Annotated in this window: 49 protein-coding genes and 1 pseudogene (1 of these 50 cut by a window edge); 25 read left to right on the top strand and 25 right to left on the bottom strand. The window is 61.2% G+C overall.

Going from position 1 to position 57,363, the window contains the following annotated elements; genetic code table 11:
* Positions 1-902: the 5' portion of a LysR family transcriptional regulator gene (locus HW554_RS06210; protein WP_176907715.1), read on the bottom strand. 7 nt of this gene lie to the left of the window's left edge; 902 of the gene's 909 nt are visible here — the first part of the coding sequence; its start codon is at positions 900-902; its stop codon lies off the left edge, out of view.
* Between the two features lie 99 nt (positions 903-1,001).
* Here HW554_RS06210 and HW554_RS06205 point away from each other — a divergent pair, with 99 nt between their 5' ends.
* The gene (locus HW554_RS06205) at positions 1,002-2,048 is read left to right on the top strand and encodes an alkane 1-monooxygenase (protein ID WP_176907714.1); all 1,047 of its coding nucleotides are present in this window, start codon (positions 1,002-1,004) and stop codon (positions 2,046-2,048) included.
* A 200-nt stretch (positions 2,049-2,248) separates the two neighbouring features.
* Positions 2,249-5,344 (top strand): T9SS-dependent choice-of-anchor J family protein, encoded by a 3,096-nt coding sequence (locus tag HW554_RS06200; RefSeq protein WP_176907713.1) that lies wholly within the window; start codon positions 2,249-2,251, stop codon positions 5,342-5,344.
* Positions 5,345-5,402: 58 nt separating this feature from the next.
* On the opposite strand, the gene HW554_RS06195 is transcribed toward HW554_RS06200, so the two are convergent.
* On the bottom strand, positions 5,403-5,981 hold the full coding sequence (locus tag HW554_RS06195) for an RBBP9/YdeN family alpha/beta hydrolase (protein WP_176907712.1): 579 nt from the start codon (positions 5,979-5,981) through the stop codon (positions 5,403-5,405).
* Between the two features lie 54 nt (positions 5,982-6,035).
* Between HW554_RS06195 and HW554_RS06190 the strand changes: the two genes are divergently transcribed.
* A complete protein-coding gene (locus tag HW554_RS06190; RefSeq protein ID WP_176907711.1) occupies positions 6,036-6,632 on the top strand; it encodes a Uma2 family endonuclease in 597 nt (198 codons plus the stop codon).
* 9 nt (positions 6,633-6,641) lie between these two features.
* On the opposite strand, the gene HW554_RS06185 is transcribed toward HW554_RS06190, so the two are convergent.
* Positions 6,642-6,971 (bottom strand): hypothetical protein, encoded by a 330-nt coding sequence (locus HW554_RS06185; RefSeq protein WP_176907710.1) that lies wholly within the window; start codon positions 6,969-6,971, stop codon positions 6,642-6,644.
* A gap of 96 nt (positions 6,972-7,067) precedes the next feature.
* On the opposite strand from HW554_RS06185, the gene HW554_RS06180 reads away from it, so the two are divergent.
* From HW554_RS06180 to HW554_RS06150, 7 genes are all read left to right on the top strand, one after another.
* Positions 7,068-12,641 (top strand): alpha-2-macroglobulin family protein, encoded by a 5,574-nt coding sequence (locus HW554_RS06180; RefSeq protein ID WP_176907709.1) that lies wholly within the window; start codon positions 7,068-7,070, stop codon positions 12,639-12,641.
* A gap of 58 nt (positions 12,642-12,699) precedes the next feature.
* Positions 12,700-13,188, top strand: a complete 489-nt coding sequence (locus HW554_RS06175; RefSeq protein ID WP_176907708.1) for a hypothetical protein — start codon at positions 12,700-12,702, stop codon at positions 13,186-13,188.
* 42 nt (positions 13,189-13,230) lie between these two features.
* Positions 13,231-14,109 (top strand): hypothetical protein, encoded by an 879-nt coding sequence (locus tag HW554_RS06170; protein ID WP_176907707.1) that lies wholly within the window; start codon positions 13,231-13,233, stop codon positions 14,107-14,109.
* Positions 14,110-14,177: 68 nt separating this feature from the next.
* Complete coding sequence (pbpC, locus tag HW554_RS06165) at positions 14,178-16,598, top strand: penicillin-binding protein 1C (RefSeq protein ID WP_176907706.1); 2,421 nt, start codon at positions 14,178-14,180, stop codon at positions 16,596-16,598.
* A 297-nt stretch (positions 16,599-16,895) separates the two neighbouring features.
* Positions 16,896-18,269 (top strand): TolC family protein, encoded by a 1,374-nt coding sequence (locus HW554_RS06160; protein ID WP_176907705.1) that lies wholly within the window; start codon positions 16,896-16,898, stop codon positions 18,267-18,269.
* Between the two features lie 203 nt (positions 18,270-18,472).
* Positions 18,473-19,618 carry an efflux RND transporter periplasmic adaptor subunit gene (locus HW554_RS06155; RefSeq protein ID WP_176907704.1) on the top strand — a complete coding sequence of 382 codons (1,146 nt, stop codon included), beginning with the start codon at positions 18,473-18,475 and terminating at the stop codon, positions 19,616-19,618.
* Positions 19,619-19,838: 220 nt separating this feature from the next.
* Positions 19,839-23,030, top strand: coding sequence for an efflux RND transporter permease subunit (locus tag HW554_RS06150; RefSeq protein WP_176907703.1), 3,192 nt, complete (start codon positions 19,839-19,841; stop codon positions 23,028-23,030).
* 135 nt (positions 23,031-23,165) lie between these two features.
* Here HW554_RS06150 and HW554_RS06145 read toward each other — a convergent pair whose 3' ends face one another.
* On the bottom strand, positions 23,166-23,444 hold the full coding sequence (locus HW554_RS06145; protein WP_176907702.1) for a hypothetical protein: 279 nt from the start codon (positions 23,442-23,444) through the stop codon (positions 23,166-23,168).
* A gap of 196 nt (positions 23,445-23,640) precedes the next feature.
* On the opposite strand from HW554_RS06145, the gene HW554_RS06140 reads away from it, so the two are divergent.
* The gene (locus HW554_RS06140) at positions 23,641-24,159 is read left to right on the top strand and encodes a glycine zipper domain-containing protein (RefSeq protein ID WP_176907701.1); all 519 of its coding nucleotides are present in this window, start codon (positions 23,641-23,643) and stop codon (positions 24,157-24,159) included.
* 109 nt (positions 24,160-24,268) lie between these two features.
* Entirely contained in the window at positions 24,269-24,733 is a 465-nt protein-coding gene (locus HW554_RS06135) for a YybH family protein (RefSeq protein WP_176907700.1), read from the top strand.
* Between the two features lie 81 nt (positions 24,734-24,814).
* Here HW554_RS06135 and HW554_RS06130 read toward each other — a convergent pair whose 3' ends face one another.
* The 3 genes from HW554_RS06130 to HW554_RS06120 form a co-directional block, all read right to left on the bottom strand.
* Positions 24,815-25,231, bottom strand: coding sequence for a DUF779 domain-containing protein (locus HW554_RS06130; RefSeq protein ID WP_176907699.1), 417 nt, complete (start codon positions 25,229-25,231; stop codon positions 24,815-24,817).
* 2 nt (positions 25,232-25,233) lie between these two features.
* Positions 25,234-25,479, bottom strand: a complete 246-nt coding sequence (locus HW554_RS06125; RefSeq protein ID WP_176907698.1) for a hypothetical protein — start codon at positions 25,477-25,479, stop codon at positions 25,234-25,236.
* Positions 25,480-25,756: 277 nt separating this feature from the next.
* Positions 25,757-27,283 carry an aldehyde dehydrogenase family protein gene (locus HW554_RS06120; RefSeq protein ID WP_176907697.1) on the bottom strand — a complete coding sequence of 509 codons (1,527 nt, stop codon included), beginning with the start codon at positions 27,281-27,283 and terminating at the stop codon, positions 25,757-25,759.
* A gap of 217 nt (positions 27,284-27,500) precedes the next feature.
* On the opposite strand from HW554_RS06120, the gene HW554_RS06115 reads away from it, so the two are divergent.
* Together HW554_RS06115 and HW554_RS06110 are read left to right on the top strand one after the other, a co-directional pair.
* Positions 27,501-28,445: an AraC family transcriptional regulator gene (locus HW554_RS06115; protein WP_176907696.1), complete on the top strand. Its 945-nt coding sequence runs from the start codon at positions 27,501-27,503 to the stop codon at positions 28,443-28,445.
* A 94-nt stretch (positions 28,446-28,539) separates the two neighbouring features.
* Positions 28,540-29,763, top strand: a complete 1,224-nt coding sequence (locus HW554_RS06110) for an MFS transporter (protein ID WP_246285126.1) — start codon at positions 28,540-28,542, stop codon at positions 29,761-29,763.
* A 3-nt stretch (positions 29,764-29,766) separates the two neighbouring features.
* Here the strand turns inward: HW554_RS06110 and rfbD are convergent, their stop codons facing one another.
* The 4 genes from rfbD to HW554_RS06090 all read right to left on the bottom strand — a co-directional run bounded on the left by rfbD (position 29,767) and on the right by HW554_RS06090 (position 33,528).
* Entirely contained in the window at positions 29,767-30,624 is an 858-nt protein-coding gene (rfbD, locus tag HW554_RS06105) for a dTDP-4-dehydrorhamnose reductase (protein ID WP_176907695.1), read from the bottom strand.
* Between the two features lie 142 nt (positions 30,625-30,766).
* Positions 30,767-31,714 (bottom strand): TIGR03915 family putative DNA repair protein, encoded by a 948-nt coding sequence (locus HW554_RS06100; RefSeq protein WP_176907694.1) that lies wholly within the window; start codon positions 31,712-31,714, stop codon positions 30,767-30,769.
* A 253-nt stretch (positions 31,715-31,967) separates the two neighbouring features.
* Positions 31,968-32,162 carry a hypothetical protein gene (locus HW554_RS06095; RefSeq protein ID WP_176907693.1) on the bottom strand — a complete coding sequence of 65 codons (195 nt, stop codon included), beginning with the start codon at positions 32,160-32,162 and terminating at the stop codon, positions 31,968-31,970.
* A gap of 97 nt (positions 32,163-32,259) precedes the next feature.
* A complete protein-coding gene (locus HW554_RS06090; protein WP_176907692.1) occupies positions 32,260-33,528 on the bottom strand; it encodes a putative DNA modification/repair radical SAM protein in 1,269 nt (422 codons plus the stop codon).
* Between the two features lie 440 nt (positions 33,529-33,968).
* On the opposite strand from HW554_RS06090, the gene HW554_RS06085 reads away from it, so the two are divergent.
* The 4 genes from HW554_RS06085 to HW554_RS06070 all read left to right on the top strand — a co-directional run bounded on the left by HW554_RS06085 (position 33,969) and on the right by HW554_RS06070 (position 39,524).
* Positions 33,969-35,879: a BamA/TamA family outer membrane protein gene (locus HW554_RS06085; RefSeq protein WP_176907691.1), complete on the top strand. Its 1,911-nt coding sequence runs from the start codon at positions 33,969-33,971 to the stop codon at positions 35,877-35,879.
* 357 nt (positions 35,880-36,236) lie between these two features.
* A complete protein-coding gene (locus HW554_RS06080; protein WP_176907690.1) occupies positions 36,237-36,989 on the top strand; it encodes a hypothetical protein in 753 nt (250 codons plus the stop codon).
* A 27-nt stretch (positions 36,990-37,016) separates the two neighbouring features.
* The gene (locus HW554_RS06075) at positions 37,017-38,918 is read left to right on the top strand and encodes a hypothetical protein (RefSeq protein ID WP_176907689.1); all 1,902 of its coding nucleotides are present in this window, start codon (positions 37,017-37,019) and stop codon (positions 38,916-38,918) included.
* A 126-nt stretch (positions 38,919-39,044) separates the two neighbouring features.
* On the top strand, positions 39,045-39,524 hold the full coding sequence (locus HW554_RS06070) for a hypothetical protein (RefSeq protein WP_176907688.1): 480 nt from the start codon (positions 39,045-39,047) through the stop codon (positions 39,522-39,524).
* Between the two features lie 283 nt (positions 39,525-39,807).
* Here the strand turns inward: HW554_RS06070 and HW554_RS06065 are convergent, their stop codons facing one another.
* On the bottom strand, positions 39,808-39,963 hold the full coding sequence (locus HW554_RS06065) for a hypothetical protein (RefSeq protein ID WP_176907687.1): 156 nt from the start codon (positions 39,961-39,963) through the stop codon (positions 39,808-39,810).
* Positions 39,964-39,978: 15 nt separating this feature from the next.
* On the opposite strand from HW554_RS06065, the gene HW554_RS06060 reads away from it, so the two are divergent.
* The 3 genes from HW554_RS06060 to HW554_RS06050 all read left to right on the top strand — a co-directional run bounded on the left by HW554_RS06060 (position 39,979) and on the right by HW554_RS06050 (position 42,338).
* Positions 39,979-40,812 (top strand): CvfB family protein, encoded by an 834-nt coding sequence (locus HW554_RS06060; protein WP_176907686.1) that lies wholly within the window; start codon positions 39,979-39,981, stop codon positions 40,810-40,812.
* A 238-nt stretch (positions 40,813-41,050) separates the two neighbouring features.
* Complete coding sequence (locus tag HW554_RS06055) at positions 41,051-41,728, top strand: NAD(P)H-binding protein (protein ID WP_176907685.1); 678 nt, start codon at positions 41,051-41,053, stop codon at positions 41,726-41,728.
* Between the two features lie 58 nt (positions 41,729-41,786).
* Positions 41,787-42,338 carry a hypothetical protein gene (locus HW554_RS06050; protein ID WP_176907684.1) on the top strand — a complete coding sequence of 184 codons (552 nt, stop codon included), beginning with the start codon at positions 41,787-41,789 and terminating at the stop codon, positions 42,336-42,338.
* A gap of 89 nt (positions 42,339-42,427) precedes the next feature.
* On the opposite strand, the gene HW554_RS06045 is transcribed toward HW554_RS06050, so the two are convergent.
* From HW554_RS06045 to HW554_RS05995, 11 genes are all read right to left on the bottom strand, one after another.
* Complete coding sequence (locus HW554_RS06045) at positions 42,428-42,685, bottom strand: hypothetical protein (protein WP_176907683.1); 258 nt, start codon at positions 42,683-42,685, stop codon at positions 42,428-42,430.
* A 230-nt stretch (positions 42,686-42,915) separates the two neighbouring features.
* On the bottom strand, positions 42,916-43,572 hold the full coding sequence (locus tag HW554_RS06040; RefSeq protein WP_176907682.1) for an OmpH family outer membrane protein: 657 nt from the start codon (positions 43,570-43,572) through the stop codon (positions 42,916-42,918).
* Between the two features lie 81 nt (positions 43,573-43,653).
* Complete coding sequence (locus HW554_RS06035; RefSeq protein WP_176907681.1) at positions 43,654-44,751, bottom strand: succinylglutamate desuccinylase/aspartoacylase family protein; 1,098 nt, start codon at positions 44,749-44,751, stop codon at positions 43,654-43,656.
* A 185-nt stretch (positions 44,752-44,936) separates the two neighbouring features.
* Entirely contained in the window at positions 44,937-45,842 is a 906-nt protein-coding gene (rimK, locus tag HW554_RS06030; RefSeq protein ID WP_176907680.1) for a 30S ribosomal protein S6--L-glutamate ligase, read from the bottom strand.
* 106 nt (positions 45,843-45,948) lie between these two features.
* Positions 45,949-46,413 (bottom strand): ATP-dependent zinc protease family protein, encoded by a 465-nt coding sequence (locus HW554_RS06025; RefSeq protein ID WP_176907679.1) that lies wholly within the window; start codon positions 46,411-46,413, stop codon positions 45,949-45,951.
* A 243-nt stretch (positions 46,414-46,656) separates the two neighbouring features.
* A complete protein-coding gene (locus tag HW554_RS06020) occupies positions 46,657-47,781 on the bottom strand; it encodes a PQQ-dependent sugar dehydrogenase (protein ID WP_176907678.1) in 1,125 nt (374 codons plus the stop codon).
* Between the two features lie 78 nt (positions 47,782-47,859).
* On the bottom strand, positions 47,860-48,147 hold the full coding sequence (locus tag HW554_RS06015) for a 2TM domain-containing protein (protein ID WP_176907677.1): 288 nt from the start codon (positions 48,145-48,147) through the stop codon (positions 47,860-47,862).
* A 151-nt stretch (positions 48,148-48,298) separates the two neighbouring features.
* Entirely contained in the window at positions 48,299-48,853 is a 555-nt protein-coding gene (locus HW554_RS06010) for a DUF502 domain-containing protein (RefSeq protein WP_176907676.1), read from the bottom strand.
* Positions 48,854-49,008: 155 nt separating this feature from the next.
* Positions 49,009-49,893, bottom strand: a complete 885-nt coding sequence (locus HW554_RS06005; protein ID WP_176907675.1) for a 4-hydroxy-3-methylbut-2-enyl diphosphate reductase — start codon at positions 49,891-49,893, stop codon at positions 49,009-49,011.
* A 224-nt stretch (positions 49,894-50,117) separates the two neighbouring features.
* Positions 50,118-50,813: a (d)CMP kinase gene (cmk, locus tag HW554_RS06000; RefSeq protein WP_176907674.1), complete on the bottom strand. Its 696-nt coding sequence runs from the start codon at positions 50,811-50,813 to the stop codon at positions 50,118-50,120.
* A gap of 38 nt (positions 50,814-50,851) precedes the next feature.
* Entirely contained in the window at positions 50,852-51,244 is a 393-nt protein-coding gene (locus tag HW554_RS05995) for a hypothetical protein (protein WP_176907673.1), read from the bottom strand.
* A 307-nt stretch (positions 51,245-51,551) separates the two neighbouring features.
* Between HW554_RS05995 and ade the strand changes: the two genes are divergently transcribed.
* On the top strand, positions 51,552-53,249 hold the full coding sequence (gene ade / locus HW554_RS05990; RefSeq protein WP_176907672.1) for an adenine deaminase: 1,698 nt from the start codon (positions 51,552-51,554) through the stop codon (positions 53,247-53,249).
* A gap of 191 nt (positions 53,250-53,440) precedes the next feature.
* Here the strand turns inward: ade and HW554_RS05985 are convergent, their stop codons facing one another.
* Together HW554_RS05985 and HW554_RS05980 are read right to left on the bottom strand one after the other, a co-directional pair.
* Positions 53,441-53,851: a response regulator gene (locus HW554_RS05985; RefSeq protein WP_176907671.1), complete on the bottom strand. Its 411-nt coding sequence runs from the start codon at positions 53,849-53,851 to the stop codon at positions 53,441-53,443.
* A 43-nt stretch (positions 53,852-53,894) separates the two neighbouring features.
* A pseudogene (locus tag HW554_RS05980) lies at positions 53,895-54,869 on the bottom strand (PLP-dependent cysteine synthase family protein); the annotation flags it as partial.
* A 227-nt stretch (positions 54,870-55,096) separates the two neighbouring features.
* Here HW554_RS05980 and sucD point away from each other — a divergent pair.
* The 3 genes from sucD to HW554_RS05965 all read left to right on the top strand — a co-directional run bounded on the left by sucD (position 55,097) and on the right by HW554_RS05965 (position 57,296).
* Positions 55,097-55,978: a succinate--CoA ligase subunit alpha gene (gene sucD, locus HW554_RS05975; RefSeq protein WP_092738415.1), complete on the top strand. Its 882-nt coding sequence runs from the start codon at positions 55,097-55,099 to the stop codon at positions 55,976-55,978.
* A gap of 184 nt (positions 55,979-56,162) precedes the next feature.
* Positions 56,163-56,645: a hypothetical protein gene (locus HW554_RS05970; RefSeq protein ID WP_176907669.1), complete on the top strand. Its 483-nt coding sequence runs from the start codon at positions 56,163-56,165 to the stop codon at positions 56,643-56,645.
* Between the two features lie 63 nt (positions 56,646-56,708).
* Entirely contained in the window at positions 56,709-57,296 is a 588-nt protein-coding gene (locus HW554_RS05965) for a hypothetical protein (protein WP_176907668.1), read from the top strand.
* The last annotated feature ends 67 nt before the right edge of the window (positions 57,297-57,363 follow it).

The raw sequence follows: 57,363 nt of genomic DNA, 5'->3' as shown, positions 1-57,363 counted from the left end.
CCAGTACCTCCATAATACCGCCGCGCGAACTGCACGAAGGCCTTATAGGGCAGGTTGTTTTCGGTGCCTTTGCGCTGCACAAACTCAAAGTGGCGGACCAGGTTCAGGTCGAGGATGGGCACTTCGACCAGCTCGCCGGCGGCCAGCTCCTTGGTTACGGCCTGGCGGGGCAGGAAAGCCAGGCAGGTATCCACGCGGACGAAGTTCTTGAGGGCCTCGGTACCACCCAGGCGCACTTTCACCGGCAAATCGGCGAGGCGGATGCCCTTGGTGGCCAGCGCTTCTTCGAGCACGGCCAGCGTGCCCGAACCGGCTTCGCGCAGGGCCACGGGCGTGCGGAGCAGGTCGGCGGCCAGCAAAGGCTGACGCAGCAGTGGGTTGCGGCCCGAGCATACTGCTACTACCTCGTCGGTGAGCAGGGGCGTGTAGGTAACGTTGCTGACGCGGTGGATGCCTTCGATGATGCCCAGGTCGATTTCGTGGTCGAGCAGGGCCTTTAGTATATTTTCGGAGTTGCGGTTTTTGAGCGTGAGCCGGGTGTTGGGAAACTGGCCCAGGTAAGCCGAAAGCACCGGCGGAATCACGTAGAGCGAAATGGTGGTGCTGGCCCCGATGACCATATCGAGCGGGGGCGAGAAGGCGGGGCTGAGGGCCGCGAATTCGAGGTGCAGTTCGTGCTGCAGCTGGCGGGCCAGCAGCAGCTTCTGGTACAGCAGCTCGCCGGCCGGCGTGAGCTGCACGCTGTTGCCCAGCCGCTCGAACAGGCCCGTTTTGTAGTACTCCTCCAGCGCCCGTACCCGCTTGCTCACCGCCGACTGGCTCAGAAACAGCGTCTGGCCTGCTTTGGTAAAGCTGAGCTGGCGGGCAACTTCGAGGAAAACTTCGTGGGCTTGAGAGAGCATGGCGGCGGCAAATTACGGCGGTTTCGCGGGCGGGCGGCTCCGCCCCGTTGCCGCGGCCTGGATTTCTGCTTACCTTCTGCCTCCCAAACACTTCCGTTTATGCGCGCCGCCGACCTTCGCTACCTGTGTGCCTACCTCGTGCCGGCCTGCGTGGCCGCGGGCCTTGTATGGCGCGGCCCCTGGGCCTGGCTCACGCCGCTGTTCGTGTTCGGGTTGGTGCCACTGCTGGAGCTGGCAGTGCCGCCGCGTACCATAGTCAGCAGCGAGCCGGCAACTGCAGGGGCGCCGCACCATCCGTTCTTCGACTGGCTGCTGTACCTGTGCGTGCCGCTGCATGTGGGCCTACTGGTTTGGTACCTGGCCGTAGTTACGGGGGTACCACTGACGGGCACGGAAACGGCGGGGTTGGTGCTGAGCATGGGCATTTGCGGCGGTTCGCTGGGCATTAACGTGGCCCACGAGCTGGGGCACCGCAGCCGTGGCTACGAGCAGCGACTGGCACAGGTGCTGCTGGGCAGCGCCCTGTACCTACACTTTTTCATTGAGCACAACCGGGGCCACCACCGCCACGTGGCCACGCCCCTCGACCCCGCCACTTCGCGCTTCAACGAGCCGTTCTGGCAGTTTCTGCCGCGGGCTTTGGGGGGAGAATTCCGCTCGGCCTGGCATTTGGAGGCGGAGCGGTTGCGGCGGCTGGAGGTGCCGGCCTGGAGCGGCCAGAACCAGTTGCTGCGGTTTATGGCGGTGCAGCTGGCGGCCGTGGCGGTAGCAGGATTGATTTTTGGCCCGCTGGGACTACTGGCCTGGGCCGGCGCGGCGCTGGTGGGCGCGGTGCTGTTTCAGCTGGTAAACTACGTGGAACACTATGGCCTGCTGCGCCAACGCACGGCCGGCGGCGGCTACGAGCGGGTGCAGCCGCACCACTCCTGGAACTCGGAGCACGCCGTGGGCCGCATCCTGCTCTACGAGCTCACCCGCCACTCCGACCATCACTACCTGGCCTCGCGGCCCTACCACACCCTGCGCCACCAGCCGGCCTCGCCCCAGATGCCCACCGGCTACCCCGGCATGTTGCTGCTGGCTGCCGTGCCCCCGCTCTGGTTCCGGGTGATGAACCGGCGGGTGCCGACTGCTGCTGCCCAGTAGCGTTTTCCAGTGCAGGTGCATGCAGGAGGTTTTCAACCTATAGGCAGCAGAGCTTAGCCGGCGAAAAATACGCTGTTAACAGATTGTGTATTTGTTGCATTCAGGGCACTTTCGGAGTATTTTTGACAGATGTTTTGCCGGACGCAAGCGGCTTAATATGAGCCGCTTGTTTTGTCCGTCTTTCAAAGTTTTCTTCTATGATGAAACGTTTTCTCTTGCTAAGCTGGGCCAGCCTGCTAACCGTAGCCTCTTTTGAAGCGCGGGCCCAGGTTACACTTACGACCAGCCCTTACGTTGAAACCTTTGACGGGCTGGCCAGCGGCTTGCCCGCCGGCTTCGGCATTTACACCAATGCCGGTCCCAACCAGCTTGGTACCGCGGCCACGCTCACTACGGCCCCCACCACCTGGGGCAACAGCAGCGGCGCGTTCAAGAACTTCGCTTCGGCTACCGGCCTCAAAAGCACTGCTTCGTCGGCCGACCAGGCTGCCAGTCCTAACCGGGCGCTGGGCCTGCGCCAGACCGGCAGCTTCGGCGACGGTACCAGCACGGCCACCCCGCCCACCGGCGTTGGCCCGGCCTTTGTATTTCAGGTGGCCAACACGCTGGGCAAAACCGATTTCGAGCTGAATTTCCGGCTCCAGTCGCTCGACAGCACGATTGGGCGCACCGCTACCTGGCAGGTCGAGTACGGCTTTGGAGCTACGCCCGCAGCCTTTACGGCGGTAGGCACTACGGCCACCACCGGCCCGTTCTTCGCCAACGCTGCTCTTAAAGTCGGCTTCGGCGGGGCGCTCGACAACAAGGCCGGGCCCATCTGGATCCGGATTGTGGCCCCCACGCCCACTACGGGCCCCGGCAGCCGCCCCAGCTCGGCCATCGACGACTTTACCCTCAGCTGGAACGCCAACCCCAACGCGCCGGTGCTGGCCGTGGCCCCGGCCACACTCGATTTCGGCCAGCAAACCGTTAATGTCCCTTCAGCCCCGCGCACCTTCACGCTTACCGGCACCCGGCTGACGGCCGCTGCTACCGTACGCACTGCGGCCCCGTTCGCTGTTTCGAAGGACGGAACGACGTTCGATACCACCACGGTGTACTCGGTGGCCGAGCTGGCCCAGCCCCGGCTGGTGTACGTGCGCTTTACACCCACCACCCTGGGCCAGGCCAGCGGCGCCGTAAGCGGCGTGACCAACGTCCGGAGCCCCGGCGCAACCAGTCGCGATGTAGCACTTAGCGGCAGCGGCAACGACCTCACGCAGACGGTATTTAATTTCAATGCCTGCACCAGCTCCACGGCCCTTGCTGATGGCTGGGTGCAGTTCAGCGTAACGGGCACCCAGACCTGGGCCTGCACCAGCTTCGGGCGCAACCCCACCGACCCCACCGACTCGTCTCCCAACCCCAGTGCCGTGCAGATGAACGGCTTTGCCAACGGCGGCAACGTGGCCAACGAGGACTGGTTGATTTCGCCCGCCCTCAACCTGACCAGCACCAGCTTCCCGCTACTATCTTACTGGACCCGCACGGCCTTCAATGGCCCAGGTCTGCGCCTGCTGGTTTCTACCACTTACCCCGGCACCGGCAGCCCCAACGCCAGCGGCGTAACCTGGACCGATTTGAGCGCCAACTTCCCCGCCCAGAACTCGAATGTGTGGCAAAACAACAGCCTCGACCTGAGCGGCTACAAGCGGGGCGGCGTATACGTGGCCTTTGTGTACACCTCGACCACCAACGGGGCCGCCCGCTGGAGCCTGGACGATGTGGTGCTCACCAATTCGGCCACGCCCTCGGCGCCCACCGTGCGCCTGAGCACCCAGAACCTGGCTTTCGGTTACCAGCCGGTGAACACGCCGGCGTACCGGAACATTGTACTGACGACCACCAACCTGACCGGCCCGCTGACCGTGACGTCGCCCGACGCGGCGTTTCAGCTCTCGAAAGACAGCCTCGTATTCAGCCCCAGCCTCACCTACACCCAGGCCGAGGCCAGCAACCGCCAACTACCGATTCGGGTGCGGTTCCTGCCCACGCGGGCCGCTGCCGATTATGCCGCTACGCTGAGCGTGTCCACGGCCAACGTGCCGACGCTGACTCCGAACCTGCGCGGCAACACCTACGACGCGACGAAAACCCTGGAGGTAGTGAACTGGAACGTGGAGTGGTTTGGCTCGACGGTTTCGGGCCAGGGGCCGACTGATGTGGAGCTGCAGCAAACCAACGTAGCGGCTATTCTCAAGACCCTCGCCGCCGATGTGTATGCGCTGCAGGAAGTGGTGGACACGGTGCGCCTGCGCAACCTGGTAGCCACCCTTTCAGCGCAATCGGGCGTACAGTACGCCTACAAAACCGCCGATTTTGGCTCGCGTGCCGACGATGCCGCCGACTCCGATTATGCCTCTACGCAGAAGCTGAGCTTTATTTACCGCCCGGATGTGGTGCGGCCGGTGAAATTTGAAGGGCTGCTGCGCTGCCCGGAGTCGCAGAACTGTCCCGCCTTCAATGCCTGGTCGTCGGGCCGCTTTCCGTACCTAATGGCTGCCGACGTTACGCTCGATGGCCGGACGCAGCGCGTCAACTTCGTGAACATTCATGCCAAGGCGAACATATCGGCTACTTCGGCCAACGACTACGCCCGCCGCAAAGCAGGGGTTGAGCAGCTGAAAACCCTACTCGACACCAGCTACCCCGGCTCCAGCACGCTGGTGCTCGGCGACTTTAACGACGTGCTCGAAGGCACCATTGCTTCCGGCGTTACGCCGGCCGTATCGTCGTACAACGTCTTCGTAGCCGACCCCAACTACGTGGCTCTCACCCTGCCACTGGCCCGGGCCGGTGCCCAAAGCACAGTGGGATTCGGGACGGTGATTGACAACGTGCTAGCCACCAAGCCCATGGCCACCTACTACATCAACGGCTCGGCCGCCATCCGCACCGACCTGGCCGCTGGCGTTGCCAACTACGCCAACACCACCACCGACCACTACCCGGTGTTCACGCGCTTCTCGCTGACGCAGACGCCGCTGGCCACCACCCGCGCCACGGCCACCGCCCCGCTGAACCTGTACCCCAACCCGGCCACCAGCAGCATCCGGTTTGAATTGCCGGAAACCGGCCGCAACCTACGCCTGAGCGTGTACACCACCACAGGCCGCCTCGTGCTGGAAGGCACTGGCTCGGTTGAACAGCTAAATAAACAGTTGAGCCAGCGCATAGCCGGCCTAAGCAACGGCCTCTACGTGGTGCGCGTAGTAGGCGCGAAGCAGACCTACGTAAGCCGCTTCCAGAAGCAGTAAACGCTTTGGCAGCTTGAGTACGAAAAGCGCCCCGGCCAGTTGGTCGGGGCGCTTTTTGTTAGGTTGGATTTGGGTTGTAAGAACGGCCGTAGCGCGAACCGAAGGACAGCGCTACCAACTCCTGCACCAGCGCCCAGCCAGCCGGCCACAATTCCAGTCCCGATTCGGAGTTGAGGTGACCCAGCGCCCCCACGTTCGCCAGCCGGCTACCCCAGGCAGCGGCAAACTCCCGGGCACGGGCCAGGGTCACGTACTCGTCGTTTTCGCTGGCTACCACGATGCTGGCAAACGGCAGCCGCGCCAGTGGCATGGGCGCAAACCCGCGCACCTCGGGCAGTTGCTCCCGCTGGTCTACATCGGCGGGGCCGACGAGCAGGGCCCCGGCCACGGGGCGGGCGGCGGTGGCGGCCCAGTGCGCTACCGTGGCGCAGGCCAGGCTGTGGGCCACCAGCACCACCGGCCCCGGCGCAGCAGAAACGGCAGCATCCAGGGCAACTACCCAGTCGGTACAAATAGGGTGCTGCCAGTCGCGCTGCTCCACGCGCCGGCAGCCATACTGCTGCTCCCAACGGGTTTGCCAGTGCGCCGGACCGGAACTGCCCAGGCCGGGAACGGTGAGGATAGTAACGGCTTGCATGGCCCGAATGTACGCCACCCGCGTATCTTTAGGCTACACCTGCCGCCCGCTGCCATGCCCGTCATCACCCACATTTCCCAACTCGCCCCCGACCAGACTTACACCTATGCCGATTACCTGACTTGGCGGCTAGATGAGTTCGTAGAGCTGATTAAAGGTAAGGTGCGGCTGATGAACCCAGCGCCGCGGGTCGTGCATCAGCGCCTATCCAGCCGGTTTATGGGGCTGATTTATCAGCAACTAGCTAGTGGCAAATGCGAGGTTTTTCATGCGCCTTTCGATGTGCGGCTTACCAAAATGTCGGCCAATGGCGATGCCCAGGTAACCACCGTAGTACAACCCGATATCTGCGTAGTGTGTGACCCAACTAAGCTGGACGAAAAAGGATGCGTAGGCCCGCCTGACTGGATTATTGAAATCCTGAGTCCTGGCAATCTGGCCCGCGACACGAAGGAAAAATTTGACCTCTACGAAGAAAACGAGGTGCCGGAATACTGGATTGTATCACCCGGCGAGAAGAGCATCACGGTGTACGTATTGCGTGAAGGCTGCTACCAAGTTCATGGCGAATACTTCGAGCCGGGCCAGATTGGCTGCCACACGCTGCCGGGGCTGGAGATGGAGTGGGCGGAGGTGTTTGCGGGGGTGTGAGGCAACGCTTTATTGTTCTTCTGGGAACACTTCGACTATTCTAAATCTAACATCCCATTCTTCTTTGATTATCAGTTGGACACACTCTGGACTGTCCCAAGTCATCTGCCTCATATATTCTACCAGAGGCTTTATCTCAAAATGATTAAAAGCTCCCAACAGAATATTGCATTCTAAATATTTCGTGCCGCCATACCACGATTCTGGAAGCTTCTCATCTTTAACGGAAGTGATGTTGAACGGAAGGTTTCGATAGGTAAACTTCCTTAGTTGCTCAATAACTCCTTTGCTGTCTTCGCTAGAATTGAAGGCTATCATCAGGTTGGTCACTCGACTCATTACAATTCGCTTTAGGTTCTCCACCAAACATACACAACAGCCCCCTATCCATCTCCCTTTTTCTATACCTTACGGCGCCTATCCTTCCTCCCTGCTATGCTACTCTCCCGAATTGCCCGCCAGCCGCTGCTGGTGTTGCTGGCGCTGCTTGGTTTCGCCTGCTCGCGCTCGGAGGAGGGCGCGACTGACCCCAACGGTGCGGAAATAGACCCGTACCAGAACATCGTGTTCCAGTTTGCAGATGCGGTAGTGGGGCCCGAGCAGCTGGACCGCTGGGATACCACCCGGGTAGTGGCGTTTGAGCCGGCCATGCGCGGCAAGTTCAAGTGGACGACGGACCGGGAGCTGGTGTTTTCGCCCAACGTGCCGCTGCGGCCCAGCACGGCTTTCATAGCTAAACTGCGCCCCGAGGCGCTGCCCGAAGGCACGCGCCGGGGCACCGAGCTACCCGAAGACCGTCAGAAATTCCATACGCCTTACCTGGCGCTGCAGGCTCCTCAGGCCTTCTGGGCGCGCTCGGAACGGGCCGCGGGCACGGCCGAGCTGCGGGTGGAACTGCCCTTCAACTACGCCGTGAAGCCCGCCGACGTGAAGCCGCTGCTGCGCCTGACCCAGGACGGCGAGCCGGTGGCTTTCGAGGTAGTTGGCGGCGAGGCGGGCCAGCAGGTGCGCCTGGCGCTTAAGCAGCAGCTGCGGCCCGGTTCGCCCCTGAAACTGGCGTTGGCCCCCGGCCTGAGCGCGGTGGGTAGCGACCTTCCGACCGACCAAACCACCGAAACCGAGCTTACCGTGCCCGACCCCCAGGCGCTGGAAGTAACGGCCATCAACGGCACGCTGCAAGGCGCCGACCCGGTTATCACCATCCAGACCAACCAGCCGGTGAGCGGGATGGACATGCGCAGCGCTGTGGCCGTGTCGCCGCAGGTGGCCTTTGAGGTGGAGGAACTGGAAAGCGGCGTGCGCCTCAAAGGCGGCTTCGAAGTGGGCAAAAGCTACCAGGTGCGCCTGAGCAGCGGTTTGCGCGGCAGCCTGGGCGGGCAGCTGAACGACGATGTGACGCAGACCGTGAGCTTCTCAGACGAGCGGCCCACCATCAGCTTTGCCAGCGCCGACAAGGCCCTGTACCTCGACGCGCTGGGTTCCCGCAACCTGGGCATCCGCATCAACGAGGTGGACAAAGTGCAGGTGACTATTGCCAAAGTGTACGCCAACAACATCCAGCAGCTGTTGCGCGGCGGCAGTCAGTACGGCTACCCCGAGTACGATGGCGAGGACGGCGAGAGCAACCAGGACGAAAACGGCGAGTACGTGGACCGCTCGTTCCAGTACTACGACGTGGAGAACCTGGGCAACGTGCTGTCGGACCGCACCTATACGGTGGCCGGCATGCCCAAGGAGCAGGGGTTGCGGCTGCTGAATCTGAGTTTGAAAGACCTGGAGTTTTCGGCGGGCCTCAAGGGGCTCTACGTGATACGTGTGCAGGACACCGAGCGGCAGTGGCTGCAGGTGAGCAAGCTGGTGGCCGTGTCGGATATCGGCCTGATTGTGAAGACCGGTGCGGCCGGCAGCACGATGGTATTTGCCAACTCGATTCGGGAGGCGAAGGCACTGAGCGGCTTGGAAATCAGCTACCTGAGTACCAACAACCAGATAATGGGCACCGGCGTAACCAACGGCGCGGGCGTAGCCAAGTTCGACTCGACGGCCCAGAACGCGCGGTTCCGGCTGGGCATGGTGGTGGCCCGCCGCGGCGACGACTTCACGTTTCTGGACCTGAACCGGAGCCGGGTGGAAACCTCGCGCTTCGAGGTGGGCGGCCTGCAAAGCAACGCTGCCCGCTACCAGGCCTTCCTCTACGGCGACCGGGATTTGTACCGCCCCGGCGACACCATCCAGACCAACACCGTGGTGCGCACCGAAACCTGGCAGGCGCCCCCCAAAGGCCTCCCGCTGAAGGTGCGCCTGCTGCTACCCACCGGCAAGGAGTACGCCAGCCTGCAAAAAACCCTCAGCCCCGAGGGCAGCACCGAGGCCCGCTTCCTACTGCCCCCCAGCGTGATGACGGGCCTCTACACGCTTGAAATCCTGACGGCCAACGACGTGTTGCTGACTTCGCGCCAGCTCTCGGTGGAAGAGTTTATTCCGGACCGCCTGAAGGTGACGGTGAAAGCCAGCCGGGCCGTGGTGAAGCCCGACCAGACCGTGCAGGCCCAGATTACGGCCCAGAACCTGTTCGGACCGCCCGCTGCCGACCGCAAGTTTGAGGTGGAGTTTTCGCTCAAGGAAAAGCGCTTCCAGCCCAAAGAATACGCCGGCTACAGCTTCGCCATCAACAGCGGCGACCGGCGGCGCGGCAACTACGGCAGCCTGGAATCGACCCCGATTTCCGACCGCTTCGAGAAAACCGTGCGCGAAGGCACCACCGACGCCGCCGGCCGCGGCACCGCCACCTACCAGGTGCCCGACTACCCCGATTTGGGCACTTTGGAAGGCGCGGCTTTCACGACCGTATTCGATGAAACCGGCCGCCCCGTGAACCGCTTCGCCACCTTCGAGGTGCAGACGCAGGCGGTGATGTTCGGGGTGAAAAACCTGGGCGAGCTGGTGAAAACCCGCGACGAGGTACCCGTAGAGCTGGTGGCCCTCACGCCGGCCGGCAAACCCACCAGCGCCATCGCCCGGGTAGAGGTAATCCGGATGCTGTGGGAAACCGTGATTGAGCGCCGCGGCGGCCGGTATAGCTACAACTCGCAAAAGCGCGAGGAAACCGTTTTGAGACGCAACGTGGAAGTTTCCGGCAGCGGTATCAACGCCAACCTGGGCTTCGCGCCGCAGTATTCGGGCGAGTACGAAATCCGGGTTTCGCGGCCCGGCGCGGCTACTTACGTATCCCAGCGGGTGTACGCCTACGGTTACGGCGACACCCAGAGCAACTCCTTCGAGGTGAACAACGAGGGCGAAGTAACCATTGAGGCCGACCAAGACAAGTACGAGCCCGGCCAGACCGCCCACCTGCTGCTCAAAACGCCCTTTCCCGGCCGCGTGCTGGTAACGGTGGAGCGGGACCGGGTGCTCGACCATTTCTACGTGGATACCGATGAGAAATCGGCTAAGGTGGACATCCCGATTCGCGGCGGCCACGTGCCCAACATCTACGTAACGGCCACCGCCATCCGCCCCATCAAAGACAACCGCCTGCCCCTGACCGTGGCCCGCGGCTTCGTGCCGCTGACGGTGGAAAAGCCCGGCTCGCGGCTGTCCGTCGCCATTAAAGCGCCGGAGTTGAGCCGCTCGCAAACCATGCAAACCATTGAGGTAAGCACCGCCCCCGGCGCCCAGGTTACGCTGGCCATGGTGGATGAAGGCATCTTGCAGATGAAGGATTTCCGCACGCCCGACCCGCACGGCTACTTCTACCAGAAACGCGCCCTCGAAGTGGCGGCCCACGACGTGTACCCCTTCCTGCTGCCCGAACTCGGCACCAGCTCCACCGGCGGCGACGGTTACGACCTGGCGCGCCGCACCACGCCCGTGCCCTCGCGCCGCGTGAAGCTACTGGCCAAGTGGAGCGGCGTGCTCACGGCCGACGCCAGCGGCAAGGTTAGCTACAAGCTGCAAGTGCCCCAGTTCAGCGGGGCCATCCGCATCATGGCCGTGGCCTACAAGGGCGACGCCTTCGGCTCGGCCGAGCACACCATGCGCGTCGCCGACCCGGTGGTTATTTCCACGGCCCTGCCCCGCTTCCTCAGCCCCGGCGACACGATTGATGTGCCGGTAACGCTGACAAATACAACTAATGAAATAATAAAAGGTCGAGCAGGCTTGAGAGTTAAGAATAATGCCTCTAATGCTAGGGTTGAAATTTTCGCATCTGAAAATTTTAATACTGTCGAAGTAAAAGATGTTACGTCTACTTCCATTATTGGAGAAGTAATCTTAGGGCATGATACTCGCGAAAAGGAAGTGTACGAGCGAAGACTTGTTTTCCGTCTTGTTGCTTTTACACCAGGCGTATTAGAGTTGGAATCAGTGATGGATTCTGACGCGGGGAAATTCACTGAAACCATTGAAATCCCCGTGCGGCCGGCCTCGCCTTTGCAGAAGCGCACTGGCAGCGGGGTGCTGGCGGGCGGCGGCAAGGCGCAGCAGCTCAATCTGAAGACCGATTTCATGGCGGCCTCGTTGCGGAGCCAACTGGTGGTGAGCCGCTCGCCAATGGCCGAGTTTGCCAAGGATTTGCGCTACCTGTTGCAGTACCCCTACGGCTGCCTGGAGCAAACCGTGTCGGCCGCCTTCCCGCAGCTTTACTACGGTGATTTGGTGGCGACGCTGGGCCAGAAAACCGGCGTTAAAGGCAAGGCGGGCCAGTTCAATCCCAACTACCACGTGCAGGAGGCCATTCGCAAAGTGGAGGCCCAGCAGATGTACAACGGCAGCCTCAGCTACTGGCCCGGCGGCGACTACGACAACTGGTGGGCCACGGCCTACGCCGCCCACTTCCTGCTGGAAGCCCGGCAGGCCGGTTTCGCGGTGAACAAGAACGTGCTCGACCGGGTGCTCGGCTACCTCGAAACCCGCACCCGCCAGCGCGAAACCGAAACCTACAACATCATCCAGACCGGCGGCGTAATCCGGCCCGTCACGCTGGCCAAAAAGGAAATCCCGTACTCGCTCTACGTGCTAGCCCTGGCCGGCCGGCCCACCCCCGTGGCCCTCAACTACTACAAGGCCAACCGCCCCCTGCTGGCCGACGATTCGCGCTACCTGCTGGCGGCGGCCTTCGCCCTGAGCGGCAACCAGCGCGCTTTCCAGCAGACGGTACCCGCCCGCTACGGCGTGGCCCCCAGCATCGCGCGCCGCGAGCTAGGCGGCTCCTTCTCCTCGCCCATCCGCGACATGGCCCTGGTGCTCAACGCCCTGCTCGCCGCCGACCCCGGCAACCCGCAGGTCGTTGGTCTGAGCCGGCAGCTGAGTCGCCGCGTGCAGCAGGCAGGCTGGCTGAGCACCCAGGAACGGGCTTTCTCGCTGCTGGCGCTGGGCAAACTAGCCAAGAGCAACGCCAACAGCACCGCCACCGCCCAGTTGCTGGCCGACGGCAAGAACATCGGCGCCTTCACCGGCAAAGACCTGACGGTTAGCAACGTGTCCAACCGCCAAATCACGTTGAAGCCCGCCGGCAAAGGCAGCCTCTACTACTTCTGGGAGCTGGAAGGCATTTCGCCGACCGGCCGCGTGGCCGAGGAAGATGCCTACCTGCTGGTGCGCCGCCAGTTCCTGGACCGCAACGGCAACCCGCTGGGCTCGGTCACCTTCCGCCAGAACGATTTGGTAGTGGTGCGTATCACAATTCAGTCGGCCGAAAGTGCCGGGGACGTGCCCAACGTGGCCATAACCGACCTGCTGCCCGCCGGCCTCGAAATTGACAACCCCCGCATCGGGGCCGTCCGTGAGCTGGCCTGGGCCAAGGACGCCGCCCAACCCGACTACCTCGACGTGCGCGACGACCGCCTGAACATTTTCACCACCGCCACCCCCAAACCCAAGGCGTTCTACTACCTGGCCCGCGCCGTCAGCAAAGGCACCTTCCGCCTCGGCCCCGTCAGCGCCGACGCCATGTACAACGCCGAGTACCACAGCTACAGCGGCGCCAGCGTGGTGCGGGTGCGGTAAAGGCTGTGGCTCGGACCTCAGGTCGGGCCATATTATCTTGCTGCTTTCTTCTACTATCATGACCAATTTCTGGCCGAACCTTACTTTTTACTTGCTTGTAGGGCTGTTTTGTGTACTGCCGGTGTTCGTGGTGGCCTTCAAAACGATACGCGCCGGCCTCACCCGCATCCGGCCTCAACAGCCGCATCCGAAACGCTGGGCGGCGTTAACGGCCATTATGGCGACGCCGCTGCTCTGCTGGGCCGGCATCCACGCGGTGCTTTTCTATGTGTACTACTATCCGCATCGGTCCTTTGATCCGAGCGGTTGGGAGGTTGCCCCAAATAAACGCTACGAGATGGTCGACGAGTTACAGGCTTCACGCCGGCTCATCGGCCTTGATTCAACCCAGGTTTCCGCCCTGCTTGGTCCAGCATACCATCAGGATGAAGCCTCCTGGAGCTATAACCTGGGCATAAGGCCCGGACTGGGTCTTTCTGACGGACAAGTTTTAGTGCTCGAATTCAGCGGCGACAAAGTTCTCCGTACTCGCACTTATGAGAACTGAAGCAACTTACTGCTACCAACTTCCTGACTTTTTACTCTCGTCGTGAACTACCTCATCTACCTGGCCCACGGCCCGGCCGCCATCAAGCACGAGGCCCTATACAGCCTGCTAACGTACTTCGAGGTAGCCCCCGCGCCGCCGGCTACGGTGCTGGTGTACACTGACACGCCCGACGTGTTTCGGCAGGTGCTCGGCGAGCGGGCCGATGTACTGTATCCGGCCGTAACGGCCGAGCAGTGGCGGGCCTGGCGCGGCGCGGCCGATATGGTGTACCTGCTCAAAATCGGGGTGCTCGAACACGCAGCGGCCCATTACCACGGCAACCTGCTGTTCACCGATACCGATACGCTGTGGCAGCGCGACCCAAGCCCCATTTTCGTCCAGATTGCGGAAGGAGCCCGGTTTATGCACCTTGATGAGGGCGTAATGCGCACCGGCAACCTGCTTAGCCGCAAGGTGTACCGCCGGTTGCAGGGCCGCGAGTTTGCGGTGGGCGCGGGCCGGGTGCGCATCGGCCCCGATACGCGGCTCTACAACTCCGGCATCATAGGTTTTCGGAGTGAGGATGCGGTATTGCTGGGCGATATTACGCCCCTGGCCGACCAGCTCTACGCCACCTACCACAAGCACATGATGGAACAGCTGGCCACCGGCCTGCGCCTAGGCCTCGACAGCCCTCTGCGCGAGGCGGCCCCCTACGTGCTTCACTACTGGAACCTGAAAGCCATCCGTCCGGCCCTGACGCGGGTGTTCGAGCAGTACGCCGGCCAGGACCTGCCCACCCTGCGCCACCACCTCGACGCGCTGGACATTGCCGGCCAGCACACCGCTGAGTTGGCCTACCGGGAGTTGCCCGGCTGGCACCGCACGCTGCTGAAACTACTGGGCCGGCAGTGGCGGATAGCAGGCGGAGCGGAGTAGCGCCAGAAACGGCCGCTACACTCCAAGGCCGACAGCAAGCAGGCCGAAGCAACCAGTACCTTACCCTTATGAAACGGCGCACCGCCATTCGCACTTTGGAAATCCTGGCCGGGCTGGCGTTGCTGCTGCTGGCTCTCGACCGGCTATTTCCGCTGCCGCCGGCCCCGCGCTACTCGCCCATCGTGCTGGCCGCCGATGGCACCGTGCTGCACGCCTACCTCAACCCCACCCAGAAGTGGCGGATGAAAACCGAGCTAAGCGAGATTACGCCAGTACTACGCCAGACCATCATTGAAAAAGAGGACCGGTGGTTTCGCTGGCATTTTGGGGTGAACCCGCTGGCGCTGGTGCAGGCGGCCGGGCGCAACGTGTTCGGCCGGGGCCGCACAACAGGGGCCAGCACCATTACTATGCAGGTGGCGCGGCTGCTGGAGCCCAAGCCGCGCACGCTGGGCAATAAGCTGCTCGAAATGGCCCGTGCCACCCAACTCGAAGCCCACTACAGCAAGGATGAGCTACTGCAGCTCTACCTGAACCTGGTGCCCTACGGCGGCAATGTGGAGGGCGTTAAATCGGCCGCCCTGCTTTACTTCCAGCAGCCGCCCAACTTCCTTTCCCTGGCCCAAACCGTCACGCTGGCCATCATCCCCAACCGCCCCCGGGGCCTGGTACTGGGCGTTAATAACGAGGCCGTGCGCCGCGAGCGGAACCGCTGGCTCCGCCGTTTCGGGGCCAGTGGGCTGTTTGCCCGGCAGGATATTGAAGATGCCTTGCTGGAGCCGCTGGATGTGCGCCGCCACGCCGCCCCTACGCTGGCCCCCCACCTGTCGCGGCGGCTGGTGCGGCAGTTTCCGCACGAGGCCATCATCCGCAGCAGCCTGCAGCGCGCCAAGCAAAGCCGCGCTGAGGAGCTGACCGGCAACTACGTGCGCCGTTTGCACGAGCTAGGCATTTCGCAGGCGTCGGTGCTGGTGGTGAACAACCGCACCCGGCAGGTGGAGGCCTACGTGGGCTCGGCCGATTTCCGCGACTTCCGGGGCCAGGGCCAGAACGACGGCGTAGTGGCGGTCCGCTCGCCCGGCAGCACCCTCAAGCCCTTCCTCTACGCCCTGGCGCTGGATCGGGGCCTCGTAACGCCCAAGCTGCAGCTGCCCGATGTGCCTACCAACTTCCAGGGCTACCGCCCTGAGAACTTCGACAAGCACTGCCAGGGCGAAGTAACGCTGGAGCGCGCTTTGGCCTTCTCGCTCAACATCCCGGCCGTGCGCGTGCTCCAGGACTACGGCGTGCCCGCTTTCACCGAAAAACTCCGGCAGGCCGGTTTCCAAAGCATCGCCCGCAACCGCGCCCGACTGGGCCTGAGCAGCATTCTGGGCGGCTGCGGAGCGAGTCTGGAAGAATTGACCGGACTGTACGCGGCGCTGGCGAACGGGGGCGAGTATGCGGCGTTGGGGCTGACCCCACCCCCTAACCCCCTCCCCAAAAGGGAGGGGGAACTAGAGCTTAGTTCTTCATCTACCTCTAAAAAACTAAAAGCTAGTCCCCCCTCCTTTTCGGGGAGAGGGCCAGGGGGTGGGGTTGATGTGAGGGCGCAACGTGGGGTCCCGCTCACTTCCCCCGCCGCTGCGTTCCTCGTCACCGACATCTTGAGCCAGCTGACCCGGCCCGACTTGCCACTGGGGGCGGCTCGCAGCACCCGGCTGCCTAAAATTGCCTGGAAAACCGGCACCAGCTACGGCCGCCGCGACGCCTGGAGCATTGGCTACAACCGCGACTATACTATTGGGGTGTGGGTGGGCAACTTCAGCGGCCAGGGTAGCCCGGCCCTCACTGGCTCCGATGTGGCCACGCCCCTGCTTTTCGACCTGTTCAACGCCCTGGCCTACAACTCGCCCAACGACTGGTTCGTGCCGCCCGCCAGCCTCGATTTCCGGCTGGTATGCACCGAAACCGGCCTTGTGCCCGGCGAGAACTGCCCCGACCAGGTAATCGACTACTTCCTGCCCAACCAAAGCTCGGGGCGGCGCTGCCAGCACCAGCGCGAGGTGCTGGTGTCGGCCGATGGGGGCTATACCTACTGCCGGGCCTGCGCGCCAGCTGCTGGCTTCCGGCGCGAGCTGTACCCCAACCTGCTGCCCGAAGTGGCCGCCTATCGGGTAACCCAGGGCCTGCCGTACCGCCGCCTGCCGCCGCACAACCCCCAGTGCCAGCGGGCCAGCGGCGGCCCCGAGCGGGCGCCCACCATCACCTCGCCCACCCCCAACACCGAGTACGTACTCAATGCCCGCGAACAGCAGCAACTCCTGCTTAGCTGCACCACCGACGGCGAGGTGCGCCAGGTGTACTGGTACGTGAACGACCAGTTTCTGCGGGCCGCCGCGGCAACCGAGCGGGTATTTTTTCGCCCCCCGCCCGGACCCCTCAAAATCTCCTGCGCCGACGACCACGGCCGCAACACCGACGTACTGGTGACAGTGGCCGAAATGTAGCCTCAGAAGGCTTCCGATTAGATTTGGCTGTGCTGCTGGCGGCCCGCGCCACCCAATGGCCGGACCGACTGGCGCGGCCGCTGGGTGGCGCGGGCCGGCCAGAATTGGAAAGCTAGTCTGGCAGGCCCGCCAACAATTCGGCTGGTCAGGAGTTCAGGAGGCTTGAATTTGTTTGTCCGACCCTGGCGGGACCAGTCTGACAGTGGCTTTTTGGGCAACTCAGGGGCTGATTTTGTTGTGCTTTCTGCCCGCATTGCACTTGTTCGCGTAAGCAAGTAGCTGCTTATTTCTATATTCATGAACTACCCACTTCGCGCCCTTAGGCTGCCGGGTTTGCTCCTGTTGCTTCTGCTGCCGCTACTGAGCACGGCCCAGGTGGCTGCCCCTGCTCCACCGCTTCCCAACCAGCCGCTTTCCCTGGCCGAATGCCTGCAGTACGCCTTACAAAACCAGCCCCTGGTGCGCCAGGCGCGGCTCGATGAAGCTATTGGCGAGCGGCAGATTCGGGTAGGCCTCTCGGCGTGGCTGCCCCAAATTCAGGGTACGGGCACTTACACCCGCAATTTCCAGCTGCCGGTGGCGGTGCTGCCCAACTTCACCGACCCCTCGGCGCCAGCCCAAGTGCGGCGCATTGGTTTACAGAACACCTCGAACCTGGGTTTGCAGGGCAACCAGGTACTCTATAACGCCGATGTGCTGCTGGCTGCCCGCTCGGCCCGCTACGTGCGCCAGCAGAACGGGCAGAACACCATCAGCTACCAGATTGATGTGGTGCGCGATGTGAGCAAGGCCTTTTACGACATTCTGCTGACCAACGAGCAGATTCGGGTGCTCGACGAGGCCATCCGCCGCCAGCAGAAGCAGCTTAAGGATGCTTTTGCACAATATGAGGTCGGCCTCAAGGATAAGATTGACTACAAGCGGGCCGAAATTGCCGTGAAAAACGCCGTGACGGACCGCAAAAGCACGGCCGAGAACCTGAAAGGCAAGTACGCCGCCCTGCGCCAGCTGATGGGCGCTCCGCCCGAGGCCGCCCCCGTCAGCCTGGCCTACGACACGCTGCAGCTGGCCCGCGAAACGATGCTCGACACGCTGGAGCCGCTGGCCTTCGAGCGGCGGATCGAAATTCAGCAGCTCCTGACCCAGCAGCAGCTCCAGCGCCTCGACATTGATTACTACCGCCTGGGTTTTCTGCCCACGCTTTCGGCCTTCGGCAACTATGTGAAGGTGTACCAGAACAACGAATTTGCGGAGCTCTACAAGCAGGCCTTCCCGACTTCGCAGGCCGGCCTGCAGTTGGGTGTGCCGATTTTTACGGGAACCCGCCGCCTGCAGAACCTTAAGATTGCCGAGCTGCGCCAGGACCGCCTGGGCCTGCAAGTGCTCGATACCAAAAACCAGATTACCACCGAGTACGAGCAGGCGCTGGCCCGCTACAAGGGCAACTTCCTCGACCTGCAGGCCCAGCGCCAGAACCGCGACGATGCCCGCGAAATCTATAAAATCATCAAGCTGCAGTACGACGAGGGCATTAAAACTTACCTCGAAGTGATAGTCGCCGAAAACGACCTGCGCACCTCCCAGCTCAACTACTACAACGCCCTCTACGCCGTGCTGGCCGCCAAACTCGACGTGCAGCGCGCCTTGGGTGCACTGCCGGTGACGTACTGATTACACGCCAAAACGGCGTCATGCTGAGCGCAGGCGCAAGCCGTAGCCGAAGCATCTCTCCCGCAATGCTAACCCTGTCGTTGCCACAGCAGTCCACGGTCAGATTTACCATTGCGGGAGAGATGCTTCGGCTACGCTCCGCTGCGCTCAGCATGACACTGTTCCTTTTCCAGACCCTTCGCCTTCCGGCCCTCCAACCAACCATGAAGCACCCCTTTCTCTCTCTTCTGGCCCTGCTGCTCCTGGCGGGCTGCGGCGCCAAGGATACCGACAAACCGGCTGGTCCGCCGCCGCCCACGCCCGTAACGCTGGTAACGGCCCGCACCACCGCGGCCGTGTACTACGACGAGTACCCGGCTACGGCCGTAGCCCTCAACAGCGTGGAGTTGCGCAGCCAGGTGGGCGGCTTTATCACGGGCCTTTTCTTCCGGGAAGGTGAGGTGGTACCCAAGGGGAAGAAGCTCTACGAAATAGACCGGCGCACCTACGAGGCCGCCTACCAGCAGGCGCTGGCGGGGCTGCGCAGCGCCCAGGCCACGGCCCAGAACGCCAAGCTCAACCTCGACCGGTATCAGCGCCTCGCCCAGCAGGATGCCATTGCGGGCCAGATTGTGGACAACGCCGCCACCACCTATGCCACCGCCCAGGCCCAGGTGGCCCAGGCCCGCGCCTCGGTTACGCTGGCCCGCACCGATTTGAGCTACTCCACTATTACGGCACCATTCAGCGGCCGCATCGGCATTTCGCAGGTGCGGCTGGGCTCCCAGGTTAGCCCCGGCACCACGTTGCTCAACACCATCAGCGCCGAAGACCCAATGGGCGTGGATTTCGTCATCAACGAAACCGAGCTGCCCCGCTTTACAGCCCTGCAGAATGCCGGCAAGGCCAACCCCGACTCACTTTTCCGGCTGGAGCTGTCCGATGGCACCATGTACAAGCAGCTCGGCCGCATCAAGGCCATTGCGCGAGGCGTGGAGCAGCAAACCGCCACAGTGCAGGTGCGGGTGGAGTTTGCCAACCCCGAGCGCCGCCTCAAGGATGGGATGAGCACGGTGCTGCATGTACTCAACCGCCAGTCGGGCCAGCGCATTGTAGTGCCCTACAAGGCCGTGACCGACCAGATGGGCGAGAGTTTCGTGTACGTGCTCGGCGACAGTAGCAAGGCCCGCCAGCGCAAAGTGCAGCTCGGCCCCCAGTTGCGCGACCAGATAGTAGTGCTCGAAGGCCTCAAAGACGGCGACCAGGTGATTACCGAAGGCTTCCAGCGCCTGCGCGAAGGCAGCCCGGTGCAGGCTGGCCCCCCGGCTGCGGCCGGCGCTCCGGTTGGAGCAGCCGCGGGTAAGAGGTAGCAAAATGCAGAGCGTGTCATACTGAACATGTGGCGCACAGAGCTAGGGGTGGCGCCGCAGTCGAAGAACCTCTACCGCTTCTTTACCAGCCAAACTCCTGACCACAGGATTTCCATTGCGGTAGAGATGCTTCGATTCCGCTGCGCTGCACTCCGCATGACACCGTCTCATCTCAACCGACCTCAAAAAGCTAACAGCCATCAGCTAACAGCTCAACCACATGATTGCAGAAACCTTTATCCGCCGACCAGTCACGGCTATTGTTACGTCGCTGGTGATTGTGCTGGTGGGCGTGCTGGCTATTCTGAACCTGCCGGTGGGCCAGTACCCGGAAATCACGCCGCCCACCGTGTCGGTGAACGGTATTTACACCGGGGCCGACGCTCAGACGGTGGAGCAGACCGTGGCCACGCCCGTGGAGGTGCAGGTGAACGGGACGCCGGGCATGACCTATCTGCAGAGCAACTCGTCGAGCAACGGGCAGATGAGCATGACGGTGAACTTCGAGTTGGGCACCGACGTAAATATTGCCGCCCTCGACGTGCAGAACCGCGTGGGCATTGCTTTGCCCTCGCTGCCCCAGGAGGTGCAGCGCCTGGGCATGACGGTGCGCAAGCGGAACCCCAGCATTCTGATGCTGGTGGCCATATATGCCCCCAAAGGCACCCACAACACCACCTTTCTCGACAACTACGCCAACCTGTTCATCAAGGACGCGCTGCTGCGCACGCCCGGCGTGGGCGACATCGTGAGCCGGGCCGACGACTTCTCGATGCGCGTCTGGCTCAACCCCGATAAACTCTCGCAACTTGGTATAACAGCCCAGGAGGTAACGGCCGCCATTCAGGAGCAGAACGCCCAGATTGCGGCCGGCTCCATTGGCGCTCCACCCGCCAAGGTGGGCCAGACGTTCGAGTACATCGTGTTTGTGCAGGGCCGCCTGCGCACCACCGAGGAGTTCGGCAACATCATCATTAAAACCACCCCCGAAGACGGGGCCGTGGTGTACCTCAAAGATGTGGCGCGGCTGGAGCTGGGCAAGTTTAACTACGCCAGCAACTCGTTCGTCGATGGCAAGCGTGCCGCCTACCTGCTCGTGTACCAAGCCCCCGGCGCCAACGCCCTCGACACCTACGAGAACGTAAAAACCACCATGGAACGGCTCAAGCAGCAGTTTCCGGCCGATGTAAAATACATCATTCCCTTCGAGTCGGCCTCAGTGGTAAAGGTGTCCATCAGGGAAGTACTGAACACGCTGGCCGAGGCGCTGGTGCTCGTGATTATCGTGGTGTTTCTGTTTCTGCAAAGCTGGCGCTCCACGCTTATTCCGGTGCTGGCCATTCCGGTGTCCATCATCGGCACGTTTATTTTCTTCATTCCGCTGGGCTTCACCATCAACACGCTCACCATGTTTGGTTTCGTACTGGCCATTGGTATTGTGGTCGATGATGCCATTGTGGTGGTGGAGGCCGTGGAGCACAATATGAACGCGCGCAAAATGCCGGTTCTGGAGGCCACCATGACGGCCATGCGGGAGATTTCGGCCCCGGTTATTGCCATTGCCCTCATTCTGGCGGCCGTGTTTGTGCCGGTGGGCTTTATTCCGGGCATCACCGGGCGGCTGTATCAGCAGTTTGCCATTACCATCGCCATTTCGGTGGTTATTTCGGCCTTTGTGGCCCTCTCGCTCACGCCGGCGCTGTGCGTGCTGCTGCTCAAGCCCCACGTGCGCAACGAGGAGTCGAAGGGTCTGGACAAGTTTTTTTTCAAGTTCAACAACTGGTTTGAGCGCGTAACCGGCAAGTACGGCAAGGGCGTGCAAAGCGGTATCCGGCACTCGCGGCTGGTGGTTATGCTGCTGGTGCTACTGGTGGGTGGCACGGGCCTGCTGTACCTCAACAAGCCCACCGCCTTCATCCCGACCGAGGACGAGGGCCGCCTGTTCATCACTTACAACCTGCCCGAAGCGTCCTCTACCGAACGCTCGGTGGCCACGCTCAAAGGCATTATGCAGGAACTGGACTCCATTAAAGGCATTGCCCACTACGCCGGCCTAGGCGGCCTGAACGTGATTAACTTCTCGTCGAAGTCGAACAGCGGCACCATTTTCTGCCAGCTCGAACCCTGGGCCAACCGCCAGGACAAGGAGCTGCAGCTGGAAGGCCTGATGGCTACCGTGCAAAAGCGGCTCAGCAAGTTCAAGGAAGCCAACGTGGTCGTGATTTCGCCGCCCGCCATTCCGGGCCTGGGCAACAGCGGCGGCTTCTCGTTCATTTTCCAGGAGCGCGACGGCGACGGGGATATCAAGACCTTCGACCGCAACCTGAAAGCCTTCCAGGCGGAGCTGGGCAAGCGGCCCGAAATCGCGCGGCCCTTCTCGTTCTTCACCGCCAGCACGCCGGGCTACCAGCTTTCCATCGACCGCGAGAAGGCCAAGAAGCTGGGCGTGTCCATTGCCGACATTGGCACGGCCCTGCGCACCTACCTGGGCTCCTCCTACGTCAACGACTTCACGCTTTACGGCCGCAATTTCCGCGTCGTTACCCAGGCCGACTCGGGCTACCGGGGCAGCATCGAAAACCTGAACCAGTACTACGTGCGCAACAAAACCGGCGGCATGGTGCCCCTGAGCACGGTTACCAGCTACCGCCGCGCCGAATCGGCCCCGCTGATTTCGCACTACAACCTGTTCCGATCAGCCGAAATCAACGGCAGCGCTGCCCCCGGCTACTCCTCCGGCGACGCACTGAACGCGCTGAAGGAAGTAGCGGCCAAATCGTTGCCCCAGGGCTACGGCTACGAGTTTTCGGGCCTGACGCGTGAGGAGCAGAAGGCCGGTGGGCAGACCTTCTACATCTTCGGCCTGTCGTTGGTGTTCGTATTCCTGCTGCTGGCGGCCCTTTACGAAAGCTGGTCGGTGCCGTTTTCGGTGCTATTGGCCGTGCCGCTGGGCGCGTTCGGAGCCATTCTGGCGCTTACTTTCCTGCCCAAGCTCACCAACAACGTCTACGCCCAGATTGGCCTGATCACGCTCATCGGTCTGTCGGCCAAAAACGCCATCCTCATCATCGAATTCGCCAAGGAACGGGTGGACAAAGGCATGCCGCTCATTGAGGCTACGCTCGAAGCCGTGCGCCTGCGCCTGCGCCCCATCGTGATGACCTCGCTGGCCTTTATTCTGGGCGTTACGCCACTGGTATTCGCCTCGGGTGCCGGCGCCATCAGCCGCCAGACCATCGGCTGGACGGTGCTAGGCGGCATGCTCTCAGCCACGCTACTGGCCATTTTCATCGTGCCCGTCCTCTATGTGCTCATTACCCGCTTCGCCTACGGCAAAGAGAAGCTGGCCGAGCTGGAAGCCAACTACCAGCCCGACGAGGAGCACGGCGACTCAGTGGCGGTGGCTGAGTGAATAAGTGAAAAAGAGGTGTCATTCAGAGCGCAGCGAAGAATCTCGCGTGCCACGGTAATTTCTGAAGTCAGGATTACGGTGGCACGCGAGATTCTTCGTTGCGCCCTGAATGATGTGCTTTTCACTTCCACGGCTTCACCTCACCAGCCATACCTCCGTCCCGGCAGGAACGGCCGCAGCGCCTTGCTGCGTGAGTAGCAACGCCCGAACGGCAGGCTCGTCGGTGCGGGCCACTTCCTCGACGCTGGCCGTAGCGGAAAACTCCTGTTTATCAGGGAAAACCATTCGAACCGCTAGGCTCGTATGCAACTGCATCGAGGCCAGTGTTTCGGACGGGGCGGCGGGTAGCAGCAGTACGCCCAGTCCCGTGAGCACCCGGCATTCGGCCACTCGCAGCAGAAATATTGCTTTCATCAGATAAAATACGCGAAATTGTGCGGTACTAGTTCCTGAATAGGCTTTTACCAGCTTGATGAACCAACGCGCAGACAACGAAAATTAACTTGCCGGAGCTTACCCTCAACCATAGGGTAAGCGTATTGGCATGGTGCTTGTAAATCACTCTGTAACTCCGGGCCACCAGCGCCCTTCCACTTTAAAAAAATTGACCATGAAAAAGGTAAGTCTGCTTCTCGCATTTGTCCTGTTCCTCACTACGGTCTTCAGTGGCTTCGCTCAGGATCGTAAGGTTAGCTCCAGCGCCAAAGGTGCCGTACTCGGCGGCCTGGGTGGCGCTGCTGCCGGAGCCATCATCAACAAGAAAAACCGTGTGGTGGGCGGGGCTGTGGGTGGCGCTGCCGGTGCTGGCCTGGGGTATAGCATTGGCCGCACCGCCGACAACAAGCGCCGCGCCGAGGCTGCCCGTGTAGCCGCCGCCCGTCGGGCCGAGGCCAACCGCCAGGCTTCCTACCGCTCGGGTATTGCCCAAGGTAAAGCTTCGGCCGCCCGGGCCAACGCCGCTACCATGGCTGCCGCTCCGGCCGCTGCCCCTGCCATGATGAGCAGCTTCGCCGCTCCCGGTGCTGCCCCCGCCGCTTACGCCATGAGCTCGGGCTACCTGCCCAATGAGGATTATGGCAAGCGCGAGGCCGCTTACCCCACTTCCGAAGTTCGTCGCAAGAGCTGGTAGTCCGGCCCATTTGCGTAGTTTCAAAGCCCAGGTCTGCGGACCTGGGCTTTTCGCGCCTCTGGCCCTGCTGCCCGCTTCGCTCCTGTTTTTTTTACCATAATCTCTTCCCATGAAACGCATTTTTGGCCTCCTGCTGGGAGGTGCCCTGCTTGCCGGCTGCTCCGACACCAAAACCGATGCCGCCGCCGACGTGAACGTGCAAAGCCTCAACCAACAGTTTATTGGGGCCTGGAACGCCAAAAACACCGTGCAGCTCGACTCGCTGCTGGCCGACGACGTGCAGTACGCCCAGGGCGCCACGCGCTTCAGCGGCAAGTCGGAGGTGTCGGACAAATGGGTACGCGCCACCATGGGCACCATTGCCGACCTGAAATTATACACGACCACCTCGGGCAGCGGACCGGCCATTGCCTACGAGGCCGGCACGTTCTCGACCGAAGTACTGCCCGAAATGGCCGACCAGCCCCGCGGCGAAGGCGAAGGCAACTTCATCCTGGTTTGGAAGAAGAACGCCAAAAACGCCTGGAAGCTCAGCTACGTGCAGCTCGAAGGCCTGCCCGTAAAGGCCAAGTAAGCTCCGGCTTTTATAACACCGAAACGCCCCACCAGCAATTGCTGACGGGGCGTTTCGCGTTTCGGCGGCCGAGTTGGCGGGCTACTGCGCCAACTCCGGGCGGGTCAGGTACTCTTCGCCATCGTACACCGGCGCCATGTGCTGCGCTTCTGCCTCGGTGAAGATGCGGGAGCGGATGAGGAACCGGACGCCGAGCGGGATTTCGAGCGAGAAGCTGGCCCCACGGCCCTTCACCACATCGACGGTAAGCTGGGTGTGCTGCCAGTACTCGAACTGGGCGGCGCTCATGAAAAAGTCGCAGCCATAAATCTGGCCCAGCCACACGTCGTTGCTGCCCACCCGAAACTCGCCCTTGGTAAAGCACATCGGCGACGAACCGTCGCAACAGCCGCCGCTCTGATGAAACATCAGCGGGCCATGCTCGTCGCGCAGCAAATCGATGGTGGCTTCGGCAGCGGAGGTGACGAGGACGCGGGGCGTTGGGGTAGTTTCGGGCATTATCAGAGGAATTTGGTGGGAGGTAACGGAGGCACGGGCTGAGGTTGCGTGCCGCGGCGCCGGAAATGGTAGTATTGGTTGGTGGTCCGGTCGTGCAGGATACCGTGTCGTAGGTCGTAGGCAATTGCAGTGCGGGGGTTGTAAAAGCTCACTAGCTCCCCGGTTTCTCCGTCGTACACTCCGCCGCGCACAGCATCTTCAGTGGAGGCATTCCGGTCGGGCACCGACCAGACTTGCATACTAGGCATACCCGTGGGGGATTCGATTTTCTGCAATACCCAATCGGAATTTTTAGCGCCCGGAACCGGGAACTGTTGGGCCTGGGCTACAGCCGTGCTTCCTATCAGGCAAGCAGTCAGCAAGGAAGAAAACAGGAAGCGCATAACGGTAACAAATTGGTTAACAGCTACCAGAGAGACGTACGCCGGACGCACCTGGTTGCGCCATAAACCCGAATGGTGAGCCGACACCCCACCCAACGGCAGAACATCGGCTCACCAAAGTTTCCGGCTACTTTACAACGACCTAAAAGAAGCCGAGCTTCTGCTGACTGTAGCTGATGAGCATGTTCTTGGTCTGGCGGTAGTGGCCGAGCATCATCTTGTGGTTCTCGCGGCCGAAACCCGAGTTTTTGTAGCCACCGAAGGGAGCTCCTGCGGGGTAATCATGGTAGCAGTTCACCCATACGCGGCCGGCCTGAATGGCGCGGGGCACTTGGTAAAGCTCGTGCGCGTCGCGGGTCCAGACGCCGGCGCCGAGGCCGTAGAGCGTGTCGTTGGCCAGTTCGATGGCCTCGTCCATGTCCTTGAACGTCGTCACCGACACCACCGGGCCGAAGATTTCCTCCTGGAAGATGCGCATTTTGTTGTGGCCCCGGAACACGGTAGGCCGGATGTAGTAGCCCTCGGCCAGCGCCCCGTCTTCCTGGGTGAAGGCCTCGCCGCCGGTCAGCACTTCCGCCCCTTCGTCTTTGCCGATTTCGAGGTAGCTCAGGATTTTCTCGAACTGGTCGTTACTGGCCTGCGCGCCCATCATGGTTTCCATATCGAGCGGGTTGCCCAGCTTGATGGCCTTCACACGCTCGACCACCCGGGCCATGAACTCGTCGTAAATATCCTCCTGCACCAGAATCCGCGAGGGGCAGGTGCAAATTTCGCCCTGGTTGAGCGCAAACATCACCGCGCCTTCAATGGCCTTGTCGAGGAAATCGTCGTCGGCGTCCATTACGCTTTTGAAGAACACATTGGGCGACTTACCGCCCAGCTCCATCGTGACGGGAATTAGGTTTTCGGCGGCGTACTGCATGATGAGGCGGCCGGTGGTGGTTTCGCCCGTAAACGACACTTTATTGATGCGCGGCGAGGAGGCCAGCGGCTTGCCCGCTTCCAGCCCGAAGCCGTTCACCACGTTCACTACGCCCGGCGGCAACACATCCTGCAGCAACTCCATGAGCACCATGATGCTGCTCGGGGTCTGCTCGGCGGGCTTCATCACCACGCAACAGCCGGCGGCCAGAGCCGGGGCCAGCTTCCAGGTAGCCATCAGCAGCGGGAAATTCCAGGGGATAATCTGGCCTACCACACCTAGCGGCTCCTCAATGATGAGCGACAACGTATTACTGTTCAGCTCGGTAGCCGAACCTTCTTCGGCCCTGATTACGCTGGCGAAGTAGCGGAAGTGGTCCACGACCAGCGGCAGGTCGGCCAGCATGGTTTCGCGGATGGGCTTGCCGTTTTCCACGCACTCCACAGCCGCCAGGTGGGGCAGGTTTTCCTCGATGATGTTGGCCACCTTGTTGAGGATGTTGCTGCGCTCGGTGGCCGAGGTTTTGCCCCAGGTTTTGAACGCCTCATGGGCCGCGTCGAGGGCTAGGTTGATATCTTCCTTGGTGCTGCGGGCTACTTTGGTAAACGCTTTGCCGTCGATGGGCGAAATGTTGTCGAAGTACTGCCCTTTCACCGGAGCCACCCACTTGCCACCGATGAAATTATCGTAATGGTCCTTGAACTTAGGGCGAGCAACGAGGGTGCTGGATTTTTCGAGAGTTTCCATGAATGCGTAAGGTTAAGGAGTTGATGATGGGTCAAGTTACCGCGTATTTATGCCTATTTTGGTGTGGTATTCTCTCATAAACAACGCGCATTGTCGCAATGTGTAAGTAATCACTCACCAATACAACTACCGAGTTTCCAACTTGTTCCTTCACGCTGCCCGACGGCATTAGTGTCCGTCCGGAAACTCTTCGCCTGCTCGCCCCTACTCCTGTCATATGGCTCATCTGCCCGCCCCCATTGCGCTTCTGGCCCCGTCGCAGCTCAATACGCTGGTCGAAAACCGCACGGTATACTCGCTGGACGCGTTTGAGCTGAGTGTGTTCGAAACCCACCAGCGAGCTTTGCACGTGCCCCTGAGCCTGGGCCAAGTGGTGCTTACCACCATGCTGCGGGGCAAAAAGGTGATGCACCTGACTGGCCGCAACGCCTTCGAGTACCTGCCCGGCGAGTCGGTGGTGGTGGGCGCGCACGAAACCATGCACATCGACTTCCCGGAGGCCGACGCCGCCACGCCTACCCAGTGCCTGGCCGTGGCCATCCCCACCGATACCATCCGCCAGACGGTGGACCTGCTAAACGAGGAGTACCCGCGCGCCGAGGCTCACCAGCCCTGGCAGCTCGATACGCGTACGCCCGAACACGCTCACTTCCATAACACCCCCGAACTGACCGGCACCCTGGAGCGCCTCGTGCAACTCTCGCGTAGCACCGGCCGCGTCAAGGATGTGCTGGCGGGCTTCACCATCCAGGAAATGCTGGTGCGCCTGATGCAGACCCAGGCCCGGCAGCTGCTGTTCCACAATTACCGGCAGCACGCCACGTCTCACCGGTTCGCGGCCGTGGTGCAGTACGTGAAGCAGCACCTCACCGAGCCGATTACGGTGGAGAAGCTGGCCGGACTGGCTTGCATGAGCAAGGCTACGTTCTTTCGGGTGTTCAAGCGCGAGTTGGGCCTGACGCCGGTTGAATTCGTGATTCAGGAGCGCCTCGCCGAGGCCAAGCGCCTGCTGTGCCTGCCCGCTGCTACAGTGGCCGACGTGTGTTTCCGGGCCGGCTTCAACAACACGGCCTACTTTCAGAAGCTCTTTAAGCAGTACGAGGGCATTACGCCGGGCCTGTACAAGCGCCAGCGGGCGGCCGGGCAGCGAGTCGGAGGGTAGGGCATAGACCGGTGGCAACCTTTTGCGTCGCGAATAGGTTGGGTACGCCGTATCTTTGCTGGTCTGCCCCACCCGGGGTAGCTTATCGTATTACATGAGTGAATCTCTGACCGCCCCGGCCCCCGTTCAACCCACCTCTACCGCGCCGGCTACTGCCCCGCTGGCCCCCTCGCAGGTCTGGCTGATGGCTATTACCTGCGGGCTGGTAGTGGCCAACCTTTACTACAACCAGCCGCTGCTGGCCGAAATCGGCCGCACTTTTGGCCTGACGGAGAGCCGCGTAAGCTGGATAGCCACCGTTACGCAGGTAGGCTACACGTTGGGCCTGCTGCTGCTGGTGCCGCTGGGCGACAAGTGGGAACGGAAGCGCCTGATTATGGGCCTGATAGTGTTGGCGGCCGGCTGCCTGGCCGTGGCCGCCTACGCGCCCACGTTCGGAGTACTGGTGGGGGCTTCGCTGCTGCTGGGCTTTTTTTCGGCCGTACCGCAGCTGCTGGTGCCCATGGCCGCCTCGCTGGCTTCCGATGAGCAGCGGGGCCGGGTGGTGGGCAAGGTGATGAGCGGGCTGCTGATTGGCATTCTGGTTTCGCGCACCATTAGCGGCTACGTGGGGCTGCACTTTGGCTGGCGCACCATGTTTTGGGTGGGCACCGGCCTGATGCTGGTGCTGGTAGCGGTATTGGCCCGCATGCTACCCCGCAACCAGCCCTACTACGCAGGCAGCTACGCCAGCCTGCTTCGCTCATTGGGCACGCTGGCCCGCGACCTACCAGTGCTGCGCCGCTCGGCCCTCGTTGGGGCCTGCCTGTTCGGCGGCTTCAGTGCCTTCTGGACCACACTGGTGTTCTTTTTGGAAAGCGACGCCTACGGCTACGGGGCCGACGTGGCCGGGCTGTTCGGTCTCATCGGGGCTACCGGGGCCTTTGCCGCCTCCTACGCCGGCAAGTCGGCCGACCAGAAAGGGCCGGGCTTTGCGTTGCGCATCGGGCTGGCGCTGTTTCTGAGCGGCTACCTGCTGATGGGCTTCGGCGGCTACTACCTGCTGGGCCTTATTGCGGGCGTAGTTATCCTCGATGTAGGCCAGCAAATGGCCCACATTGCCAACCAGACCCGCGTATTCAGCCTGCGCCCCGAGGCCCGCAGCCGCCTGAACACCGTGTACATGACGGCCTGCTTTATCGGGGCCGCCTCGGGCTCCCTGCTCGGCGGCCTAGCCTGGCACCATTACCAGTGGCCCGGCGTGTGCGCCGTAGGCTTCGGGCTAGTGGCGCTGGCCTATGCGGCTAACCGGTTTTATGGGCGGGAAGCGGGCGTGTAGATGCTATTCCCCCAACCGCCCCATGCACGTTACTAGGCTCGCGCGCCAATGTGGAATGGCTAGGTTCAGCGCGGTTTTGACTTTGGTCTTGTCCATCACCGAGAAGGCGGGGCGGGTGGCTTTGGTGGGATACTCGGCGGTGCGGATGGGCACGGTGCGGGTGGGCAGGCCGCCCAGCTCGAAAATGGCCACCGCGAAATCGTACCACGACGTGACGCCCTCGTTGCTATAGTGATAGAGGCCATAGGCTTTGCTGCCCGTTTCGATGATGTACAGCAGCGCGCCGGCTAGGTCAATGGCGTACGTGGGCGTACCCAGCTGGTCCCAGATGACACGCATCTCGTCGCGCTCCTTCCCGAAGCGCAGCATGGTTTTCACGAAGTTGCCGGCGTACTCGGAGTAGAGCCAGCTGGTGCGCAGGATGAAATACTGCGCGGTATGCTGCGGAATTACCTGCTCGCCTTCGAGCTTGGTGAGGCCATACACGCTAATGGGCGCGGTTTCGTCGGTTTCCAGCAGCGGCTCGTTGCCGGTGCCGGCAAACACGAAATCGGTGGAAATATGCAGCATGGTGGTGCCGAACTCGCCACAGAGGCGGGCCAGGTTTTCGGCACCGTCGCGGTTTACTTTCCGGGCCAAATCTACTTCGTCCTCGGCCTTATCGACGGCCGTGTAGGCGGCGCAGTTGATAATGTAGGCCGGGCGGTGCTGCTCGAAGGTGGCCCGCAGCGTCTCCTGGTTGAGGATATTCGCCTGCTCTTCGGCCAGAAATACGATGCTGGTAAAGCTGCGCGCCTGAGCAACAGATTTCAAGCACTGGCCCAACTGGCCGGAGCCACCGAAAACGAGGGTTTTGTTCATAAGGAGAGAATTTGTCATCCTGAGCGCAGCGAAGGACCTGGTAAGAAGGCAGTATCAGTTACCTTCTTACCAGGTCCTTCGCTGCGCTCAGGATGACAGCTAGTGTAGTTGCCCCGCAAATTACGGCTTTCCCGTTTCCCTCCTACCCTTGCGCCTGCCCACCTGCGCCCAGGGCCGGGCCGCCGGGTTGCACGGGGCGCTTGTTGTTGATGGGCTGGAAAGGCCGCGCGCGGGGCTGCTTTTCGCTCAGGTACTTCCAGTAGCGCAGCGGCATGTGGCGGCGGTGCAGCTTCATGTTTTTGCGCTCCGGAATGTTCACGTGGTCGAAATACGCCTGCCAGAGCACCTGAAACAGCGGCTCCCGCTCGTCGAGCACAGTGGCCGAAACGGCCGCCCGGCGCTGGGGCGCGGTATCGGCATCGAACTGCACGATATCGGTGCGGTGCAGGTCGTAGTAGAGGCCGTAGGAGCGGCGGCGGTCGAAAATCAGCCAGCGCTGGTCGGCGTAGCGCTTGGTGAAGTGGGGCGCGATGAGCGGGAGCACATCGAAATCGGGCTCAATGGTGGCGTGGAATAACCCGTCGCTCGTCTTCTCGAAGCGCACGAAGGCTTCCATGCGGTGCTTCTCGCGGTACATCTGCTGGGCCAGCCGCTGCACCCGGCGCACATTGTCGTCGGAGTAGTTCTCGGCAATGTCGCGGCCGGCGCGCATGGCGGTGTCGGCGTAGCGGAAAACCAGTAGTTCCCGGTTGGCGTCCTCACTCAGAAACACATGAAACAGCCGTGTGCGGGCATCTTTGTCCATGTAGCGCAGCAACCCATCCCAAACGCGGGCGGCGGCGGCCTCATCCGTGTCTACCTCCACGGGCTGGGCAAACAAGCCGCCCTGCACCGCCCCCAGCGGCTGGATGCTGTTGGGCGCGGCCTTGCGGTCGTACACCTGAAAAAGCACCGACAACAGCCCCTCAAACGAGCCGTCGTAGGCGTAATCGAGGGGCGGATTGACCAGCTCGGGCGCGGCCCGGCGGCGGGTAGCGGCGGCGGCCACTGCTTCGGAGGCCGAGCGGCGCGGGAGAAAGGAACGGGACATAGGCAGCAGCGATAACTCAGTTTGCGGAGGGCGGTGTAGGGGCGGGGCTTGCCCCCGCCCGCCGTTTGGTTTCTGTAACGGCCCGTCACCGAATCGTTCAGTGACGGGCGGGGACAACCGCAGGACAGCGCAGCTAAGCCCCGCCCCTACACCGCCCTCCGCAGCTTCAGTTGACAGAGACAATAAAACCCGAAGTGGCAGTTTCGCTACGTAGCCCAGGGCTTCAGCCCTGGAGGCCGGATTGCGGGCGCTGCTACGCCGCCCGCCGTGGCTGCCGGAACTTGCCGTTGTTACGGGCGGCCTCCTGATGCATGCGCAGTACAATTGGCAGCAGGTCGGAAAGCTTACAGCAGCAGGCCACGCGGGCCACTTTCAGCGGCAGGGAGGTATGCGGCGAAGCAACAGCAGAAGCTTCGGTAGTAGCGGCGGTGCGGTGCGAAACAGTCATATCAGTTGTCAGTTGATAGTTGCCAGTTGTCAGGCCGTTCTTCAAGTAGTTCTAAAAGAACGGCCTGACAACTGGCAACTATCAACTGACAACTCATTTAGGAGGCTTGGGCGAATAAATCGAGCTGCTGGGTGACGAGGGCGGAGCGGACGGAGCCAGCCCCGAACAGGATTTGGCGGCGGATGGTCTGCTCATCGTAGTCGCGCTTTTCCAGCGCCTTGCCGCGGCAGGTGAGGAAGAACTTGGCCCGCTTGAGCACCACCCCGAACTTGTGCAGGTGGTCGAGGCCCAGCGGCGTAAAGCGGCGGGCCGCCACAATACGCTTGGCCGAACGCGCCCCCACACCCGGAATCCGCAGAATCATCTCAAAGTCGGCCGTATTCACATCCACCGGGAATACGTGGCGGTTGCGCAGAGCCCAGGCCAGTTTGGGGTCCACTTCGAGGTCGAGGAAGGGGTGAGTGGGGTCCAGAATTTCGTCGGCCTGGAAGCCGTAGAAGCGCATCAGCCAATCACTCTGGTAGAGGCGGTGCTCGCGGATGAGGGGCGGCTGCGTCACCTGCGGCAGGCGGGCGTCGTCGGTGATGGGGATGTAGCCCGAGTAGTACACCCGCTTCAGGCCGTAGCCCTTGTAAAGCGAGTCGCTGAGGTTGATGATCTGCAGGTCGTTTTCGGCCGAGGCGCCCACAATCAACTGGGTACTTTGGCCGGCCGTGGCGAACTGAGGCACCTTCTTGAACAGCGCCTTCTCCTCTTTCGTCCGCGTGATGCCGTCCCGAATCTGGGCCATAGGCGTCAGAATCTCCTCGTAGTTTTTCTCGGGTGCCAGGTTCTGGAGCGCCATTTCCGAGGGCAGCTCGATGTTCACGCTTAGCCGGTCGGCATACATCCCGGCTTCCTGAATCAGCTCCTCCGAAGCACCCGGAATGGCCTTGACGTGGATGTAGCCGTTGAAACGATGCTCGGTGCGCAGCTTTTTAATGATGCGCACCAGCCGCTCCATGGTGTAGTCGGGCGAGGAGAAGATGCCGCTGCTCAGAAACAGGCCCTCGATGTAGTTGCGGCGGTAGAAGTTCATGGTCAGGTCCACTACCTCGTCTACGGTAAAGGCGGCCCGCTTCACGTTGTTGCTCTTGCGCGACACGCAATAGGCGCAGTCGAAAATGCAGTGGTTGGTCAGCAGAATCTTAAGCAGGCTCACGCAGCGGCCGTCCTCGGTGTAGCTGTGGCAGATACCCATGCCCTCGGCGTTGCCCAAGCCCTTGTCGGTGTTCTTACGCTTGCCGCCGCTGCTGCTGCACGACACGTCGTACTTGGCGGCGTCTGCCAATATACTTAGCTTCTCCTGAATGCGCTCTTCGTTCATAAGACCGATTTATGGCTTAAAAATAGTTTCTATCGCGCACACACGCAAGCTTTATAAGACTAATCACGTTGGAATCGTTCCGAATTTCAACAGTAAAGCCGGGTTGTTTTATAGGTTTTCCAGAGGGGCACGTTCGCGCCACTTCAACGTTGTAGGGGCGGGGCTTGTCCCCGCCCGCCGTTAGCGCAGTTCCCACGATTATGTTCACCGGCGGGCGGGGACAAACCCCGCCCCTACGTCGTTCCTATTTCCCGTTTTGGTGGTACCGTTCACCGGCGGGCGGGGACAAGCCCCGCCCCTACGTCGTTCCTGCTTCTCATCTCCACGATTCTGTTCACTGACAAGCCCCGCCCCTACAACGTTCTGTCGTTACCTGGCGTCAGCCTCGGAATGCCCCAAACCCGGGCGGGTGTCGTACCTTGTTTCTTTCCTGTGTCCGGATGATAAAGTGCGTGCTACGGCTGCTGGTTTTGCTGCTCTGGCTGGGGGCCGGCCTTGCGCCGGCCGCTGCCCAGACGGCTCCGCCGTTGCCGCCCGACAGCACCCGGCCGGCCGGTCGCATCCGACCCGACTCGCTGCGCCGCCGCTTCGATCAGGAGCGCATGCTCAACGGGCTCAGAAACTACACCCGGCGCAAAACCATTCTGGGGCGGGCAGCGGCGGCCGTTTTTTCGTTCCGCGAACGGCGCGAAGACCAGGCCGGCCTCGATGCGGCCCTGCTCGACCGGCAGTTCGAGCAGCACAACTACAAAATCGTGCGCCGCATCCGCATCACCTCCCTCGATGCCTTTGGCTACAGCATCTCCGACTCGTTGCGGGTGCCGCGCAACATTCTGGAGAAAACCGGCAATACGTTTCATATGAAAACCCGGCCCTCGCGGGTGCGGCAGGTGCTGCTGCTGCGCGAAGGCCGCGAACTGGAGCCCCAGGCCCTGGCCGAATCGGAACGCTTACTGCGCCAGACCGACGAGATTCTGGACGCCCGCGTGTATGTGGACGAGCGCACTGCTACCGACGACAGCGTGGATGTGGTGGTGATTACCAAGGACCTGTTCAGCCTGAATGGCTCGTTTCAGCTGCGCGACGTGGGTTCGGGCGTGGCCGGACTGCGCGACGTGAACTTTCTGGGCATGGGCCACCAGTTTAAAAACCGCTACGCCTACGGCCGCACCGATACCGGCCCCCGCGCCCAATCGTGGGCCTACGAGGGCAGCTACCGCATACCGTTCCGCAATTTCATATACGCCGGGGCCACCTACCGCGACGAAACCCGCCGCCGCGAAGGCAGCATTGGCATCTCGCGCGACTTCTACTCCATCAACACCCGCTACGCCGGGGCCATCAGCTACAGCTTCTTCGACTGGCTCTACACCACCGCCGGCGACGGCTCGGCCGAGAAGCCTTTCCAGTTTCAGGCGCTGCGCTATAACACCCAGGACGCCTGGGTGGGCCGCGCTTTCCAGCCCCGCAGCTACGATTTAGGCTACGAAAGCCCCGGCCGCATCATTGCAGCGGCCCGCGTGGTGCGGACCTCGTACCAGGAGAAGCCCTTCGATTTTCTGCAGAGTGCCAATCTGATGCTGGGCACGGTCGGCTACAGCATCCGGCGCTACTACAAGGATAAGTACCTGTTCGGCTTTGGCCGCACCGAGGACATTCCGACCGGCTCACTGGTGAGCTTCACGGCCGGCTACGAGTTCAACCCGGCCGGCAACCGCCGCTATTATGGTGTGCGGCTCTCGACGGCTACTTACCGGCCGCAGCGGGGCTACCTGTACCTGAGCGGGGAGTTTGGCGGCTTTGTGCGGGGCCGCAGCAACGACTGGCAGCAGGGCCTGCTGAGCGGCGAAATCCTGTACTTCACCCGGCTCTATAGCACCGGCAACTTCCAGTGGCGGCACTTCCTGTGGCAGCGCTCGGCGCTGGGGCTGCACCGCTTCGCCAACGAGTACCTCACCATTGATGGCGAGCGGGGCCTGCGCGGGTTCCGGCCCACCGGCCCGCTCATCGGCACCAGCCGCGTTACGCTCAACTACGAGGCCACTATGTACACGCCCGTCTCGTTTCTGGGCTTCCGGATGGCGGTGGTGGGCTTCGCCGATGTAGCTTGGCTGAACGCTACAAAGCCCGACCGGCTGCTGCCCTTCTTCGAGAAGCCCTACACCGGCATTGGCATGGGCCTGCGCTTCCGCAACGAGTACACCGCCATCCGCACCATTCAGCTCACGCTGGGCTTCTACCCCCGCGGCCTCGATGCGCCCAACGGCATCCGCATCTTCGAAAACTCGCGCTCCTACTACGACTTCTCCGACTTCAGCTTCGGCCAGCCCGGCGTCACGCGGTTTCAGTAGCGGGAAGGTGGTGAGTAGTGAGTAAGGCAATAGAACAATTAGCCCCCAAATAAGTCCGCTGATAATAAAGCCGTTACAAATTATTAGGGGGGGGGGGGGATAGGCAGACAGTTGGCTTTCTCCAAGAACCCTGGTAATATAGCGCCATCCTGATTATCGGGCCTCATTCCCGCGCTACCTACCGCCGCCCGCACCCTATCCTTTCCCGCGCCGGGCGGCGCTCTTACAACCCAAACCCGCACTGCCCTTGTGCCTGCCCGCCTGTTAGGCCGGGCCGCCATTGCCTGCGCTTGCCCCTTGCCCGCGCCGCCCCGCTGGCGGCCCGGTTTTTCTTCCCTTCCCTTTCCCTTTTCTGCTATGAAAGCACCCCCTCGCCCCCGCGCCCCCAGGCGCTGGCCGCTGCTGCTGGCCGCTGCTGCCCTGCCCCTGGCCGCCACGGCCCAAACCGCCCCGCCCGATACGGCCACCACTTACAAGCACCAGCTGGGCCTGACGGCCAGCCCCGTGCTCGACGGTTTTTTCAAAAACAACCGCTCCTTGCCGCTGGGACTGCTCTACAAGCGGCAGACCAAGCCCAACCAGGCATTGCGAGTGCGCGTGGTGGGCCAGTACAGCCGCCGCGACACCACCGACTTTGCCACCTTCGATAAGGGCTCGACCAGATACTTCTGGCGGGCCGAGGCCTACGTGGGCTACGAATGGCAGAAGGCGCTGGGCCGGCGCGTACAACTCGGCTACGGGGCCGAACTCGGGGCTGCTACCAGCCAGCGCGTGAGCAAGTTCGTGGGCGACAAGTTGACCGGAATCGGTTTTGAACAGGACAGAGGCCGCGAGACTGATATTGTCCGCAACGTGCTGCTTCGCCCGTTTGTGAGCTTATCCTATCGACTGGGCAGAGTGCATCTGTTCGCGGAGACGGCGGTTGAGACTGGTTATCGGACGTTTGAAAACGACAGAAAAACTTATCTCACTATTTTTTACTACGAACCAGACGGTAGCATCCCCCCACAAGGGCAGCTCCAGTCTAGCAGCCGCTATTTCCGCAATAGAGGACCTTATCTGACTTGGCGGCCCGTCCAACTCATTGGTGCAAGCATCGACTTGAAATAATTCCTCACCCTTTCTTCTTTTTCACTCATGAAAACACTTTTCTCCTTTCTGCTTACGATTGCGTGTCTGTTTCCGCTTGTCTCTCAGGCGCAACAATCCACAATCAAGATTAACGACCCTTTCAATGGCCTACCAGCCTGTACGGGCGTGCCCATCCTCTACAGCGTCCAGCCGCAGACGCAGGGTGTGGGCACCAATGGCTGCTCGGCAATATGGACCATTAAGGGAGGGCGCCAATACCAGACCAACCAGACTACCGTTGATGGCCCTCTCGTCATTCAGGTGGTGTGGGACGACCTGCCCACGTCGGATAGTAATCCCCCTAGCCTGACGGTTCAGACCAGAAACTGCAGCAACCCGGCGGTCAATGCCTCAGCCCCTCTACCCGTCGTTACCCGTTCGCTGGCCACTACTTCGGTTGGGCCCATCAGTCTTAACGGGGCTGTGTTCAATGGCGAGATTCCCTTCGGCGATAACACGGTCGTTACGCTCTCCGTGCCGCAGGTGCGCTTGCCTTACCCCGCCGCGACCAACCGCACCGATTTCGCCGGCAGCTACGAGTGGACCATTCCGGCCGGCTGGCAGTTCGAGGGCTTCTCCGGCACCACGGCCCGCACCAATACCAACTCGGTGCGCGTTATTCCCTCGCCCGCCGGCGCCGGCTCTATCAGCGTGCGCGCCCTCGACACGTTCTGCAATTCGTATCTGCTGGCCGGGCAAAATGTGAGCCGCACCCAGCCCTTTGTGCAGCCGGTTACCCGTCCAGTACCCCCGCTACGCATCATCAGCGACCAAACGCCCCAGGGCGGCAACATCAGCCTATTCTGTGGCCAAAACCTGCAAAACGTGCGACCTGGAGCCGGCACGCTGCCCGCGGGCGGCTCGTTTGGTAACTACCAGTTTGCTGTTAGTGGTATTGTCAACTCCTTTTGCTGCCTGAACACGGCCACCCCCGGCGTGTTTCTGCGCCCCGGCGGTGGCACGGGTACCATTAACCTGCAAGCTACTTATACCCGTAACGGTGTTAGTGCTACGGTAACAGCTCCTCCCATTGTGGTGCAGGTGAATCCGCAGGTAGCTACGCCCACGGCTTTTACGTCCCCTGCCATCGGCAGCGGCAACAACTTTGCGGTCTGCGCCAACGACCAGCCGCTGTTTCGCTTCGCGGCCGTGGCAGGCGCCACGGGCTACTCTTGGGAATTTCCGGCCGGCTTTACGGTAGTGGGCAACCCGACCGCCACCAGCCCCTACGTAACTGCCGCCCCCGAGCTGCAGCTGCATGCCCCGGCCACGTTTGCCGCCACTACCGGCATGTTGCAGGTGCGCGCCATCAATGCCAGCTGCCAAGCCTCTAATCCGCTATTTGTGCAGCTGCTCACCGGCTCAGGCGAAGGCGGCATCAGTTCTACTGACTATACGCCGGCCGGGGGCACGGTTTGCCCTTACACCTCCCTTATGTTGCTGGCTACCACCCAGGCCACCCGCGGCCAAAATACCAACTTCCAGTGGAGCGTGAGTGGCGGGGCATCGGTGGGCAACGGCACTACTTCTACCAATCTGGAGCTGCAAATGCCGGAAAGCGGCAGCGTATACGTGCAGGTGCAGTTTCAAAACGAATGCGACGGGCTGAAAACGGCCTCCTGGTACGTCAACATCGGCCAGACGTATGTAAACGGCCGGCCTGTTTGCTCGCCCCAGTCGCGCATGGCTCCCAGCCAGCCCGTAGCTTACCCCAACCCGGCCAATGGCACCCTCACGCTGGAGCAGCCCGCCGGCACCGGGCTCACCATTTACACCAGGGCCGGGTGGTGTACCAGGGCCGCGCCAGCCAGCAGCCCACCCGCCTCGATACCCGCGCCTGGCCCGCCGGGCTGTACTTTTTGCACAGCCAGCGCGGCCAGCAAACCGAGCGGCAGCAGCTGGAGATAAACCACTAGCCGGCACCCCGATACGCGGTTGGCCGCGGGCCAGAAACCCGCTATCTTGACGCCGGCTTTCCACCGCTGGTGGTTCGCGCTGTCTTCCTTCTTCCTCACTCCTAACTCCCTGTTGCGTATGCCTGCCCCCGACAACCTGCAGATTACCCTGGCCGCGGCCGACCTGAAGAAAATCAACGACGCGCTCGATGCGCTGGATGCCGCCCTGGCCCCGGTCCTGATTACGCTGACGGGCAAGGAAACCCAGCGCCTGCCCAAGGCCAGCGACGCCTCGCTGCCCTTCATCCGGCAGGCCCTCGACCTGGCCGAGCAGCAGCCCACCTTCGCGCCCGGCTACGTCGATATTGCCGGCCTGCGCCAGGACCTGACGGCCTGGGAGCAGCTGCAAAGCATCGGGCGCCGCCTGCAGCCACTGGCTTCCAACCTAAGCAGCACCAGCATCAAGCTCAGTAGCGAAGCCTACGTGGTGGCGCTGGCTTTCTACAACTCGGTGCAGCAGGCCGCCCGCCAGGGCATATCGGGGGCCGAAGATGCCCGCACTGTGCTCAAAACCCGCTTCGAGCAAAGCACGGCCCGCAAAGCCGACCGGCTCAAATAGTAGGAGCCGGCCAGGCCCTCACCCCGCGGGGCCGGATGCGCGTCATCCGGCCCCGTTTTGCGTGTAGCCCCTGCCACCGCCCATTCACGCGCCGCCGGATGAAATTCCTGCGGCGGCGCGTGATTTTTATGGGCCGTCGAATGAATTTCCCGCATCACCGGGTAAAATTCATGCGTCGCCGGATGAGATTCGTGCATCGTCGGGTGATATTCATCCAACAACGAGTGAAAACTATGCTCGGGTGGATGAACTTCACCCGCCGGCGCGTGAAGTTCATGCGCCATCAGGTGAAGTTCATCCGGCAGCGCCCGATGCGCAGCTGCTGCCGGATGCTCCGCACGCCGGGCCGGGCCGCCAACGCTTCCGTGCCCCGCCCTTGCCCTTTGCGTACCTTCGCGCCAAGCTCCAAGGGCCGCACCCGGTCATGGTTAATTTTCAACTTTTAATTGAGAGAATGATTCTCGGTGATTTCAACGACCTGGAAGTGGTGCGGGAGGTGGATTTCGGCCTCTACCTGACGTCTGACGATGGCGACCTGCTGCTGCCGCGCAAGTACGTGGAGCCGGGCACCCAAATCGGTGATGTGGTGCGCGTGTTCGTGTACCGCGACTCGGAAGACCGCCTGATTGCCACCAACCTCGAGCCCTTTGCCCGCGTGGGCCAGTTCGCGGCCCTCACCGTGCGCGACGTAACGCCTACCGGCGCCTTCCTCGACTGGGGCCTGGAAAAAGACCTGTTGCTGCCCTACCGCAACCAGCGCCGCAACCTGCGCGCCGGCGAGCGGGCCACCGTATTTGTGTACCTCGACGATACCTCGGACCGCATTGTAGCCTCGGCCAAGTGGGAGTGGTTCCTCAGCGCCGACCCGTTTCCGGGCAAGGTGGGCGACGCGGCCGAGCTGTTCGTGGCCGAGGAAACCGATTTGGGCTACAAGATGCTGGTCGATGGCACCCACCAGGGCCTCATTTTCCACAACGAGGTGTTCAAGCCCCTGCGCCTCGGCGACGTGCACACCGGCTACATCCGCGCTATCCGCCCCGATGGCAAACTCGACCTGAGCCTGCAGCAAATCGGCTACGACGAGGCCCGCGCCCAGTCCGACACGCTGCTCGAAGCCCTGCGCGCCGCCCCCGAAGGCCGCCTGCCCCTGGGCGACAAAAGCCTGGCCGACGACGTGTACCGCCGCCTGGGCATGAGCAAGAAAATCTTCAAAAAGGCCCTGGGCGCGCTCTACAAGCAAGGTTTGATCGATCTGGCCCCCGAGCACACCCAGCTGCGCCCCAGCTAGCCCGGGCTATAAAGAACGACGTAGGGGCGGGGCTTGTCCCCGCCCGCCGTTAAAGCCATTTGAACATAACTAGGCGAAACCGTTGCAGCGGCGGGCGGGGACAAGCCCCGCCCCTACGTCGTTGAACGATTCACACCCGGACCGTTCAACGGGGGGCGGGGACAAGCCCCGCCCCTACGTCGTTCTTCAGCTTCTTCACGTAGCTCAGAGTAACCTGCTCAGTCAAAACCCAACCGAAATGCCCAAAACTGCCCTAATTGCCGGTGCCAGCGGCCTTATTGGCCAACAGCTGCTGCCGCTCCTGCTGGCCTCGGCCCGCTACAGCCGCGTTATTGCGCTGGTCCGGAAGCCGCTGCCACTGGTACACGAAAAGCTGGAGCAACTGGTAGTCGACTTCGAGCGCCTCGCCGACTACCGGCAGCAGCTGGTGGCCGACGACGTGTTTTGCTGCCTGGGTACCACGATGGCGCAGGCGGGCTCGCGCAAGGCGTTTTACAAGGTCGACTTCACTTTCGTGACGGAGCTGGCGCGGCTGGCGGCGGCCAACTTCGGGGGCCAGCTGCTGGTCGTATCGTCGCTGGGAGCCGATGCCGGTTCGGCGGCTTACTACGGGCGGGTGAAGGGCGAAATGGAGGAAGCCGTGCGCCAGACCTCGTTTCATGCCATTCATATTTTCCGGCCCTCGCTGCTGCTGGGCCACCGGCCGGCCCCACGCCTGGGCGAGCGGCTGGCCGGTGGGCTGTTGGGCCTGCTGCAGCCGCTGCTGCTGGGGCCACTGCGCCCCTACCGCGCCATTACCGCCGATACAGTGGCCCGAGCCATGCTGCGGGCGGCCGAAGATGATGGCGGCGGCATCCGCATCCACCGCTCCGACGCCATTGCCCGCGAAGGCAGGGCGGGAATTCTGGTCGGATAGTTAGGGTCATGTTGTACTTTTGCGGGGAATTCCGATTTCCCCAATTTACTTTCCCTGTATGAAATTCTGGCTGACTGGCGCTTTGGCGCTGGGCGTACTGGCAGCGGGCACTCCGGCCCTGGCACAAAAAAAGAGCAACAGTGGCTACACGACCGGCATCGGCCTGCGGGCCGGCGGCTGGTCGTCGGGCCTCACCGTAAAGCACTTCCTGAGCGACAAGAACGGCGTGGCCGCGGAGGGCCTGCTCACGCGTGAGTATGCCGCCCGCGGTGGCCGCCTGACGCTGCTATTGGAGAAACACCTGCCTATTTCCGATTTCAAAGGCCTGCAGTTTTACTACGGTGCCGGCGCCCATCTGGGGGCCTATGAAGGCCGCTACTACTTCGAGGACTCCCGTTTTGGCCGCAAAAAGGACAAGTACTACTACCGCTATTACTACGACGACCAGACACACCTGGTAGGCGGTGCCGACCTCATTGTGGGCCTCGAATACAAGCTGCCCGACCTGCCTTTCGTAGTGGCGCTGGACTATAAGCCATTTTTTGAAGTATTCCGAGGATACACCGGCTTATACAATGACGCAGCCGTAAGCCTGCGCTTCGTTTTCTAACACCAGCCCGGCCCTAGAACACGCACTGCCGAACTTCTGCCACACTGTGCGTCAGGAGTTCGGCAGTGCGTGTTCTAGGGCCGGGCTGCTTACCGCGGCCGGCCAGAAAAGCGGTGTGGGCGGTACGGGTAGTAGGCGCGCGGTGCAGGCTTTACAATTACCGCCCGCCTCGGCACCACCACCATCGGCCGTGGAGCCACCACAACCACTGGCGCGGGGCGGTAATACGGCCGCGGACGCACCACCACAGCCGTTGGTCGGGCCGAAGCCACGCAGCCGCTCAACAGCCCGGACGAAACAATGGCCAGCAAGGCCAGCAATACGGGAAAGAACGAATGCTTTTTCATAGTGAGCCGAAAAGGAGTAAACCACCCCGCCTTGAGCGGCGAGGCTACCCACTTAGAAGCCGCTACTGCCCCAGAGTTTAACCGGCCTGTACGCTGCCACTCGGCAAAGGGCAACTGCCTGCGTAAGTCACCGGCGGGAATCAGCCCAACGCCCGGCCGACGTAAAAGGCCCAACGGCCCGACTTAGTGAGTCGGGCCGTTGGACCTTTCGGGATGGTATTACTGGGTGGCTACTTTTTGCCCGCGTACTCCTTGTTCAAGTATTTGAGCACCGGTGTGGTAATGTCGAGGTCTTTGCGACCATAGGCGATATTGCCGGCGCCGGTGGCCAGAATCAGGCGGTAGCCATTGGCCTTGCCGTACTTCTCAATCTGCTTGTTCACGCGGCCCATTACCTGGTCGTTCAGCTTGGCCTGCTCCTGCTGGGCCTGGCCCTGAAGGCGCTCCTGCTCCTGGCCCACCTTCATCTGCTGGGCCTGTAGCTGCTGCTCGGTGGCGGCGCGCTGCTCGGGGCTCATGCCTTCGGCCTTCTGCTGATACTGCTGCACGGCCGTCTGGAAGCTGGTTACGAGCTTTTTATTCTGAGCTTCCCAGCCGCGGGCTTTGGCTTCCAGCCGCTTGCTGGCATCTTTCATGCCCTGGTATTCTTCCAGCAGCCGGTTGGTTTCTACGTAAGCCACCTTGTTGGTGTCGGCCAGCACAGCCGGGGTGAGGGGAACTTCGGGCTCGTCGGCCTCGTCGGCAGTGGTATCGGCGGGGGCGGCGGCTATGGGCGCGGGCGCGGTGGTAGGCTTGGCAGGCTTACCGCTGGCGAAATGCAGGTAAAAGAGTACAGCCACGGCCACAACCAGCAGCGCATTTACAATCAGTTGAGTGGAATTTTTCATTCAGAAAGCAAGAAGAAGCAAAAAGCCGCCGAAGGGCAGCCGGGCAAAAGTACAGGGAATAGGTGAATCGTGCCCCCGTGCCTACCACACTTCTTGGCCGTCGTCATCGGGAAGGAGGGTGGGGTCGTCGGCCAGGTCTACCTCGCGCACGTCCTCTTCGGTGCGCTTGATGGGCTTCTCGTCGAAGGGCACTACCAGGTCGGCGCGGCTGGGCGCGGCATCGAGGCGGGCCACGTGTACCAGCGCATCGCCCTGATTGACGACGGGCATGTGGTTGAGGCCGATAATGTAGCCCGTTACCGGCGACTCCAGCCGTACCGACCGCTCGCCGTAAGGGTCGGCCACCGAGCCGTAGGCCTGCCCCTCCTCTACGTGCTGGCCTAGCTGTACCAGACTTCGGAAGATACCGGCATAGCGGGCCCGCAGCCAGGTAGAGCGCAGGCACACCACCGTTGGGTGGGCCGGCGCCGGCGCCTCGGCCAGCATGCCCAGGTGGTGCAGCACCCGCAGCGTGCCGGCAATGCCCAGGTCAATGCCCGGCTCATCCAGCCGCATCGATTCGCCGGTTTCGTACACGATAATGCGGCGGCCCTGCTGCATGGCCGTTTCGCGCAGCGAGCCGGGGCGCAGGCCGGCATGCAACGTAAAAGGCGCGGCAAAAGCTGCGGCTAGCGCGTCGGTTTCGGCGTCTTCGTGTAGCAGGCAACGGATTTGCGGAGTGTTGGCCCGGGTAGCTCCACCCGTATGGAAATCGATGCCGTAATCAATGAGCGGCATGATTTCGCGCATGAAGCGGTGGGCCACGCGGCTGGCCAGCGAGCCACGGGGGTTGCCGGGGAAGCTCCGGTTCACGTCTTTGCCATCGGGCACCTCGCGCGAGAAATTGAGGAAGCCGTAGATGTTGAGGATGGGAATGGCGATGATGGTGCCCCGCAGCGGCTGCAGCAGCTCGCGCCGGATAAGCCGACGGATGGTTTCAATGCCGTTCACCTCGTCGCCGTGCATGCCGGCCATCAGCAGCACTGTCGGCCCCGGCTCCACGGCCCGGAACACGTGTACCGGAATATCAATCACCGTTCCCGAAGGCAGCCGCGAAATCACGAGACGGGTAAGCACCCGCTCGCCCGGCCCAATGGTCAGGCCGTTGAGGCAAAGCTGGTCGGGGGCGGGTTGGGGCATTATCTGGGGTTTATTGGGTCTGAGAAGCTAGGGTTTCGAAAGAACGTATCATGCTGAGCGGAGTGCAACGTAGCCGAAGCATCTCGACTGCAATGGCAACCCTGTCATTGAGCTTACCATTGCAGTCGAGATGCTTCAGCTACGTTGCACTCCGCTCAGCATGACATTTCCATCAGCCATTCAACCTACGCCTTCTTCGCGTCGGTCGATTTCTTCTTCTGGGTCAGCTGCTCGGTGTATTCGATGACTTTACCGGCAATGTCGAGGCCGGTGGCGCGCTCGATGCCTTCGAGGCCGGGCGAGGAGTTCACCTCCAGCACCAGCGGGCCACGCGTACTCTGCAGCATATCGACGCCCGCAATGCCCAGCCCCAGCGACTTGGCAGCCAACAACGCGGCGGCCTTTTCGGCCCGGCTCAGCTTCACGAGCTTGCCCGAACCGCCGCGGTGCAGATTCGAGCGGAACTCGCCCTCCTTGCCTTGGCGCTTCATGGCCCCTACCACCTCACCGTTCACAATAAAGGCGCGCAAGTCGGCGCCCTTGCTTTCGGCAATAAACTCCTGCACAATAATGCGGGCCTTGAGGTTGTGGAAGGCCTCAATAACCGACTGAGCCGCCTTGGCCGACTCGGCCAGCACCACGCCCAGGCCCTGAGTGCCTTCGAGAAGCTTGATGATAACCGGTGCGCCACCCACCAGCTCAATCATGGCCGGCACGTCGTCGGAGTAGTTGGTGAAGGCCGTTTTGGGCATACCTACGCCGGCGCGGCTTAGTATCTGCATCGAGCGCAGCTTGTCGCGGCTGCGCACAATCGACTGGCTGTCGATGGCGGTGCGCACCTTCATCATCTCGAACTGGCGCACCACGGCGCAGCCGTAGAACGTGACCGAGGCCCCGATGCGCGGGATAATGGCATCGATTCCTTCCAGCCGCTTGCCTTGGTAAATAATGCCAGGCTGGCCTTTTTCGAGCACCAGGTTGCAGTGCAAGTGGTCGATAACTACGGGTTCGTGGCCGCGCTGCTCGGCAGCTTCCACCAGCCGGCGGGTCGAGTAGAGCTTCGGCTCACGCGATAGAATCGCTACTTTCATTAGGGTGCAGACTGTAAAGGCGAAAAGGGTGCTTAGTGCTTAGTTGAACGCCATGTGGAGAATTGCGCGAATAACGCTTTGACAACTATCCACCAGGCACGACCAACTAAGCACCAAGCGTTAATAACTTGTACGATACGTTGCGCCGGGCTACATCAACCACCAACCGGGCTTGGCGCAGCAGCACCCGGCCCACAAGAACGGGATATTTCATATCGGAACGGTCGGAAAGTGAGAACTCGGTGCTGAAATCCTGTCCGAACAGCCGGATAATGGCCTCGATTACGTAGCGCTGCTGCACTTCGCCGTTCGAGCTGCGAATGTCGCGCATACTGAACGTGTCGAAGATCATAGGCGAGCCGTCGAAATGCGGATGAGAGGGGTCGAGTAGCTGCACGTGCAGGCGCGTAACGCCCTGCGCGTCGGTTTCCTGGTGGATGTTGGAGCAATGCAGCGCTCCGGTGTAGGCGCCGGTATCCACCTTAGCCTCCACGCCCCAGAGCTGCAGCGCCGGAAAATCAACCAGCTCCCGCCGCCCCACTGTGCGCTTGGGTTCACGTTGCTTTTTCATGGGGGCAAAATACTAAGTCAAAAGTTGGGAAGAACGACGTAGGGGCGGGGCTTGTCCCCGCCCGCCGTTGAACGATTCGGTAACGGACCGTTAGACGATTACCGTTGAAACGGCGCGAACGGCGGGCGGGGACAAGCCCCGCCCCTACAACGTGCTCATTGCGCCGTTCAACGGCGGGCGGGGGCAAGCCCCGCTCCTACGTCGTTCTTCCCAAATCACTCCGCAACTTTCGACTCCTTACACTCACCCCTTGTAGCTGATCCGGTACACTGCATCGTTCTGGTCGTCGCTCACAAGGATGGAGCCGTCGGGCATTACCAGCAGGGCAACGGGGCGGCCCCAGGACTTCTGGCCCTGCAGCCAGCCTTCGGCGAAGGTCTGGTAGCCAGTGGCCTGCTGGCCGGCGGCATCGAGCGTAACCAGGGTGATGCGGTAGCCGATTTTGCTGCTCCGGTTCCAGGAACCGTGCTCCGGAATCAGAATCTGGTTGTGGTATTTGGCCGGGAACTGCTTGCCGGTGTAGAACTTCATGCCCAGCGCCGCCACGTGCGGCCCCAGCTTGCGGGCCGGCTTCACATAGGTAGCGGCCGATTTGCCCTTCCCAAACTCGGGGTCGGGCACGTCGCCGGCAAAAAAGTACGGGAAGCCGAAGTGCTGGCCGGGCTTGGTGGCACGGTTCAGCTCGTCGGCTGGGGTGTTGTCGCCGAGTTTATCACGGCCGTTGTCGGTAAACCAAAGCGCCTTATCCCTGGGGCTCCAATCGAAGCCAACGGTGTTGCGCACGCCATAGGCAAAGGTTTCGAGGCCCGAGCCGTCGGGGTTCATGCGGTTGATGGTGGCGTAGATGGGCGTTTCGGGCAGGCAGCTGTTGCAGGGCGCGCCCACCGGCACATACAGCTTGTCGTCGGGCCCGAAGGCAATGTAGCGGTAGCCGTGCCAGTCCTTATCGGGCAGCGCGGTGCTGACGACGACCGGCTTGGGCGGCTGCTTGAGCCTGGTGCCCACGTTGTCGTAGCGCAGGATGCGGTTGATTTCAGCCACGTAAAGGCTGCCGTTGCGTACGGCCACGCCGTTGGGCGCATTCAGGCCGGTGGCCAGCGTAATCACCTCATCGGCGCGGCCGTCTTTGTTACGGTCGGGCAGGGCGTACACCTTGTCGGTTTTAGTACCCACGTACACCGTACCGTCGGGACCCAGGGCCAGCTCGCGGGCACTCTTCACGTTCTGGGCGAAGTAGCTGATGCTGAAGCCGGACGGCAGTTTTATTTTACTCAGGTTGACATCGGCGGCCGGCGCGGGGCCGGGCGTTACGGCAGAACTCAGGGCCAGCGGAGCCAGCAGAAAGGGCAGGAAGTAGCGGGGTTTCATGGTACCCCTAACCCGTGCCCGGCCGGGAAGGTTGCCCAACCCGGCCGATAGCCGACCCCATTCTGGGTCGTGTGCCGGTTAGCGCAGCTCGTTGCGCTGCTGGCGCAGCAGCTTCTCGTACTCGCGCTCCGAGCTGTCGGCCCAGCCCAGGTTCCCATAGGCTTTCAGCCCGCGGATAACCACCCCGATACCCCAGAAGAACGACACCCACAGCGGCCACGGAATGGGGCTGGAGTCGCGGCCCGTGAAAGACCATATAACCCACAGCAAGGCATTTACAAGCAGGTACGTGAGCAGGCCGGACTTGAATTTGGCACGTTGGCGGGCCAGGCGCCAGAGTTGAGGGTCGCGGTCGGTAGTTTCCATGAGCGGGAGGAGGTTAAGTGGTTGACTGGAATAAATATAGCCTTTCCACTGCATTTCCTAAATCAATAGTTGCTCAACCTTTGCTAGCTACCCCCGAAGCGTTGAAAGTGGCAGCTGAAGCGGTTGAAGCTGGGTGTAGGATGACAGATAGCTACCCCAGCCGCGACACGCCCCCCGACACGATGAACTTCATGATTTCGCTGCTGGGCAACTCCAGGTAGGTTACGTTTTCGACGGGTACCAGCACCAGCTCGCCCGAGAAGTTGTAGGAGTGCGGGAAATACACGGCCAGCAGGTCGTCGCGGGTGATGGCGGTCATGCTGGGCTGAGTAACGAAGCCCATCTTGAACACCTCGTCGGTGCTATTGAGGCGCACCAGCACCGGGCGGTTGAACTTTTGGTTGTCGCCCACAAAGGCGTCAAACAAATCCTTCAGGCTCGAATAGATAATGCTGACCAGGGGCGTGCGGTGCAGCACCCGCTCGGTGATGATGAGGAAGGGCCGCACCAGAAACGACTTGGCCACGAAGCCCACAGCCGTAATCAGCAGCACGGCCACCAGCAGCCCCAGGCCGGGTATGTCGAAGCTCAGGCCCGCAAACAGGTCGTCGAGCCAGCGCAGCAACGCAAACAAAATGTACGCCGTGAGCCCAATAGGGGCCACAATCAGGAAGCCGCTGAGGAAGTAGTTAAGGTACCGGCGCATGGGTTGTTGCTTGGTTAATGGTGGCTGTGTGAGACCACCTGTCATTCAGAGCAAAGCGAAGAATCTCGCGTGCTGACGTTGAACAAAGGTAGTTCAACGTCAGCACGCGAGATTCTTCGCTTTGCTCTGAATGACAGGTGGCCTAAGGGCTTACTTCACCCAATCAGCTCCCCCACTTCCTCAATACGACCCTTCACGCGCTCCATCAGCCACATGGGGGTGCTGGTGGCTCCGCAGATGCCCACCGATTCGGCCTCGTGGAACCAGGCCTCGTCCAACTCCTGCTCGTTTTCCACGAAGTAGCTGCGCGGATTGGTTTGGTTGACAACCGAGAACAGGGCCTTGCCATTGGAGCTTTTGCGCCCGCTCACAAAGATGATAACATCGTGCTGCTGGGCGAAAATGCGCAGGGCCGGCTCGCGGTTGCTCACCTGCCGGCAAATGCTGTCGTTGGCATCGAAGGAGTCGAGCGAGCCGCCCGCCGCCAGGATGCGCTCCTCGATAACGGCCTTCATGTGGTAGAAACCGGCCGTGCTCTTAGTGGTCTGGCTAAACAGCGTAACGGGCCGCGTAAAATCTACCTGGTCGAGGTCGGCTTCGGTCATCACGATGATGGCCTGGTTGAGCGTCTGGCCCGTGAGGCCGGCTACTTCGGCGTGGCCAGGCTGGCCGTAAATCACAATCTGGCCCTGCTTGCGGTTCGATGCGTCGAAGGCGTGCTTCACGCGGTTCTGCAGCTTGAGCACCACGGGGCAGGAAGCGTCAATCAGCTCCAGGTTGTTGCGCAGGGCCAGCTCGTAGGTAGCAGGCGGCTCGCCGTGGGCTCGGATCAGCACCTTGGCATCATGGATTTCTTCGAGCTGCTCCCGGTCGATGATGCGCAAACCCAACGCGTGCAGGCGCTCCACTTCCATGCGGTTGTGCACGATGTCGCCCAGGCAGTACAGGCTACGCTCGTGGGCCAGCTCGTCTTCAGCCATCTGGATGGCGAATTCGACGCCGAAGCAGTAACCGGAATTCTTATCAATGAGGACGTTCATGCGCGTGATTTATTGAGCTGTTAGCTGTCAGCCACTAGCTAACAGCTTTCGTTCTGGCTGGCTGGCCGGTTTCGGCCAATAAGCGGGAAGACAGAAAGCGGACTCAGGCCGCCGACAAGCCCGACCCCGCGAATTGCGGGCCAGCTTCTGTAACAACAACAGCGGCGGCAGTTTAGGTCGCGCCTGGGTAGTTGATGCTTACTTGATTAACGCAACGTTATGCCTCAGACCTTCGCAGCCCGCGAAAACAGGGCAGCCGACACGCGCTCCAGTACAAAATCTACCTGTTCGTCAATCATCATGTGGGTGGTGTCGAGCAGCACGGCGTCGGAGGCACGACGCAGGGGGCTTTCGGTGCGGGTCGAGTCGAGGTGGTCGCGCTTCTGCAGGTTGTCTACAATGTCCTCCACCGGCACATGCTCGTTTTTGGTGGCCAGCTCCTCCTGGCGGCGCAGGGCGCGGGTGAGCACCTCGGCCGTCATAAACACCTTCACTTCGGCATCGGGGAAAACGGTGGTGCCGATGTCGCGTCCGTCCATCACCACGCCGCGGCGGCGAGCCATCTGCTGCTGCTGGCGCACCATGGCGTGGCGCACCAGCGGCAACCCCGACACCTCGCTCACCGAGTTGGAAATGCGCATCTGCCGGATTTCATCTTCCCGAACCTTGCCGTCGAGGCACAGCTCGTTGCGGCCGGTCTGGCGGTTGCGCTTAAAGCTGACCTGCATTTCGTGCAAGGCCTGCTCGATGCGGGGCAAATCGTCGAAAGCAATGCCGTTTTCGAGCAGATACAGCGTAACGCCCCGATACATAGCGCCGGTATCGATGTAGGCGTAGCCCAGCTCGGCGGCCACAGCCTTGGCCGTGGTGCTTTTGCCGCACGAAGAATAGCCGTCGATGGCAATGACAATTTTCTGCATAGCAAGGTCGGGACGGCCGGGTTCGGATGGAGAGTTCACTAAATCCAGGTTTTACGCGCGGGCAGGCTCGCCATACGCTCGGGTACGCTCGCAAAAAAGGCCGCTACCGATTGTGCGGGGCCTTTTGCCAGCTGCTCGCCCACGCGGTAGAAAGGGTTGAAAAAATGCGCGTCGCTGATACCCACGCCCGTTACCCCCTGCGGGTTCTGGGCCCAAGTGGCGCCGTAGGTCTGCACCATGCACTGGCCCAAAAAGCAGCCCAGGGCCTTAATCACCCCTTCGCGCTCGTCATCCTTGATGGTGGGCCGCTGCACTTCAATGAACTCGTCGAGGCGCTGCACAGCGGCGGCGTCGTAGGTATTGAGGCGCAGTTGGTGGCGGACAGCTTCGGCGGCGTTTTGCAAGGCGGCTAAGGGCGATTCGTCGGGCATGGGCGGGCTGGTAAGGGGCAGTAACAGCAAGGAGCCGGCAGGAATCCCGCCGGCTGGTTGCCTTTTAGTTCTTATCGCAGGGACAGGGAATCTTGCCGGACTTGGCCTTACGCTTGTAGCTGGCCGTTTTTTTCTGAAGAGTCGAGCGGGTAGCGCAGCCTGCGGTTAGCAGGCCCGAGCCCCCAATACAGGCGACCAGCAGCAAAGTCACAATCTTTCTCACGGCGCGGATTTTGGGCAAATATACGGTTCTTTACCCGCCCGCCGCCCTGCGGCCCGCTTTTTCCCTGCATCTTCTGCTCTGCTTATGTCCGCCGATTTCTCGCTTCAGGCCAACGTTATCAACCTGTTCAGCAATACCATAACCCCCGCTACGGTACACGTAGCCGGGGGCCGAATCCGGCAAATCGAGCCGCTGGGGGCTACCGCGCCCGACCCAGCCCTGCCCTACGCCCTGCCGGGTTTCGTGGATGCCCACGTGCACGTGGAAAGCTCGCTGCTGGTGCCCTCCGAGTTTGCCCGCCTAGCCGTGCGCCATGGCACCGTTGCCACCGTATCCGACCCGCACGAAATCGGTAACGTACTGGGCGTGGCCGGCGTGAAGTATATGCTGGCCAACGCCGCGCAGGTGCCGTTCAAGTTCTGCTTCGGTGCCCCCTCCTGCGTGCCGGCCACCCCTTTCGAAACAGCTGGCGCCGAAATAACGGCCGCTGATATCGAGGAGCTGTTCCGCGACCACCCCGAAATCGGCTACCTGGCCGAGATGATGAACTGGCCCGGCGTGTTGAGCCGCGACGCTGGCGTGATGGAGAAGATTGCTCTGGCCCAGCGCTACAACCGTCCCGTAGACGGCCACGCTCCCGGCCTGCTGGGGGAAGATGCGCGCCGCTACGCCGAAGCCGGCATCAGCACCGACCACGAGTGTTTTATGGCCAACGAGGCTGTGGATAAACTGGCGGCCGGCATGAAAATCCTGATTCGCGAGGGCTCGGCGGCCCGCAACTTCGAGGCCCTGATTGACCTGCTGCCCGAGCATTACGCGCAGATGATGTTCTGCTCCGACGACAAGCACCCCGACACGCTGTTGCTGGGCCACATCAACCAGCTCGTGCAACGGGCCGTGGCACGCGGCCAGGACGTACTGCAGGTGCTGCGCGTGGCCTGCCGCAACCCCGTCGAGCACTACCGCCTGCCTGTGGGCCTGCTCCGCGAAGGCGACCCGGCCGACTTTATCGTGGTAGAAAACCTGGTAGATTTCAAAGTCCGCCAGACCTACCTTGATGGCGTGCTGGTGGCCGAAAACGGCGAAACCTTAATTGCCGCCGCGCCGGTGGAAGTCGTCAACAACTTCACGCCCCACCACATGGAGGCCCAAGATTTCGAGGTAAGCCTTGAAAAGATCAACGGCAGTTCGATGAGTAAAAGCCAGCCAGACACCAACGCAACTGTCCGACTCATCGAGTGCTTCGACGGGCAGCTGATTACGGCCCGCCACGATGAGCCAGCGCTGGTGGAAAACGGCCTCGTAGTGCCCGACCTGAGCCGCGACATGCTGAAGCTCACCGTCGTGAACCGTTACCACGCGGCCCCACCGGCCGTGGCCTTCATCCAGGGTTTCGGGCTGAAAGGCGGCGCGCTGGCCAGCAGCGTCGGCCACGATTCGCACAACATCACGGCCGTGGGCTGCGACGATGCGAGCCTCGCCCGCGCCGTGCAGTTGGTAATGGAAGCCCGCGGCGGCCTGGCCGTGGTGTCGCCCGACGGTACGGAGCTGGTACTGCCGCTACCGGTGGCCGGCCTCATGTCCGACCGGCCCGGCCCGGATGTGGCGGCCGCCTACTCGGCCGTCGATACGGCGGCCAAGGCCCTGGGTTCCCCGCTCCAGGCCCCGTTCATGACGCTTTCTTTTATGGCCCTGCTCGTCATCCCCAGCCTCAAGCTCAGCGACAAAGGGTTGTTTGATGGGGATGCGTTCCGGTTTGTGGAGAATGTGGTGTTTGAGTAAGAAGTGAGAAAAGGTACGCGGGCCAAGACAAAAAATAGAACGTCATTCTGAGCGAAGGCGCAGCCGAAGTCGAAGAATCTCTACCGCTTCGTTGTAGCAATTCAACGAAGCGGCAGAGATTCTTCGACTTCGGCTGCGCCTTCGCTCAGAATGACGTTCCTTTTTTCAGTTCTGATATCTCACCTCTAGACCTAAAACCGCTTTTCCAGCAGCTTGCTTAGCTTTTCCTCTGTCAGGGGCTTGGCCAGGTACTCCACGCCTTCGTACTGCGCCACGCGGGCGGTGTCGGCGGCGTGCATGGAGGTGGTGAGCACGGCCATCACGGTTTTTTCGCGCACTTCCGGGGGCAAGGAGCTGTAGAGCTTCAGGAACTCGAAACCATCCATGCCGGGCATCTTCAGGTCGACGAACACCAGGTCGGGAGCTTTTGCCGTGGCCGCTTCGTCCTTTTCCTCCCCCCAGATTTGCTGGTAAGCCTGTTCGGCTTTGTGGTAGGTGTACACCTGCTCGGCCACTTCGAGGCGGCTGAGCAGGCGGTTGTTGAGGAAGCTGGTGGTTTCGTTGTCGTCCACCAAAACGATGCTACGGAGCTTAGATGCCATACCGGAAGCGGAAATAATAGTAAGAGGAAAGCGTAACCGACTACAGCCAGCCTTGTTCGCGCATCCACTCGTCGTTGTAGATTTTGCCAAGGTAGCGCGTGCCGTGGTCGGGCAGGATGATAACCATCGTGTCGGCTTCCTTCAGGTGCTCACGGGCGTACTCTAGGGCACCATGTACGGCCGAGCCGCACGACCAGCCCACAAACAGGCCTTCTTCCTTGGCCAACTGGCGCGTCATCAGGGCGGCATCCTTGTCGGTTACCTTAATGAAGAGGTCGATGAGGTCGAAGTCTACGTTTTTGGGCAGAATATCTTCGCCAATGCCTTCGGTTTTGTACGAGTAAATCTCGTCCTCATCGAAGATGCCGGTCTCCTTGTATTTCTTGAACACCGAGCCGTAGGTATCGAGGCCCACCGATACGATGGCCGGGTTCTGCTCCTTCAGGTACTTGCCGGTGCCGCAGATGGTGCCCCCCGTGCCCACGCCGGCCGCCAGGTGCGTGATTTTGCCCTCGGTCTGCTCCCAGATTTCGGGGCCCGTGGTTTCGTAGTGCGCCTGGGCGTTGGAAGGGTTGTCGTACTGGTTCGGGTAGAACGAGTTCGGGATTTCGGCGTTGAGCTTGCGCGCGATAGAATAGTAGCTGCGCGGGTCGTCGGCCGATACGTTGGTCGGGCACACAATGACCTCCGCACCCACGGCCTTCAGGATATCCTGCTTTTCCTTGCTCTGCTTGTCGCTCATCGTGAAGATGCACTTGTAGCCGCGGGCAATGGCCGTGAGGGCCAGACCCATGCCGGTGTTGCCGCTCGTGCCCTCGATGATGGTGCCGCCGGGCTTCAGCAGGCCTGCCTTTTCGGCGTCGTCAATCATTTTTACCGCCATGCGGTCCTTCACCGAGTTGCCCGGATTGAAGTACTCCACTTTTACGAGCACCGTGCCTTTGATGCCGTCATTTACGCGGTTGAGCTTTACCATCGGCGTGTTACCGATGGCTTCAACGATATTATTCAGATACATATTCGGGTGAGTGATTTGCGGACGCAAAGATACCGCTTTCTTGAGCTGTTAGCTTACAGCTATTAGCTGATAGCTAACGGCATTTTGCCCGAACGAAAGCTATCAGCTAACAGCTAATAGCTAACAGCTCAAGAAAGGGCTCGCAAAAAACCCTACTTTTGCGCTGCCGCCCGCCAAGCGGGCTCTGTTCCCACTTCCACGCAGCAATTTCCGCTAATCCCCCTTTTATGAGTGTTCTGGTAAACAAGGATTCTAAAGTGCTAGTGCAGGGCTTTACGGGCTCCGAAGGCTCGTTTCATGCCCAGCAGATGATTGAGTACGGCACCAACGTGGTGGGCGGCGTAACGCCCGGCAAAGGCGGCACCCAGCACCTGGAGCGCCCCGTGTTCAACACCGTAGCCGAGGCCGTAGCCGAAACCGGCGCCAACACCAGCATCATTTTCGTGCCGCCGGCTTTCGCCGCCGACGCTATCATGGAGGCCGCCGATGGCGGTATCAAAGTAATCATCACCATCACCGAAGGCATTCCGACCAAGGATATGATTGCGGTGAAGGAGTACCTGAAGGGCCGCGAAGGCCTGCGCATGATTGGGCCAAACTGCCCCGGCGTGATGACTGCCGGCGAGTGCAAAGTGGGTATCATGCCCGGCTTCATCTTCACCAAAGGCAAAATCGGTATCGTTTCGAAGTCGGGCACGCTGACCTACGAGGCAGTTGACCAGCTCACGAAGGCCGGCCTGGGCCAGACCACAGCCATCGGCATCGGCGGCGACCCGATTATCGGCACTACCACCAAGGAGGCCGTGGAGCTGCTCATGAACGACCCCGAAACCGAGGGCATCGTGATGATTGGCGAAATCGGCGGCGGCATGGAAGCCGAAGCGGCTCGCTGGATCAAGGAAACCGGCAACAAGAAGCCCGTAGTTGGCTTCATTGCCGGCCAGACCGCCCCTCCCGGCCGCCGCATGGGCCACGCCGGTGCTATCGTAGGCGGCGCCGACGACACGGCTGCTGCCAAAATGGCCATCATGCGCGAGTGCGGCATCCACGTAGTGGATTCGCCCGCCGAAATCGGCGACACCATGCTGCGCGTACTGGGCGGCAAATAAGCTAACCGATTGTTAATGTATGTTTAGGGGCTGCTTCCGATGATTTGGGGGCAGCCCCTAATTTTTTTTCTATATAGTATTAGGAAAGTATAGGGGGGGGGGCAGTATGTTTGACCCGCTAGCCCGCCCCAGCCGAAAAGCGGATTTAACAGAGTAGGCAATTATATTCCTCTCCTTTACCACAATGAAAAACTTTCTGTTGCTAATTGGTGCTTCATTCACTTTGCTTTCTTGCGAAAAAGAAGCCCTATTAAAAGATAATATTCAAACAGAATTATCATCTTCAATAATCGATGATGAGGATTCGTTTGAAAAGCCTAGAGTTACTCTCAAACACGGCATTGGATGTAACTCTCCTCTGGGGATTTGTATTAGCGCTCCGATAGGATCAAGATCAGCTAATTTTTCATCCGATCCGAGTCTAAACCAATTATCTTTAGAGGAAGATACTGGGCTAGTGAGAATGCGCATGGAGGGCAGTAAGATGCATATAATTTTTGAAAAAGACGCTGCTCTACCGGATGGTACTGTCCCAATTGACAGGGACCTACTTTTTGAGAATTGGAAGAACGGAAAATCAGCCGTAGTAAAAGCAGGAAAGTATAAAGCAAATTTTAAGAATTATAAGCATGGCGAAATTTGGGCCAATGCTTATACGTTCAAGTAACTTATAGGCAAGAGTCCTCTACCTTTGCGTAGGGGACTCTTATTTTTGTTCTTATCAAGAAAAATGAAAGCCATCCTAATTTCTTTTTGCTTCTGCTTCAGCTCCTGCCAGGTCTTATTAAGCACAATTCTGGGAGTAGAAGAGCCGGTAGCTAAAAACGATGTTGAAATTGCACATAATTTAAGGAATAGATACCCATCTTATCCTCTATATAGGGTAAAAGAAAATAAAATGGACAGTCTACTAAGAGCGGAATATAAAACAGGTTGGGGTCCTGGATTCAGACCAATCCAATTTATTTGCTTCAATAATAAGGGAAAATTGGTTACTCAGTGGGCTTCTTGTGAGAGTGGGCAGAACTCTTATACCCTTAAAGAATTTCCACCCCGTAGTAAATACCCTAGTAATCCTGAATTTGATATCAAGAAAGTAATTGATATAGTTAAGCCATTATCGCCTGATAATGCAAACCTCAATACATATGAGAATTATGAATACACCTATGTAGTTTATGTAACTTCATGGACTGACAAACTTTCTAGTGATCTAGTAGAAAGCATTAAGAAATATGCAGCTTCTAATAAATACACGTATAACATTGTATTAGTTAGTGCAGACTATTATAAAACCCCTTCTTCCTTGAAAAATTAATTAAATCAAAGAACATAGTTACTTACTGATTGTCTTAATTTTTAGTTAAGTGATTCCCCACGGAGAA

Origin of the sequence: Hymenobacter lapidiphilus, assembly GCF_013377885.1 — a bacterium.
Classification (GTDB): domain Bacteria; phylum Bacteroidota; class Bacteroidia; order Cytophagales; family Hymenobacteraceae; genus Hymenobacter; species Hymenobacter lapidiphilus.
This window is presented reverse-complemented; position numbering and strand designations above follow the sequence as displayed.

Bases quoted from the DNA above. Each gene is read 5' to 3' on its own strand.
- HW554_RS06205 (WP_176907714.1), top strand. From the start codon at position 1,002: ATGCGCGCCGCCGACCTTCGCTACCTGTGTGCCTACCTCGTGCCGGCC.
- HW554_RS06200 (WP_176907713.1), top strand. From the start codon at position 2,249: ATGAAACGTTTTCTCTTGCTAAGCTGGGCCAGCCTGCTAACCGTAGCC.
- HW554_RS06195 (WP_176907712.1), bottom strand. From the start codon at position 5,981: ATGCAAGCCGTTACTATCCTCACCGTTCCCGGCCTGGGCAGTTCCGGT.
- HW554_RS06190 (WP_176907711.1), top strand. From the start codon at position 6,036: ATGCCCGTCATCACCCACATTTCCCAACTCGCCCCCGACCAGACTTAC.
- HW554_RS06185 (WP_176907710.1), bottom strand. From the start codon at position 6,971: ATGAGTCGAGTGACCAACCTGATGATAGCCTTCAATTCTAGCGAAGAC.
- HW554_RS06180 (WP_176907709.1), top strand. From the start codon at position 7,068: ATGCTACTCTCCCGAATTGCCCGCCAGCCGCTGCTGGTGTTGCTGGCG.
- HW554_RS06175 (WP_176907708.1), top strand. From the start codon at position 12,700: ATGACCAATTTCTGGCCGAACCTTACTTTTTACTTGCTTGTAGGGCTG.
- pbpC (WP_176907706.1), top strand. From the start codon at position 14,178: ATGAAACGGCGCACCGCCATTCGCACTTTGGAAATCCTGGCCGGGCTG.
- HW554_RS06160 (WP_176907705.1), top strand. From the start codon at position 16,896: ATGAACTACCCACTTCGCGCCCTTAGGCTGCCGGGTTTGCTCCTGTTG.
- HW554_RS06155 (WP_176907704.1), top strand. From the start codon at position 18,473: ATGAAGCACCCCTTTCTCTCTCTTCTGGCCCTGCTGCTCCTGGCGGGC.
- HW554_RS06150 (WP_176907703.1), top strand. From the start codon at position 19,839: ATGATTGCAGAAACCTTTATCCGCCGACCAGTCACGGCTATTGTTACG.
- HW554_RS06145 (WP_176907702.1), bottom strand. From the start codon at position 23,444: ATGAAAGCAATATTTCTGCTGCGAGTGGCCGAATGCCGGGTGCTCACG.
- HW554_RS06140 (WP_176907701.1), top strand. From the start codon at position 23,641: ATGAAAAAGGTAAGTCTGCTTCTCGCATTTGTCCTGTTCCTCACTACG.
- HW554_RS06135 (WP_176907700.1), top strand. From the start codon at position 24,269: ATGAAACGCATTTTTGGCCTCCTGCTGGGAGGTGCCCTGCTTGCCGGC.
- HW554_RS06130 (WP_176907699.1), bottom strand. From the start codon at position 25,231: ATGCCCGAAACTACCCCAACGCCCCGCGTCCTCGTCACCTCCGCTGCC.
- HW554_RS06125 (WP_176907698.1), bottom strand. From the start codon at position 25,479: ATGCCTAGTATGCAAGTCTGGTCGGTGCCCGACCGGAATGCCTCCACT.
- HW554_RS06120 (WP_176907697.1), bottom strand. From the start codon at position 27,283: ATGGAAACTCTCGAAAAATCCAGCACCCTCGTTGCTCGCCCTAAGTTC.
- HW554_RS06115 (WP_176907696.1), top strand. From the start codon at position 27,501: ATGGCTCATCTGCCCGCCCCCATTGCGCTTCTGGCCCCGTCGCAGCTC.
- HW554_RS06110 (WP_246285126.1), top strand. From the start codon at position 28,540: ATGAGTGAATCTCTGACCGCCCCGGCCCCCGTTCAACCCACCTCTACC.
- rfbD (WP_176907695.1), bottom strand. From the start codon at position 30,624: ATGAACAAAACCCTCGTTTTCGGTGGCTCCGGCCAGTTGGGCCAGTGC.
- HW554_RS06100 (WP_176907694.1), bottom strand. From the start codon at position 31,714: ATGTCCCGTTCCTTTCTCCCGCGCCGCTCGGCCTCCGAAGCAGTGGCC.
- HW554_RS06095 (WP_176907693.1), bottom strand. From the start codon at position 32,162: ATGACTGTTTCGCACCGCACCGCCGCTACTACCGAAGCTTCTGCTGTT.
- HW554_RS06090 (WP_176907692.1), bottom strand. From the start codon at position 33,528: ATGAACGAAGAGCGCATTCAGGAGAAGCTAAGTATATTGGCAGACGCC.
- HW554_RS06085 (WP_176907691.1), top strand. From the start codon at position 33,969: ATGATAAAGTGCGTGCTACGGCTGCTGGTTTTGCTGCTCTGGCTGGGG.
- HW554_RS06080 (WP_176907690.1), top strand. From the start codon at position 36,237: ATGAAAGCACCCCCTCGCCCCCGCGCCCCCAGGCGCTGGCCGCTGCTG.
- HW554_RS06075 (WP_176907689.1), top strand. From the start codon at position 37,017: ATGAAAACACTTTTCTCCTTTCTGCTTACGATTGCGTGTCTGTTTCCG.
- HW554_RS06070 (WP_176907688.1), top strand. From the start codon at position 39,045: ATGCCTGCCCCCGACAACCTGCAGATTACCCTGGCCGCGGCCGACCTG.
- HW554_RS06060 (WP_176907686.1), top strand. From the start codon at position 39,979: ATGATTCTCGGTGATTTCAACGACCTGGAAGTGGTGCGGGAGGTGGAT.
- HW554_RS06055 (WP_176907685.1), top strand. From the start codon at position 41,051: ATGCCCAAAACTGCCCTAATTGCCGGTGCCAGCGGCCTTATTGGCCAA.
- HW554_RS06050 (WP_176907684.1), top strand. From the start codon at position 41,787: ATGAAATTCTGGCTGACTGGCGCTTTGGCGCTGGGCGTACTGGCAGCG.
- HW554_RS06045 (WP_176907683.1), bottom strand. From the start codon at position 42,685: ATGAAAAAGCATTCGTTCTTTCCCGTATTGCTGGCCTTGCTGGCCATT.
- HW554_RS06040 (WP_176907682.1), bottom strand. From the start codon at position 43,572: ATGAAAAATTCCACTCAACTGATTGTAAATGCGCTGCTGGTTGTGGCC.
- HW554_RS06035 (WP_176907681.1), bottom strand. From the start codon at position 44,751: ATGCCCCAACCCGCCCCCGACCAGCTTTGCCTCAACGGCCTGACCATT.
- rimK (WP_176907680.1), bottom strand. From the start codon at position 45,842: ATGAAAGTAGCGATTCTATCGCGTGAGCCGAAGCTCTACTCGACCCGC.
- HW554_RS06025 (WP_176907679.1), bottom strand. From the start codon at position 46,413: ATGAAAAAGCAACGTGAACCCAAGCGCACAGTGGGGCGGCGGGAGCTG.
- HW554_RS06020 (WP_176907678.1), bottom strand. From the start codon at position 47,781: ATGAAACCCCGCTACTTCCTGCCCTTTCTGCTGGCTCCGCTGGCCCTG.
- HW554_RS06015 (WP_176907677.1), bottom strand. From the start codon at position 48,147: ATGGAAACTACCGACCGCGACCCTCAACTCTGGCGCCTGGCCCGCCAA.
- HW554_RS06010 (WP_176907676.1), bottom strand. From the start codon at position 48,853: ATGCGCCGGTACCTTAACTACTTCCTCAGCGGCTTCCTGATTGTGGCC.
- HW554_RS06005 (WP_176907675.1), bottom strand. From the start codon at position 49,893: ATGAACGTCCTCATTGATAAGAATTCCGGTTACTGCTTCGGCGTCGAA.
- cmk (WP_176907674.1), bottom strand. From the start codon at position 50,813: ATGCAGAAAATTGTCATTGCCATCGACGGCTATTCTTCGTGCGGCAAA.
- HW554_RS05995 (WP_176907673.1), bottom strand. From the start codon at position 51,244: ATGCCCGACGAATCGCCCTTAGCCGCCTTGCAAAACGCCGCCGAAGCT.
- ade (WP_176907672.1), top strand. From the start codon at position 51,552: ATGTCCGCCGATTTCTCGCTTCAGGCCAACGTTATCAACCTGTTCAGC.
- HW554_RS05985 (WP_176907671.1), bottom strand. From the start codon at position 53,851: ATGGCATCTAAGCTCCGTAGCATCGTTTTGGTGGACGACAACGAAACC.
- sucD (WP_092738415.1), top strand. From the start codon at position 55,097: ATGAGTGTTCTGGTAAACAAGGATTCTAAAGTGCTAGTGCAGGGCTTT.
- HW554_RS05970 (WP_176907669.1), top strand. From the start codon at position 56,163: ATGAAAAACTTTCTGTTGCTAATTGGTGCTTCATTCACTTTGCTTTCT.
- HW554_RS05965 (WP_176907668.1), top strand. From the start codon at position 56,709: ATGAAAGCCATCCTAATTTCTTTTTGCTTCTGCTTCAGCTCCTGCCAG.